This is a genomic window from Lichenifustis flavocetrariae (assembly GCF_026130545.1).
GTDB lineage: Bacteria > Pseudomonadota > Alphaproteobacteria > Rhizobiales > Beijerinckiaceae > Lichenihabitans > Lichenihabitans flavocetrariae.
On record NZ_JAMOIM010000014.1, the window covers coordinates 113,156 to 166,185 of the forward strand.

Genomic DNA, 53,030 nt, shown 5'->3' on the forward strand with positions numbered 1-53,030 from the left:
TCCAGCATTTCAACCTGTTTCCGGATCATACGGCGCTCGGCAACGTCATGCTGTCGCTGCGCAAGGTCAAAGGCGTCGCAACGGGTACGGCGAGGCGGATCGCCATCCAGCGCCTTTCGGAGGTCGGCTTGGCGAGCCGCATGGATCATCGCCCGATCGATCTGTCCGGCGGCCAGCAGCAGCGTGTCGCGATCGCCCGCGCCCTCGCGCTCGAACCCGAGTTGATGCTGTTCGACGAGGTCACGAGCGCCCTCGATCCGGAACTGGTCAAAGGTGTGCTGAAGCTCATGGCGGGGCTCGGAAAGAGCGGCATGACCATGGTGGTCGTGACCCACGAGATGAATTTCGCGCGGCGCGTGGCGGATCAGGTCGTTTTCATGGACGAGGGTCGGGTGGTGGAGGTCGGCTCACCCGACGCCATCTTCGGCAATCCGCAGAGCGCGCGCTTGCGGCGCTTCCTCTCGGAAGTGCTCTGAGCCGAGGTTAGAACGGGCCGGTCGAAGGATCGGCTCGCAATACAGGGAGAACAATCATGACCCGCAAGGTGAATTGGGGTGTGCTGAGCACGGCGCAGATCGGCACCGAGAGCGTGATACCGGCCATGCAGCGTGGCGAGCGCTCGGCGGTCGTGGCCATCGCGTCGCGGGATGGCGCCAAGGCCAAGGCCGCCGCCGAAAGGCTCGGCATCGCACGCCCCTATGCCAGCTACGAGGAGTTGCTCGCCGACCCTGCCATTGAGGCGATCTACAATCCGCTCCCCAACCACCTGCATGTGCCCTGGACCCTGAAGGCGCTGGAGGCCGGCAAGCATGTGCTGTGCGAGAAACCCCTGGCTCTCGATGCCGCGGGTGCGCAGCAACTGGCCGAGGCGTCGCAACGCACCGGCCGGCTTGTCGCCGAGGCCTTCATGGTGCGACACCATCCGCAATGGCGCAAAGCCAAGTCGTTGGTCGAGGCGGGCCGGATCGGCGAGGTCCGCGCCGTGCAGACCATCTTCTCCTATTATCTCACGGATCCCGCCAACATCCGTAACCAGGCCGACATCGGGGGTGGCGGCCTCTACGACATCGGCTGTTACGCCATCAACACGGCACGCTACATATTCGGCGGCGAGCCGGAGCGCGTCATCGGGCTCTTCGACAACGATCCCGTCCTGCGGACCGATCGCATGATGAGCGGCCTCTCGGCCTTTGGTGGAGGCCGGCATCTCGCCTTCACCTGTGCCACCCAGCTCGTCCCGTGCCAGAGCGTGGAGATCCTGGGCATCCGCGGCCGTATCAGGATCGAGATCCCGTTCAACGCCCCGGCCGAACTCGCGACCCGCATCGTCGTCGACGACGGTCGCGACCTCGCGGGCACCGGTCGCGAGATCATCGACCTGCCGCCGTCGAACCAATACACGGCGCAGGGCGACGCCTTCTCCCGAGCCGTGCTCGGCGAGCAGCCGCTGGAATGGGGTATCGCCGACGCCGTCGCGAACATGCGGGTGATCGATGCCTTCTTCCGCTCCGGTCGATCCGAGGTCTGGGAACGGCCCTGACCTTCGGCAATCGCTCCGGCTTTCCCTACTTCAACAAGGCATCTCCAACATGACCGCATCCTACTCCGCTCACCGCGTCGTCGTCGTCGGTGGCGGCGTCTTCGGGGTCTCGTCGGCCCTCCAACTGGCCCGTCTCGGCGTCGGCGTGACCCTGGTGACACAAGGCGGTTTCGCCGACGGGGCGTCGGGACGTTCGTTGTCATGGCTCAACTCGTCACGGATGCGCTCGGCCGCCTATCATCAGCTTCGGATGATCGGCATCGACCGGTACAGGACGCTGGCGGCCAGACATACGGACGCGACGTGGTTGCGCTTCGATGGCGGTCTGACCTGGGATGCCGACGATGCCGGGAACGGGATCGTCGCAGCTCATGCTCACGAACGCAGCATCGGCTACGATGCCAGGCTGCTGTCAAAGGATGACGTGGCGGCCGTGACGCCTGGCGTCGATGCCCGGGCGATCACGACGAAGGGGGCGATCTTCAATCCCGGCGAAGGATGGGTCGATCTTCCATCCCTGATCGACCTCCTCCTGGCCGAATTCGCGGCGCTCGGGGGGCGGCAGGTCGCTCATGCCGGACGTACGAAGGTCGACCTCGCTGGAGGGAGGGTGGTCGGCGTCAGTACGGTCGAGGCGGGTCGCTTCGAGGCCGACGCGCTGCTCCTCGCGACCGGCCCGGCCGTGCCGAGCATCGTGGCCGAAGTCGGGATCACGATTCCGGATGCCACCCCCATTTCGCTGCTGGTCAAGACAAAACCCGTCGACCATGCTTTGCGGGCCGTCCTGAACACGCCCCGGGTCGCCATCCGGCCGACCCCGACAGGCGCGCTCGTGCTCGACTCCGGCTGGTCGGAGGAGGAGGTCGTGACACGACCGGACGGGACCTATGCGGTGCAGGATAGCACCGTTCAAGGCCTGCTCGATGAAGCCTCGGCGGTTCTCGAAGGCAATCCTCGGCTTGTCCTCGACTCCTACGGGGTTGGCCCGAAGCCGATTCCGTTGGACGGCGAACCGGTTTTCGGCCCCCTTCAAGGGATTCCGAACTATCACGTGGCCTTCAGCCACAGCGGGGCGACGCTCGGCCTGATCGCCGGGGAACTGTTGGCTCAGGAGATCGCGTCGGGCGAGCCTCACCCGCTCCTGGCGAGTTTTCGCGCCGCACGTTTCGCGCCGAAGTAGTGCGTCAGCACCGCACGAACCGCTAGATCGCCGCTCTTATCGCCGGCTTCGATCTTCGAAACGGCGGGAAGCGCCACCACTGGGTCATCCGCACACTCTCAGGATTTCGCCCACGGTGGTCTGCCCGCGCGCGGCCTTGTCCAGCCCATCCTCAAGCATGGTCGTGGTTCCGGCCTGACGCGCCGCAGCCAGAAGGGCCTGCGCGTCCGCCTTGCTGCCGATGAGGCTTCTCACCGTGCTGTCGGCAGCCACGACTTCGAAGACGCCGATCCGGCCTCGGAAGCCCGTCTGGCCGCAGGCCGGGCAGCCCATGGCCTTGCGGTACTCCATGCCCGTGGGGAGCGGGAGATTCCGGCTTCGGCAAAGCGCCGCGGCGGCTTCGCTCTGCTCGGGATCGGGGGCGTGGCATCGTTCGCAGAGGCGTCGCACGAGGCGCTGGCCGACCACGCCCCGCAGGCTCGCGGCGATGAGGAATGGCTCGACCCCCATGTCGGCGAGGCGCACCACTGCGTCCACGGCCGAGTTGGTGTGAAGCGTCGTCAGCACCAGATGGCCGGTCAGCGCGGCCTGGATGCCGATCTGCGCCGTCTCGCCGTCGCGCATCTCGCCCACCATGATGACGTCGGGATCGTGGCGCAGGAACGACCGCAGGGCGGTCGCGAAGGTCAGCCCGATCGCCGGTTTGATCTGCGTCTGGTGGATGCCCGGCAACTGATACTCGATCGGATCTTCCACGGTGACGATCTTGCGTGTCGGCTGGTTCAGGAGCGAGATCGCGGTCGCCAGTGTCGTGGTCTTGCCGCTTCCGGTCGGGCCGGTGACGATGAGCACGCCATGCGGCTCGGCGAGCAGCCGTTCGAGAGCGCCGCGCACGGCCGCCGACATGCCGATACGGGCGAAGTCGAGCAATTTGGCATCCTTGAGCAGGATGCGGCACACCGCTGTCTCGCCATACATGGTCGGCATCACGGCGACGCGAAGGTCGGCTTCGGTGTTGCGGATCATCACGGCCGCGCGCCCGTCCTGCGGGAGCCGCCGCTCGGAAATATCGAGATTGGCCAGGATCTTCACGCGCGAGATCACGGCCGGGGCGGCGCTCTTCGGCAGCACCTGATCGAGGCGCAGCAGGCCGTCGACCCGCAGACGGATCTGCAGTTCCTCGCGGCCCGTCTCGAAATGTATATCGGTCGCGCCGCTGTCGAGCGCGCGTTCGAGGATCCCATCGATGGCACGCACGACCGGCGCCCCGCGCGCGAGATCCTGCAACGCCTCGATCGTATCCGGCTCCGCGACATCCACCCCGGCGAGCGTCGGCCGGGCCTCGATCGATCGCTCCCGTCCGAGGCGCGCGAACAGAAGGTCGAGTTCCTCGATGGAGAGGACACAGAGGGGTGGCGCCTGTCCAAGCGCGAGATTGACGGCGGCGATAGAGTCGCGGTCGCCGGGATCGGCCACCGCGAGACGGAGGCCCGTGCCGGCATCAAGCGGCAGCAGGTGGGCCTCGCGAAGGAACGGCAGCGACAACGCCTCGATCGGGAACCGCGCCTGTTCGAGAGTCTCGACATCGAGCCGGGGCAGATCGTGGAACGCGGCGACGAGCCGTGCCAGTTCATCTCCGCCCAGGCGCCCCTCGCGCCACACATCGGACAGGCGGAGCGGGCCGGGCCGGGCCGCGGCGGCGCCAAGATCGACGCCGCAGGACGCCGCGAAATCCACGAAGGTTTCGTGTCGGGTCATGAAGCCTTCACTCCCAATCCAGGATGAAGAAGGGACTGTCCGATCCGCGTCCCTCGGCGATCACGGCGTCGCGGGTCGCCTGGGCCAGAAGCGCAGGTCGGCTGGCCGTCCGGGTTCATCACCGTGAGGATCTTGGACAGAATTGCGGCCTCATCGCGGTTCACCCCGGCAAAGACGAGGAACTCAAGTTTAACGTAGGCGCGTCCGCCGTAGGGTTGCTCTTCGGCGCGGATATCCGCTCGTCGGTTCTGTCGAGACGGCGCAGCTACAGCGCGGCACACAAGGCCAAGGTTCTGCGACGTCACGATGACAGCCTTGAGTCGTGACACCAGTCTGATGTCGGCCAGCCCGCCATTGTTCTCGGTTTCGAATGTGCGAAGTTCTTTCGGGTAGAGATGCCGACCGGGTCAGTCAGGCTGGACGGCGCTAAAGCGGTCGAGATGACCTACCCGGCCGATAGCAGCCGCACCGCGGCATCGCGCTCGAAGAGGTAAAGCAGCGTCCGCAGCCGTTCTCCGCGCTCCGATTGCAGATGCGGGTCTGCGGCGAAGATCGCGGCGGCCTCCTCGCGGGCGGCGGCAAGAAGGCTGCCATGAGCGTCGAGCCGGGCGACCCGGTAAGTCGGCAGGCCGGATTGGCGGGTGCCGATGAGTTCGCCTTCCCCGCGCAGGCGCAGGTCTTCCTCGGCGATGACGAATCCGTCCTCGGTGTCGCGCATGACGCGCAGACGCGCTTCGCTGGTCTCGCCGAGCGGGCCCTTGTAGACCAGCACGCAGCTCGATTTCGCCTGGCCGCGGCCGACGCGGCCGCGCAATTGATGCAGCTGGGCGAGCCCGAACCGCTCGGCATGTTCGATCACGATGATCGAAGCCTCCGGCACGTCGACGCCCACCTCGATGACCGTGGTGGCCACGAGGATCTGGGCACGTCCGGCGGCGAAATCCGCCATCGCGGCATCTTTCTCGGCCGGCTTCATCTGGCCATGCACGAGGCGCACCGCATCCCCAAAGGCCTCGCGGAGCGCACGGTAGCGGTCCTCCGCCGCCACGAGGTCGACGAATTCGCTTTCGGTCACGAGGGGGCAGACCCAATAGACCCGGGCACCGTCGCGGATCGCCCGGGCAAGACCGGCCACGACATCTTCCAGCCGCTCGGCATTCACGAGCACGGTCGTGATCGGCTGCCGCCCGGCCGGTTTCTCACGCAGGATCGATACATCCATGTCGCCGAACACCGTCATCACCAGCGTGCGCGGGATCGGCGTCGCGGTCATCACCAGCATGTCGGCGGCGGTGCCCTTCTCGGCCAGGGCGAGCCGTTGGTTGACGCCGAACCGATGCTGCTCGTCGACCACCACGAGGCCGAGGTCCCGAAAGGCGATCGGGTCGGTGAAGAGCGCATGCGTGCCCACCACGATCTGCGTCTCGCCTGCCGCCAGCGCGGCGAGCTTGGCCTCGCGCTCCTTCGGCTTGTCGCGCCCGGTGACGAGCGTGACTCTGATGCCGACCTGCGCGCCAAGCGCGGCCAAGCGCTCAAAATGCTGGCGCGCCAGGATCTCGGTCGGCACCATGAGGGCCGCTTGGCGACCGGCCTCGACGCTCGTCACCATGGCGAGCAACGCCACCACGGTCTTGCCCGAGCCGACATCGCCCTGCAGCAGCCGTAGCATGCGCTCGGGCGCCGCGAGATCGGCCCGGATTTCGGCCAATGCCTGCGCCTGCCCGTCGGTGAGGCGAAACGGCAGGATGGCTTCGAGCTGGCCCGCGAGGACGCCCGTCCCCAGGGTCCGCCGTCCGTCGGCCTGCCGCAGACGGCCCCGGACACTGGCCAGCGCCAATTGGCTCGCGAGCAACTCGTCATAGGCGAGGCGCTGGTGAGCCGGGCTCGTCGCCTCCACATCGACCGGCGTCTGCGGCCCGTGGAGGCGCGCGATCGCCTCGTGGAAGGCCGGCCAACCGCGGAGGATGACGCGATTCTCGTCGAGCCATTCGGGCAATACGGGCACCCGCGCCAGGGCGTCGGCGACAATCCGGGAAAGCACACGGGGAAACAGCCCCTCGGTGAGCCCATAGATCGGCTCGACGGCCGGCATCGTGGCCACTTCCTCGGCGGTCATCACCCGATCGGGATGCACCATCTGCAGATGGCCGTCCCATTGGTCGAGCCGCCCCGAGATCCAGCGCGTGGCTCCTACGGGCAGGCTCTTGGCGATCCAGGCCGGACTGTTGTGGAAGAAGATCAGCGTCACGTCGCCGGTCTCGTCCTCGACCAGCACCTTGAACGGCGCCTTGCCGCTGCGGCTCTGCCCGGGCGGCTGATGATTGACCACCCGCACTTCAAGGGTCACGACCTGATCGCGCTGCGCCTCGGCGATCTTGGGCCGGCTGCGACGGTCGATGACGCCGGTGGGGAGATGGAACACCAGATCGATCGTCCGGGCGTCGCGGCCGACGAGCCGGTCGAGCAGCGGCGCGATCTTGGCGCCCACGCCGTGTAACGTCTTGGCCGCGGTGAAGAGAGGGTTGAGAAGTGTCGGACGCATCGCGGCTCGGAAAGGCTGCGCCTTGATAGCGCAAGGCGGCGGACCAGGGGAACAGGGCTCGGATGGCCGAAACCGTCCTTCATGCGATCCGGACCGAACGAGACGGTTCGAGGAATCATTTTAGATCTTCGTCAGGATCGTGATGGCATCGTTCCAGCATGAGAGCAAAAGAACGGACGTGATGGATGTCGTCGTGGCGAAACACGGATCCTGACCGCCACGTCAGCCGCCGCGATCCGCGCGTCGATCTGCTGCGGGGATTGGCTCTCATCATGATCTTCTTCGATCATATCCCTTATAATTCCCTGTCGAATTTAACGCTGCGGTGCTTCGGCTTCAGCGATGCCGCAGAGGTCTTCGTGTTTCTGGCGGGTTATTCGGGCTTTCTGGTCTATTCGCGCGTGTTCGAGCAGCGGGGTGTTGGCGCCGGATTGCGGAAGATCGCGATGCGCTGTGTGTCGATCTGGGGCGCACATGCGATGCTGCTTCTCACGACAGCCGTGGTGTTGATCCTCAGATACCTCTGCAACGGGCGACCGCCGACAGAGCTCAACCCGCTGATCCAGGACGGGCTCGCCGGTATCATACGAGGATTGAGTTTGCAGGCGCAGCCAGCCTATCTCGATATTCTGCCGCTCTACATCGTCTTCGTCTTGACTTTGCCGCTGATCATCTTCGGGCTGCAACGTAGCCTCTGGGCGACGCTTGCCGTATCGCTGGCTGTCTACGGGACAGCCATCCTGACGCATAGGAACCTGCCCAATCAAATTGACGCGCGCGCTGCTGCGGCGGCCTGGTCCTTCAATCCGTTCACATGGCAGGTGGTCTATGTGGCGGGAGCCGCAGCAGGCCTCGGCATCCGGCGCCGCACGTCCTGGATCATCACGCCGCCCCCTGCCGCCAGGCTCCTCTGCGGCGCCTATCTCGTCTACGCGTTCATTGCCGCGGACGGCTGGAACCAGTGGCCGTCGCTGGCCGAGGCCATGTTTCCGCGCAGTGCGCTCGACACCGACTGGAAGGTGTTGGCGCCGCCGTGGCGCGTGCTGCACGGCCTTGCGTTCCTCTACCTTATCCTGACCTCCTCACGTTTCGCCGCGGCGGCCTCCTGGCCGGCGCTGAACTCCCTCACGGCCTGCGGACGTCACTCCTTGACTATTTTTTCGGCCGGCTGCCTCCTCGCCCTGATAGGCCGGATCGCCTTCCAGGACCTTGGGCGACAACCCGTCGTGCAGATCGCCGTCAACCTCACCGGTCTCGCGGGGCACCTCGGCCTGGCCATCTGGCTCGATCGAAACCGGAAGGTGACTGCGAGGCCCTCTGACTTCGCGATGGCCCACGCTTCACAGGGGATCTGAACCGTGCTGCGACGGCGCATGACATCGACCTTTCGCTTTCTGCTCGGCATCTGTGTCATCCTCCTGCCGGCCTTTTTCCTTTTTCACTCTCCGATCGCCGCCCGGATGGGTGACACACGGAGCAATTCCGCCGCGCCACCGACGCGGTCACGCCCTGGTGCGTTCCAGATCGTCGCCTTCGGTTCCTCCACTACGCGCGGCTATGGGGCGAGCAGCGAGGCATCGACCTACCCGGCGCAGCTCCAGATGCTGTTCGCCAAATCCGAGCCCGCGGGTCCGCTGGTCGACGTCGTCAACCGGGGCATCAACGGCGAGGACGTGGATGCGATGCTGCGGCGCCTCAACGGGGACGTCCTTTCACGCCGGCCCAACCTTATCATCTGGCAGCTCGGCAGCAACGACGCGCTGCACGGCCACGCGTTGGAGACCTTCCCGGACAAATTGCGTCAAGGCCTGAGAGCGATGCGTGCGGCTGGAAGCGCCGTCATCCTGATCGGTCCACAATGGAACCCGGACCCGACCGCCATGACCAAGCTGACCGTCTACGCCGACACCATCAGAGCCGTGGCGCGGGACGAGAATGTCGCGTTCATCGATCGTCTAACGCTGATGCCTCGATGGGTGCGCGACAAGCTGATCCGTCCGGAAGACCTGATCGGCCAGGACGGAGTCCACATGACCGACAGCGGATACCGGCTGCTTGCAGAGGCCGCCTACGAGACGATCCTGGCCACAACGCCCCAACTTCGGACATCGACTCAAACTGATGTAGGACGAAGCAAAGCCCCCGAAGTCCATTCTGAGCGTGGAGATGCCTCGCCGCGTGGTCTGTCGGCGTTCGAGGCCAAACTTCACTGTTGATCGCACTCGCGCCGCGCCAGGCTGCGTTCGACAGGTGGCAGCGGCATGATTATTGGACGGCGTCGCGGTGGCCGGCCGCGACCGGCGCGGCCCATGATCCGAGAGGTTTTTTCGATGACGACAGAACCCGAAATGCCGCTGAACCTGGTCTGGCCGGTCGATGTGGCCGGTCTGCGCATCGACCTGCCGATCGTTCCCATCAAGCCCGATTTCGCCATTTCGCTCATGATGATCATCGACCTCGGGGTGCGGTTCGGGGCCCATGTGGGTCAGAAGCTTGCGGAGCGTTGCGCGCCGCTCCGGCCCGACGTCGTCGTCGGTGCGGCGACCCTGGGGATTCCGGTCGCGATCGAAGTGTCGCGGGCGCTCGGCCTCGACGACTACGTCATCTTGCAGAAATCGCCCAAGATTCATCTCGGCGACGCGCTGACCGAGCGGATCTCGTCGATCACCTCGAAAGGCGAGCAGACACTGTTGCTCGACCGCCGCTCAGTCCCCTTGCTGAAAGGCCGGCGTGTGCTCTTCGTCGACGATGTGATCGCCACGGGATCCAGCGTCCGAGGCGCCCTGCGGCTGCTGCGCGCGGCCGGCGCCGATGTGGTCGGGATTGGCTGTGTCCTGACCGAGGCCCATGACTGGCGGGACGTGCTCGGCGCCGACGCGGCGCTGGTGCATGGCCTGGCCCATATCCCACAGTTCATGCCGGGTCCGGACGGCTGGACGCCCATTCAAGCGACAGTCTGAGGGCGCGCTCCGGTTGACCTCGGACGGCGCCGATGCTTCCACCCTCGTCCCGAGACCCCGAGGGTGAAATGATCGGCAAATTGATAATTGTGGCCGCCGCTACGGCTCTTTCAACCGCAAGCGTGTCCGCAACGGACACGTCACGCGAGCGAAGCTGGCATGACGTGAAATGCGTCCGCTACAAGCGCGCCTGGTCGCAGGCGCTGGCGCACCAAGGACCGCAGGGCTTGGGGCGGGCATTTCTCGACAGCCATGCAGCCTTCCTGGCCTCGAACTGCACCCGGCGGGCCGATGTCTGCGCCCGCTCGCCCGAGGAACTGAAGCTTGCGAATACGATGGTGGTGCTGTCGATGAATGCCGGCACCGCCAGCACCTTCCCGCCCTTCTATTGTCGGCCGTAACGCTTCTCCCCTGCCCTATGCCGGCCCGTTGGGGTCGGGCACCCACGCGTCGAGGCGCGGGAGAAGGCTGAGGGGATCACCGGCGAGATCGAGAATTTTCACGCGTGACCGCTCGCCGGACCGGATGGTGATATCGCTTTGCCGCAGCCCGAGTTGCGCGGCCAAGAACTTCGTCAGCGCGGCATTGGCGGCCCCTTCAACCGGCGGCGCCACGAGCCGGACCTGGAGCACCGGGCGCCCGTCAGCTTCCGTCCGGACGCCGTCGAGACCGTTCCGGCTCGCACGAGGCGTGAGCCGCACGGCCAGTCCGACGCCATCAGGCTTGGGCCAATAGGGCTTGGTCGCCATCCCGACGTTCAGAGGACGTGCTATACTTTCACCTCGCCCTGCTGTTCCCCGTCCCAGTAATGGATCCGGGCGGCATGCACCTTGATGAGCACGAGGCCGGGCGTGTCGATGCCATCGGCAAACCATCGCTCGAGATCGGAGGTCCAATGCGCCTTGAACGCGGCCTTGTCGCGGATCAGTTCGGCCTGGCCCTCGACGGCGATCATCAGTCCCGGCTTGCCCAACAAGCTCTTGGGCCCTTGGAACGACAGGGCCACCTTCGGGTCGCGCCCGATATCCTTCACGGTCAGCGTGTCGTCCGACGTGAAGAAGAAACTGTCGCCCTGGTATTCGACGTCGCCGTTGTTGCTCATCGGCCGGCCCGCGATGGTGCCGCCTTCGCTATGGGTCGAGAGAAAACAGAAATCGAAGTCCTTCATCTTCTTGGCGATGTCGGACAGGGTCCAGGAGCTCATGGGTGTTCCTTCGCGGTAAGGGCGATGGCCAACGCGCGCCGGGGCGGGAGGTTCAGGGCGTGGGGTTCATGCCGCATCCCCTATCACGCCCGTCCGGCAAGAAGGGAGAGCGCCGCAGCCATGTGCCGCAGGATTTCACGGACCTTCTCGCCAGACAGGCGCACGCCATGTTCGACGTGAGACCTCTGCAGGACTTGAAAGGCTTCGACGAGGAGCGGTTCAAGCGGGACGGCATTGCCGCGCATCCGCCGATTTGCGGGCCGAACGGCGAATATTTCGGCCATGAATGGTCGCGGTGGCGCTACGACACGCTTGATGCCCATATCGACGGCTGGCTCGCCACGCGCCAGGGCTGTGCTGCCATCCTCGACGTCGGCTGTGCGAGCGGCGTGACGGCCGCGCGCTTTGCCGGCGCGGGTCATGGGGTCACGGCCTTCGACATCGTCGATCCCGCAGGCGGCGCCCTCCCGGCGGGCGTCACGTTTCTCCAGGCCGATCTCCGCACGCTGTCCGCCGCTCAATTCGCGACCCCGTTCGACCTCATCCACGCCAGCCGCGTCCTCAATTTCCTCACGCTCGACGACCTCGATCGCTTCTTCGGCTTCGTCACGGCGGCCCTGGCCCCCGAAGGCCGCCTTGCGGCGCGGTTCTTCGTGACGGACGCCCAGTCGGCCGAAATGCAAAGCCGCACCCGGCCCGGCACCCGACCTCCCGTGCCGCTCTACCCTGGACTCGTCGCCCATCACGTCGCCGAGGTTCATGCGCTGCTGCATGCGAACGGACTGGAGATCGTGACGGGCTTCAGCGACGGACGGGTGGAGGTCGGGGTGGTGGCTCGGCCAGCCCCGAGGCATCACGGCGAACGCGATGCATGAAGGAGACTTTCGCACGGTACCGGCTCTCATTCCGGGGCGCCGAAGGCGAACCCGAAGCGGTGTGCTCAAGTGATCGCCGCCGAGGCACCCCGGTTCCGGATCTCCGCTGCGCTGCGTCCGGAATGAGGATGGTTCAGTTGTTGAGCGTGTGAAACAGGTCGGCCCAGCCTGGATTCACCGCCTCTATCAGAGCGATCTTCCAATCACGACGCCACTTCTTCAGCTGCTTTTCCCGGGCGATAGCATCGACGATGCGCTCATGATCCTCCATCCAGACAAGCCGATGCACACCATAGCGCGCCGAGAATCCCGGCGTGACGCCGCTCTTGTGCTCGACGATGCGACGCCCGAGATCCCGTGTGACGCCAAGGTACAACGTCCCGTAGGGCCGGCTCGACAGCAAACAGACGTGGCACGGCATGCGAGTGTCCCAAGGCGACGCCCGAGTTTCGCCAAGGTTCCGAACGCAAGCAAGTGCCTCATTCCGGGGCGGCGCAGCCGAACCCGGAACCGGTGTGCTCCAGCGTCCAACGCCGAAGCTCCCCGGTTCCGGATCTCCGCTGCGCTGCGTCCGGAATGAGGACGGTTCAGTGGCACGGAGGAACTGCGGTCAGGTCGTACCCTGACCCTCGTCATAAAGGTAAAGCGTCACGAGACAGGCAAAGCCATTGGCCCAGGTGATCGCGTCGGCGAGGTCGATGCCCTCCCGCGCCTCGTAGACCACCGCGTCGTTGCCCATCCGCTCTGGGGCCCGGTCGGCATCGGCGCAATTGTTGTCATGCCATGTCGGCTCGATGATGCCGTTGATGCGACGCCAACGATAATTGTGCTTTCTGTTGACCTGGATCGAGGCGGTGCACTTTGGAAAGGTGCGGCAACCGTCAAATTGGGCAATTCGATTATTGCATCCCGAAAAGGACAGCACTCAAATCGCTCGTTCCAGGAACAGATCGGGTACCAAGTAAGTCGGCTCTCATCGCGTTCATGATAGCCGCCATGGCTATTTGACCCTTTGGTTCAGAGAGGATGGCTCCGACTTCTTCTAAATCCTTAAGCGCTCTTACGACATCGGGGGTTCCGAATAAGCAGATCCTCGTTTTCGCATCAGCGGTAAGAGCCAACAGATCTGCTGTTCGACCCTGACTGAGGCCTGCCGCCGCCTTGAAATAATCGGTATAAGCAAGAGCCTTCTGGTTGCTCAGCAATTTTTTGGCTTCCAGGCGCTGCCCGTAAGCATATTGCAGTGTTGCGCCAATCAACACACCGATAAGCGATAGGCTAGCAATGAGGAGACCCTGCATACTCCAATCTCAGATCATCTGATCAAGCTGCGGTCAGCTGTGCCAAATCGGGACGGCCTATGGCCAAGTGCTCTGACGCATCCAGCACCTCAATGGCCACGATACGTCCTTCCGCATCGAAGTCGAACATCACCCCCGGCCGCACCTCCTCGGTCTCCACAACCGGCGCATCGGCAAACCGCACGTACAGTGCATCCACTTCAGGATCGTATTTCGTCCTCATCGCTGATGCCTCCGGCCACGGTCCAAGAACAAGGTGATGATCCGAATATGGTCATCGTACCGACTATATACCACGCGCAACACGCGTCCGTCCCGTTCCGGAACCGCACGATAGGCCCGTGTTCGATCTGTGTGTTTTGGATCGAGTTCTATTGCCGCGGGCGCCAGCACCGTCCGCTCGACCCATGCCCGCTCGAGGCTGCGCTCAACCAGCATGTCCAGCGCATGGTTGCTGTAGACAAATGTCGCCATCCCGCTATCCACCTCCACCGCCGCTGGCACCCCACCCCCATCCCCTCTATATATCTCTCGGACACCACCACCCGAGCGCACCCGCATGACCCAGACCGCCGCAGACACCCCCCCGGGCCCCGATGCCCGGCGCCGGCGCTTGGTGTTTCGGGCGTGGCATCGCGGGACGCGGGAGATGGATCTGGTGATGGGGCGGTTCACCGAGGCCAGCATCAATGCGCTGTCGGAGCGCGAGGTCGACGATCTCGAAGCCCTCATGGAAGCCAATGATCGGGACGTCTTCGATTGGGTCTCCGGCATGGCGGAAACGCCGGCCAATTATGATACGCCGGTGTTCCGGCGGCTTTGCGCCTTCCATCTGAACCCCAACATCTGAACCACAAGACCCGAGTTTCATGGCCCCTGCCACCAAGACCCTCGCGGCGAAGCCTCCCCAGGCCGTCGCCGCCCCGGCCCGCGCGGCGCTGACGGATGTCGCCCGCGCGACCGCCGCGTTGCGCAAGGGCGACCACCTCACCCTCACCCATGTGCCGGACGGGTTCGACGCCTTCGTGGCGGCCGACCTCACCCGCGCTTTGGCCCGGCAAGGCGAGGACAAGCCGGTGGTGCTGGTGCATGTGGCGCGCGAGGCGCAGCGTGCCGCGGCCTTCCGCGAGGCCTTCGCGTTCGCGGCACCCGATGTCGAGGTGCTGGATTTCCCGGCCTGGGATTGCCAGGCCTATGACCGCGTCTCGCCTTCCGCCACTATCGCGGCGCGGCGCATGACGGTTCTGTCGCGGCTCGCCCGATCCAAAAGCTCGCGCGAGCGGCCGCGCATCCTCTCAACCACGGTCGCGGCGCTGGTGCAGCGCGTGCCGCCGAAAAGCGCCGTCGCCAAGGACAGTTTTTCCGCCGTGCCGGGCAATTCGGTCTCGACCGACGAATTGACGGCCTGGCTCGAGACCAATGGCTTTTCACGCTCCGGCACGGTGCGGGACACGGGCGATTATGCGGTGCGGGGCGGCATCGTCGACCTCTACGCACCCGGCATGGTGGCGCCGGTGCGGCTCGACTTCTTCGGCCATACGCTGGAATCGATCCGCGCCTTCGATCCGGAAACCCAGCGCACCACGGGGCAGCTGCGCGCGCTCGACCTCGTGCCGATGAGCGAGGTGCAGCTCACCACCGACACGATCCGCCGCTTCCGCCAGGCCTATGTGGCCGAGTTCGGGGCCCAGACACGCGGCGACCAGCTCTACGAGGCGATCAGCGAAGGTCGCCGCCACCCCGGCATGGAACATTGGCTGCCCTTGTTCCACGGCGAGCTCGACACGCTGTTCGATTATCTGGGCGAAGCGCCTGTGCTGCTCGACCCGATGGCGCGCGACGCCGCGACCGAGCGCTTCGCGATCATCAAGGACCATTACGAGAACCGCAAGACCGCCACGAATTTCAAGGGCGACGGCAGCCTCTACAAGCCCCTGGCGCCCGACAAACTCTATATGACGGCGGAGGATTTCGCCGACACGCTTGAGCTTATCCCGGTCGCGCAGGTCACGCCCTTCGATGTCGCGGCCAAGACCGCGATCGACTGCGGCGGCAAACCGGGGCGCGATTTCGCGGCGGAGCGGGCCGATGAGAGCGCCAATGTCTTCAACGCCGCCGTCGCGCATATCCAGACGCTGCAGAAGGACGGCCGCCGCGTGCTGGTCGCCGGCTGGACCGACGGCTCACGCGACCGTCTGAAGGGCGTGTTGAACGAGCACGGTCTGAAATGGATCGAGCTCGTCTCCTCGCTGACGCAGGCGTTCGGCACCAAGCAGCAGCATGTCGCCATGGGCGTCATGGCATTGGAGCATGGCTTCGAGGCCGGCGACCTCGTGGTGATCGGCGAGCAGGACCTGCTCGGCGACCGCCTCTTGCGCAACCGCAAGAAGGCGCGCCGGGCACAGGACTTTTTGCAGGAGGTCGGCTCGCTGTCGGCCGGCGACATCGTCGTGCATGTCGATCACGGCATCGGCCGTTTCATCGGGTTGCAGCAGATCAAGGTCGGCGAGGCGCCGCACGATTGCCTGGAAATCCACTACGCCGAGAACGCCAAACTCTACCTGCCGGTCGAAAACCTGGAACTCCTGTCGCGCTACGGCTCGGAAGACATGGAGGTCGTGCTCGACCGCTTGGGCGGCGCCGGCTGGCAGAACCGCAAGGCGCGGATGAAGAACCGCATCCGCGAGATCGCCCACGGGCTGATCGCGATTGCGGCCGAGCGCGCCACCAAGGCGGCCGAGAAATACGTACCGCCGCTCGGCTCCTACGACGAATTCTGCGCCCGCTTCCCGTATGACGAGACGGAGGATCAGGCGAATTCGATCGAGGCGGTGCTGAAGGACCTCGAATCCGGCCACCCGATGGACCGGCTCATCTGCGGCGACGTCGGTTTCGGCAAGACCGAGGTGGCGCTGCGCGCCGCCTTCGCGGCGGCCATCAACGGTGCCCAGGTGGCCGTGGTGGTGCCCACCACGCTGCTGGCCCGCCAGCATTACAGGACCTTCGCGACCCGCTTCGCCGGCCTGCCCATCAATGTGGCGCAGATCTCCCGCATGGTGACGGCCGCCGACCAGAGACAGGCCCGCGCCGGCATCGCGGATGGCACGGTCGACATCGTGGTCGGCACCCATGCGGTGCTGGGCAAGGGCGTCACCTTCAAGGACCTCGGCCTCGTCATCATCGACGAAGAGCAGCATTTCGGCGTCGCCCACAAGGAGCGCCTGAAGGAGTTGCGCGCGGCCGTGCATGTGCTGACGCTGTCCGCCACCCCCATCCCCCGCACCCTGCAACTCGCCATGACGGGCGTGCGCGACCTCTCGATCATCGCGACGCCGCCGGTCGACAGGCTCGCCGTGCGGACCTCCATCTTCCCGTTCGACGAGATGCTGGTGCGCGAGGCTTTGCTGCGCGAACGCTATCGCGGTGGCCAGAGCTTCTTCGTCTGCCCGCGCATCGAGGATCTGGAGGAGGCGGCGAGCTTCCTGCGCCAACAGGTGCCCGAGTGCAAGTTCATCATGGCGCATGGCCAGATGGCCGCGACCGAGCTGGAAGAGCGCATGTCGCACTTCTACGAGGGGCAATATGACGTGCTGCTCGCGACCGCCATCGTCGAATCCGGCCTCGACATCCCGCGTGCCAACACGCTCGTGGTGTGGCGGGCCGACATGTTCGGCCTGGGCGCGCTCTACCAGTTGCGCGGCCGCGTCGGCCGCTCGAAGACGCGCGCCTATGCGCTCTTCACCATTCCGGCCAACAAGCCGCCGACCCCGCAGGCCGAGAAACGCCTCAAGGTGCTGCAACAGCTCGACACGTTGGGCGCCGGCTTCGAGCTCGCGAGCCACGACCTCGACCAGCGTGGCGCCGGCAACCTGCTCGGCGACGAGCAGAGCGGCCACATCAAGGAGGTCGGGTTCGAACTCTACCAGCAGATGCTGCGCGATGCGATCGACGCCCTGAAGGCGGGCGGCACCGAGATCGCCCAGGAGGCCTGGTCGCCTTCCATCACGGTTGGGGTGCCGGTGACGATGCCGGAAGACTACGTCCCCGACCTGACGCTGCGCCTCAGCCTCTACCGCCGCCTCTCGACCCTCGACACCGACGAGGAGATCGAGAGTTTCGGGGCCGAACTGATCGACCGGTTCGGCGAGATGCCCGACGAGGTGCGGCTGCTTCTCAAGCTCGTGCGCGTCAAGGCGCTCTGCCGCCGCGCCAACGTCGAGAAGGTCGACGCCGGCCCCAAGGGCGTCATCATCGGCTTCCGCGACAATTCCTTCGCGAACCCGGCTGGTCTGGTGAAGATGGTGCAGGGAGAAGGGCCCAGGGCCAAGGTTCGACCCGACATGCGCATCGCGTTCCTGCGGGAGTTCGACAAGCCGGCGGAACGGCTGGAGGGGACGCGGGAGATTTTGGAGGCGCTGGTGAAGATCGCGGAGAAGAAGGCGGCGTAGAGGCGGCGGCCGTTCCGCAAAGATGAGACGGGGCAACGAGGTGCCGAGGCCTGCGCCTCGGATGTTCTCGAAAGCGGCTATCGCCTGGCGAGCCGCGTGGTCTTGGTGATGGCGACGGTCTCGACGCTGACACGAGTCAGGCCGTCCGGGGCGAGTGGCGGAAGTATTTGAAATCTCGATGCTCACGCGGCTTGGACGCGAAAGATCGGCTACGAGACTTGATGCTGATCTGAATCACCTTCTGGCTGTCTCGATTGCTGCACGTGCAGCAGCTTTTGAAGGCGCCCTTCGGCATCGCGACGAAAGGCACTACGCGCGGGGCAATCGATCGGTGACCGCTCACCTGACCTCGATGCAGCCGCCCGAGGTCATCAATTGTGAGTGCAATCCGGCCCCATTTGGCGACAATCCCGCCGATCATCGGTAACGGGCCCGACTTCGGCGGCCGGGCTTTCGCTTACGCGCCGGACGAAAGCCTGCTCGCCCTGACCTCTCCCGGGCACCGATTGCACGTCGTCGAGATCGACAGCGCGGTGTCGCGGCGTCAGAAGTGCCGTTATCCGTGCTATTTGACGGAGCCGTTTCCCGCCTGTCACGATGACGCCCGATCCGGCGGATGACGCGCCGGCCCACGAGGGACTACGGCATGGTCTGCTCTCCGGATCACGTCGCCTCGACCGCCGTGTTCAGATGAAGCGGGGGATCGGCCCATCCTGCGGGGTCGTGTCTGTCCCGAGGTCGATGAAGACTTCGTCCACGTAGCACCAGCCCCATCCTTCGGGCGGATCGTAACCCTCCATGGTGGGGTGGGCGGTCGCGCGGAAATGGCGGGTCGCATGGCGATGCGGAGACTCGTCGCAACAGCCGACATGACCGCAGGTGCGGCAAAGCCGCAAGTGAACCCAGGCGCTGCCGATGCGCAGGCATTCCTCGCAGCCGCGCGCGCTCGGACGCACGGTGTGGATCTGGTCGAGATGGGAGCACGTCTTGGTCATGGGTACCGCCTTTCTAAAGAACCGGCGACACTGGGCGGCCGTCAAGCCCATCTTCACTTGGGTTCTGCTTGCCCGCTGCATCCCCGTCCGTATTGCCATGGATGAGCGGCCGGACGGGCTCCATCTCGCGGCAGGAATGACCGCGACGATCCATCTTGTCGCCCAGGACGAACGAGGCAAGCAATTTCCCTCGCAATTGGCTCTCCTCATGGCGTTGAACATCGTCGGCCTCACGATCGTGTGCGAAGCCGAGACTTGACCTTCCCGTTTCACCATCACGATATTGAAGAAAAGGGCTCCCGCTCGATGAAGACGTTGAGCCGACCTCGCTGCCGCAGGCGAGCATGACTGTTCACAATGAGACTTGAGGTTAGCATGGCGCAGGTTCCTCAGGATTGGATGTGGTCGGAGGCCATCGCGGTGTTGGCGCGGGCCGACCGCCTGCACGACCAGTTCTTCCGGCCACGGACTACGGCGCGGCGACCCGCGTGGGAGCCGCCAGTCGACGTGATCGAGACCGACAGCCAGGTCCTCATCCTGATCGCTCTTCCTGGTGTCGCACCCGATCAAGTCGAGGCCGTTCTCGAAGAAGGGTGCCTCGTCGTCTCTGGACGCAGGGTGCTGCCCCGCGAGTTGCTGACTGCTGTGATTCACCGCCTGGAGCTGCCGCAGGGCCGCTTCGAGCGTCGCATCCCTGTGCCGCCCGGCCGCTACGACACGGTCGAGAGTGCGGCCCGGGACGGCTGCCTGGTGATCAGCCTGCACAAGGCCGCCCGATGATGCGCTCTCTCTCCCTGCTGCGCGCGCCCGACGGCGCAGGTTCGAGCTCGTCCGAGCTTCCTCTCAACAGCCTTCCCGAGGATGCGCTGATCATCGTGCCGATCCGCAACACGGTGATCTTTCCAGGTACGGTGTTTCCCGTATCGCTTGGGCGAGAGCGGTCCGTGGCGGCCGCGCAGGCCGCCGTGCGGGCCGAAAAACCCATCGGCCTCCTGATGCAGCGCAACGCCGAGGACGAGGAGCCGGCGGCGATCGACCTCCACCGTATCGGGACGCTGTGCAACGTGCTGCGCTACCTCAGTGCGCCGGATGGAACCCAGCATGTGGTGCTGCAAGGAGTGCAGCGCTTCCAAGTCGCCGACTATCTTCGCGAGCGCCCCTTCTTGGCCGCCAAGGTGCTGCGGATCGAGGAGGTCGACCAGACGGGACCGGCCATCGAGGCGACGCGACTGAACCTGCAGCGGCTGGCGATCGAGACCCTGCAGTTGCTGCCCCAGGTGCCCGCCGACCTCGTCCAGGCCGTCCAGAGCACACAATCCCCGAGTGTGCTGCCGGATCTCGTCGCCGCCTATCTGGACATCACGCCCGACCAGAAACAGGAACTGCTCGAGACTGCCAACCAGATGAGCCGCATGGAAAAGGTGACGGCCCTCCTGGCTCATCGCATCGAGGTGTTACGCATCACCAACGAGATCGGCCGTCAGACCAAGCAGACATTCGACGAACGCCAGCGCGAGGCCGTGTTGCGCGAGCAGATGGCCGCGATTCAACGACAACTCGGCGAAGGCGAAAATCAAGGCAAGGCGGCCGAGGTCGCGGAGCTTGCGGCCAAGATCGATGCGGCCGGGATGCCGGCCGATACGGAAGCGGTCGCGCGCAAGGAACTCCGCCGCTACGAGCGCAGCCCCGAGGCGTCGCCGGAGACCGGCATGTTGCGCAACCATCTCGACTGGCTGGTCGACCTTCCCTGGCGCCTGCCCGAGTCGAAGCCGATCGACATCACCGCTGCGCGACAGATTTTGGATGCCGAGCATTTCGGACTCACGAAGATCAAGCAACGCATCGTGGAATACCTTGCGGTGCGCAAGCTCGCCCCGAACGGGAAGGCGCCGATCCTGTGCTTTGTCGGGCCGCCCGGTGTGGGAAAGACCTCGCTCGGGCAGTCCATTGCCCGGGCACTCGGTCGGCCTTTCGTTCGGGTAAGCCTTGGTGGCGTGCACGACGAGGCCGAGATCCGCGGGCATCGTTCGACCTATATCGGGGCCCTGCCGGGCAACATCATCCAGGGTCTGCGCAAGGCGGGCGCGCGCAACTGCGTCATGATGCTGGACGAAATCGACAAGATGGGCCGTGGCGTGCAGGGCGATCCCTCGGCCGCGATGCTGGAGGTGCTCGACCCGGAACAGAACAGCACGTTCCGGGACAATTACCTCGGCGTGCCCTTCGACCTGTCGCGCGTCCTCTTCATCTCGACCGCCAACATGCTCGACACGATTCCGGGTCCTTTGCGCGACCGCATGGAGGTGATTTCACTCCCCGGCTACACGCTCGAGGAGAAGTTCCAGATCGCCAGGCGTTACCTCGTCCCGCGACAGATCGAGGCGAACGGGCTCGCGGCCGATCAGGTGACGATCGAGGACGCCGTCCTTCGGGGAATCATCGCCGGTTATACACGCGAAGCCGGGGTGCGCAGCCTGGAGCGCGAGATCGGCCGGATGCTGCGCAATGCCGCGGTGCGTATAGCCGAAGGGTCGGTCGGCCGGGTGGTACTCACGTCGGACGATCTGACCTCGATCTTGGGTGGCCCGGTCTTCGAGAACGAGGTCGCGGTCCGCACGAGCGTGCCAGGCGTCGCGACCGGGCTCGCGTGGACGCCGGTGGGCGGCGAAATCCTCTTCATCGAGGCGACCCGCAACCCCGGCAAGGGCGGCCTGATGGTGACCGGTCAACTCGGCGATGTGATGCGGGAGAGCGTGCACGCGGCGCTGAGCCTTCTCAAGAACCGGGCCGCCTCGCTCGGCATCGAGGCGAATTGGTTTGAGCGCAACGACATCCATGTCCATGTGCCGGCAGGCGCCACCCCCAAGGACGGCCCGAGTGCAGGCGTCGCAATGTTCACGGCTCTCGCCTCGCTCGCCACAGGCCGCTCGGTGCGTCCGGACACGGCGATGACGGGTGAGATCACCTTGCGCGGACTCGTGTTGCCCGTCGGCGGCATCAAGGAGAAGGTCGTCGGCGCGGCGGCGGCCGGGATTACGCGGGTCATGTTGCCGGCCCGCAACCGGCGTGATTTCGATGAGATTCCCGAGGATGCGCGCGACAAGCTGGAATTCGTCTGGCTGGACCGCGTTGATCAGGCCATCGAGGCTGCTCTGCAGGAGCCGGTCAAAGAGGCGGCAGCCGCGGAATAGCGTTTCGGTCGCGGAGTCGTCGTTCTCAGAAAGTGGCGGCGGCTACCGCAGGCGCTGATGAGAGGCTCGCCAACGGCGCAGACCTCCTCTCGGATGTCTCCTATGGTCCTTGGCTGACATTGGTTCAGTTGCCCGCCACCGCCGATCCAGTTCACATCAGCGGTGCTTTGTCGTCTAGACGCGCCAAGCGACCGTGGATGGACGCAGCGGTCAAGCCGTCGTTCGTTTATTTGGAGTGAATGATGCTCAGCACCGCCCCATTCCGTTGACAGAGGAGTATTTGGGCCGTCCCACCGACTAAAGCGGTAGGCAAGGTGCCGTTCACTGTCCAGATACCGCCCGAAAGGCTTGCTCGCAAAGGCATCTCGCGGCTGATCATGTCCTCTCCATAGATCGGCGTGAGGTAAGTCAGCGCCACGGCCACCGCGATTTTCTCATTTCCGATAATGCCACGCTTGAGTTGGACCAGATCGACGTTGGAGGCACAGCGTGTATCATCTGCGAGGGCGACACCGGCGATGCTCATGACTCCAATGAATATCATTGCCGGCAGCCAATGGTGCATCTCATTATCCTGTCCGGTTTCGGCTGGTGGGTAGAGGGTGAAGGAAGAGTCCGGTTCGGAAATCCCGTCACGTTGCCGGTGAGAGGTGGCCGAGAAAGGCCGATATCCCCAGCGTGACGACCCCCAGCCCAACGCTCCGTCAAAAGCGTCGCGTCCTGTGTGCCCTCGGTGGTGGTTCCCGCGATCCACGGTTCCTGCATCTTTTGGCATGAGACCGGCTCGGGTGACACTCTGTTCACCCGTCGGAGCCCTACCCATAATCCGACGCAGGCCCGTTCGTGCCAAGAACCGCCTAGGCCGGTCTATCCCCTTCAACTTCGGAGAAGCCCATGTCGATCGATAATATCGCCGATCTCATCGTCGAGACACTGCAGGAAGCTGGCGTCAAGCGCATCTTCGGGGTCGTGGGCGACAGTCTGAACGGCCTGACTGAGTCGCTGCGGAAGCGTGGCACCATCGACTGGGTGCATGTCCGTCACGAGGAGGTGGCGGCTTTCGCGGCGTCCGGCGAGGCGCAGATCACGGGCGAACTGGCGGTCTGCGCCGGCTCGTGCGGCCCGGGTAACCTGCATCTCATCAACGGTCTGTTCGATGCCCACCGCAGCCGCACGCCGGTGTTGGCGATCGCGGCCCAGATCCCCTCGGCCGAGATCGGCGGCGGCTATTTTCAGGAAACCCATCCGCAGAGCCTGTTCCGTGAGTGTAGCCACTATTGCGAACTCGTGTCCGATCCGCACCAGCTGCCCTTCGTGTTGGAGAACGCCATTCGCGCGGCGGTCGGTCTGCGCGGCGTCGCCGTGGTGGTGATCCCCGGCGATGTCGCGCTGAAGCCTGCGCCGAACAAAGCCATCGCGCCGAAGCGCAGCCTCATTCCCGCGGCGCCGATCGTTCAACCGCAGCCGGCCGAACTCGACGCTCTCGCCGACCTGCTCAACGGCGCCGAGCGCGTCACCCTGTTCTGCGGGCGTGGTTGCGCGGGGGCACATGCGCCGCTGATGCGACTCGCCGAGGCCCTGAAGAGCCCGATCGTCCATGCCCTCGGCGGCAAGGACCATGTCGAATACGACAATCCCTATGACGTCGGGCTCACCGGCTTCATCGGGTTTTCCTCCGGCTATGCCGCCATGCACAGCTGCGAGGTGCTGCTGATGCTCGGCACAGATTTCCCCTACAAGCAGTTCCTGCCGACCGACGCCCGGATTGCGCAAGTCGACATTCGCCCAGAAAATCTCGGCCGCCGCGCCAAGCTGGACCTCGGTCTCGTCGGCGACATCGGGGCCACGATCTCGGCACTGTTGCCGCGTCTGCAGGTCAAGACGGACCGGTTGCACCTCGATGACGCGCTCGCGCGATACAAGAAATCCCGCGAGGGACTGGACGATCTCGCCAAAGGTACGCCCGGCCACAAACCGGTCCATCCGCAATATCTCGCAAAGGTGGTCAGCGATGCGGCCAGCGACGATGCCGTTTTCACCTTCGACGTTGGCACGCCGACGATCTGGGCAGCGCGCTACCTCAAGATGAACGGCAAGCGCCGGCTGGTTGGCTCGCTGGTGCATGGCTCCATGGCCAATGCCATGCCGCAGGGAATCGGCATTCAGGCGGCCCAGCCCGGACGACAAGTGATCGCGCTGGCGGGCGATGGTGGTTTCACGATGCTGATGGGTGATCTCATCACCCTGACCCAGGCCAAGCTCCCCCTGAAGGTCGTGATCTTCAACAACAGCGTGCTGGGCTTCGTGGCGCTGGAGATGAAGGCGTCGGGCTACGTCGAGACGGGTGTCGACCTCCAGAATCCGGATTTCGCCGCCATGGCACGGGCCATGGGCATCCACGCGCTCCGCGTCGAGGACCCGGGCGAACTTCCCGGTGCGGTCCAGAGCATCCTCGATCACGACGGCCCGGCGCTGCTCGACGTGGTGACGGCCACAAACGAACTCTCCATGCCGCCGACGATCGGCCTTGAACAGGTGAAGGGCTTCAGCCTGTGGTTGCTCCGGGCCGTCATGAGCGGCCGCGGCGATCAAGTGATCGACCTCGCCAAAACAAACCTGCTGCCGCGCTGAGCCGCGAAGGAAGACTGCGGCAAGGAGCGTTGCCGCACCACTCACCAGGAACGAACCACGACCCGACAGCTTGAGCGATCAACTGGTTCCAGGATGATCAGGAGAGAAGAATGGCAGCCTCACCATCGGACGAAGTCAAGGTCATCCGGGTGCAGGCGGCAAGCTTCTCCGCAATGCGACCACTCAGTTCACCCCCGGCTTCCCCTACGAGTAGCCGGACACGAACGCCGATCAGCTCAACGCCGACCTCCTGACCTTCAAGAAAACTGCGGGACAGGGCGGCGGAGGGAGGAGTGCGCAGCTTGGTGCCGTCGATCGCCGAATGACCAGACAGGCGCGACCGGGGCCGGCGGCCCTTGCGATGGCCGCGTTGCTGGCCGTCTCTCCTGTGAAAGCCAGGGCCGATGAAGCCGCAGCCACGAATGCCTCGCTAACCGTTCCCCGAGCCTCTTGAAAGGCTCTGTCTCACGCAAGGCCCGATGATTGTTCGACCTGGCCGGCCACGTCGATGTCGCGGTTGGCGACAAAACACAATTCGCTTGCGACAAACGTGGCCGCTTTTCATGTACCGCGATCCACATTCCGACTGCGGCTTGCGTGATCGCCAGGGCCGCGCTCTGCGGAGGACTGCTTTTCAGCAGAAACCAGTGGTCTCTTCAGGCAATCGTATTGATGAGGCCGCCCTCGGCGCGCAGCGCGGCTCCGTTGGTCGCCGATGAGCGTGGGCTCGCAAGGTAAGCCACGAGGTTTGCGACCTCCTTGGCGTCGATCATTCGTTGGAGGATCGAGGCCGAGCGGGCCGTCGCGAAGAACTCCGCTTCGATCTCTTGGATCGGGGCGGACGGATCCTTGGCTTGGCTTCGCAGGAAAGCCTCGATCCCCTCGGAACGGGTCGGCCCGGGCATCACGGCGTTGACGGTCACGTTGGTACCGCGCGTCAACTGCGCGAGCCCGCGCGAGATCGAAAGCTGCGCCGTTTTGGAGGTGGCGTAGTGGATCATGTCCGCCGGGATCGCGATGCCGGATTCGCTGGAGATGAATATGATCCGTCCCCAGTTGCGCTCCAGCATCCCGGGCATGTAGGTGCGCGACAGCCGAACCCCGCTCATCACGTTCACCTCGAACAGGCGGGTCCAATCGGCATCGGCGATGTCAGCGAAAGCCTTGCTTTCGTAGATGCCGAGGTTGTTGACCAGGATGTCGACCCGGTCGACGGCGGCCGCGAGCGTCGCGGCACCATCGCTCGCCGCGACATCCACCATGATGCCGGTCACCCTGGTGTTGGTCGTGGAGCCAATGTCCGCGATGGCGGCGTCCAGCTTCGCTTGGCTTCGGCCCGTGATGACGACCCGCGCGCCCTCCGCAGCGAGCGTGCGCGCAATTTCGAGCCCGATGCCGGCTGTGGCGCCAGTGACGAGAGCCGTCTTGTCGGCGAGTTGCAGGTCCATGATGAGATCCCGGGCAAATGTGTCTGCAAAACATTTGTCCCTTGGTCCCCACCGTCGCTATTCCCATAAGGCGCAAAGGACTTGTGACTGGATTTCACCAATGCCGCGCATAGCCATGGACCGGTCTGGCGAAATGGAGGTGTTCGCCCGTGTCGTCCAGGAAGGCGGCTTCTCGGCTGCGGCCCGCAGTCTCGATCTCACGCCCTCGGCCGTGAGCAAGCTGATCGCCCGCCTCGAAGCGAGGCTCGGCGCGCGCCTCCTGGTCCGCACCACCAGAGCGCTGACGTTGACCGAGGAAGGCGAAGCCTTCCACCATGCCGCAACGCGCATCATTCAGGATCTCAACGATGCCGACCAGGCGGCATCCGGCGGGGCGCTCCGTGGGCGGCTCCGCATCAACGCCTCGATCCCCTTCGGTTCGATGTTCGTGGCGCCGGCCCTGCGGGGCTTCCTCGAAAACAATCCGCATCTGACCGTCGATCTGAGCCTGACCGACGACATCGTTGATTTGCTGGCACAACGTGCGGATGTCGCGATCCGCATGGGAACTTTGGCGGACAGCGGGCTCATCGCCCGCAAGCTCGGGGAAAGTCCGCGCGTCATCTGTGCGGCGCCGGCCTACCTGGAACGCCGCGGCATTCCCCAGTTACCCGAAGACCTCGCCGGCCACGATTGCCTCACGTTCAACTTTCGACGGGGATGGCCGACCTGGCCGTTCCGGCAGGATGGTCGAAATATCGAACAGCCCGTCCGAGGCAACCTCATCGTCAACAATGGCGAAACCATGAGACAGATGACGCTCGCCGGCGTCGGTATCGCACGGCTTGGCTCGTTTCACGTCGCCGCCGACATCTCCGCAGGACGGCTCACTCCGCTCCTCGAGGCTTACAATCCGGGTGATCTCGAACTGATCAGCGCCCTCTACGTCGGTGGTGGTCCGATCCCCCATCGGGTCCGTGTCTTCATCGAATACATGGCCAAAGCCTTGAAACAGTTATCGCTCGGCTGATGGACGGGGTGGAGACGCACACGATGTTCGGCCGTCGATGATACGGTGGAAGGCGACGGAGGTTCCTCCTCTGGAACGCCGCCACACCCGCATCTCGCGATTTCGAGCCTGCGATCCGGCGGAGTTGCGCAAGCCGCCCTCAACTTCGTCCACCTCCACACCCACTGTCATCACGGCTTCGCGCCGGCCGCCCCAGCCACCAGCACATAGCCCCGCGTCTTGTTGTCATTGTCGGAATCCGTGGTGTTCATGGCGTCGAAGAGGTCGGCGGTCGTGACCCAGACGGGCGGGTATTTGTAGCGGGCGACGTCGAGGATCAGGAAACGGTCGGCCTTGGCGTCATAGGCGGCGAGCGGCGAGATGTGGCCGCCGCGCTCCTGCCCGATCGCCCGTCGAAGATAGTTGACGATGACAAAATGGTCCCGGGCCGCGAGATAGTCGCCAGCCGCCTTTCGGAAGGCGTCGAGGCCGCCGGGTTCGGCGTGATGCACCTCGACGGTGAGTGGATGCAGGGCCAGCAAACGCCCGAGCTGGTCGAGCGTCATGCCCTGCTGCAGCAGCACGGCGCGCGGCAGGATGGCCTCGGTCGCGTCATTCAGCACGTTCTCCTGCGTGAACATCGCGAAGGGCTGGTATTCGGGGCTGGTCGGGGCGGGTGCCTTGATGGCGTTCAACACCATCACCATGCTGGCGACGCCGCAAAAAGCCTGGTTCTTCTGCGTTTCGAAGGCGACGCTGATCGGCAGGTAGGCTTCGAGCGGTTTCGTCTCGAGCAGCAGCGTCTCGCCCGCGGCGGAGCGCAGGTCGATCAGCTTGTCGGGAAGAACGAGGGTCTCGGCCGAGACCTGGCCGGCCAGCAGAACGACAAAGAAAAACGATCGTAGAATGGAGACGAACATGGGGGGTCTCTCCGACGGCGCCGGCCGCGGAGGTGCCGCCGCCAAATACGCCACCCTAGCAAGCCGGTGCCGCCGAGGCGAGCCGGCGTCCGATCCGCGTTGGCCTAAGAGGGGACAATCGGATCGCAATGGCTCCGATCAGCCAACGGCTCCTTGCGAGGCCGAGGACCAAACCGCAGCCTCGGTCCGTCGCATTCGAGCATCCCGGCTCAGACGCGATTGACCCTGTCCCCATGCGGTCCCACCGACTCAGGATTCGCTTAGCACATCGACGCTACACGTGATCGCGACCCAACGACCCGGATGTGCTCATGTCTGTAGGACCCTATCGGCTCGTCACGCGCAGCGATTTCGACGGACTTGTTTGTGGCATGCTGCTCCGCGAGTCAGGGCTGATCGCCGAGATCAAATTCGTCCACCCCAAGGACATGCAGGATGGCTTGGTCGCGATCACGGATCGCGACATCATCACCAACCTGCCTTACGTGCCCGGCTGCCATTTGGCCTTCGACCACCATTCGAGCGAAATGGATCGCAATGGGGAGGTTCAGCCGAACCATATCATCGATCCGACAGCGCCTTCGGCCGCCCATGTGGTCTACCGCCACTTCGGCGGGGCGGCCGCCTTTCCGAAGATCGGCGATGACCTTATGAATGCGGTGGACAAGGCCGATTCCGCCCAGTTCTCGCGGGACGAGATCCTAAACCCGACCGGTTGGACGCTGCTCAACTTCCTGATGGATTCACGCACCGGGCTCGGCCGGTTCAGGGATTTCACCGTGTCGAACTACGAGTTGATGATGCAGCTCATCGACAAATGCCGGCACCTCTCAGTCGATGAGGTCCTGGCTCTGCCTGACGTACGGGAGCGCGTCGCCCTCTATGAAGCCCACCGCGAGCAATTCGCGGCCCAGCTTCGACGCTGCGCTACCGTGCATGGCAAGCTCTGCCTGCTGGACCTGCGTGAAGAAGACCCGATCTTCGCGGGCAACCGCTTCATGATCTATGCCATGCACCCCGGGTGCAACATCTCGGCGCATGTGATGTGGGGCCTGCGCAAGCAGAACACGGTCTTCGCGATCGGCAAGTCGATCCTCGATCGCGGTTCGCCCGTCGATGTCGGGGCGGTCTGCGCCTCATATGGCGGAGGCGGCCACACGGCCGCCGGGACCTGCCAGGTGGACAATGAGCGGGCCGAGGAGGTGAAAACGGCGCTCATCGAGCGGCTCAACCCGCCGTCGCTCGCCAGCGCGGCTTGAACTTACGCCGACGGCAGAAGCGACACCACATTTGACGAGGCCTCTGTCTCGTCACTTGCTTTTCACGTCGACCCCGTTCTTGCCGACATTGATCTGCAGTCCATCGGGCTGCTGATGGTCCTGATAGCTCTGGTATCCGAGGACCGCGACCACCACCACGAGCGCGCCGACGATGAAGTAGAGGATGTTGCGGTTCATGCGACCTGCAAAGACTGGAGAAGAGGCGTTCGCCTGGCTTGGCGGCCCGCAGCGGTGCTGCAGGCCGCAGCCGGGCGGGATCAGATCGCCTTGTTGATCGTGTCAGCCACCTTGTTGGCACCGTCCTTCACCGCGGCCTTGGCGTCGCCAGCGGTCTTCTGGGCCTCACCCTTGGCTTCCTGAGCCAACCCCTCGGCCTGCAGCTTCTCGGAGCCGACCAGCTTGCCGATGCCCTGCTTGATGTTCCCAACCGCCTCGTTGGCGAGACCCGAAGCCTTATCGGTCGTGCTGCTCATGTTCAGATCCTTTCTGACGTTGTCCGAAACGGACAAGCTGCCGATTAACCGATGTTAGGGTGGTTGGTTCCCGACTTGCCGGTCGGAATCCGCCTGTCGGGCTAATTGCTTAACGGACGCGACGTGTCGAGGAACGCCCGTGCGACGGAGGCCCCGACCCTATCAGGCGATCACCAGATCCGACGGTGCCGCATCCCGGAGATGGCGGACCCGGATCGGCACGGGCGGATGCGAGTAGTGGGCCAAGGCGTAGACCGGGTCAGGCGTCAACGTCGAGGCATTGTCGCGCGCGAGTCCCGTCAGAGCGCTGATCATCGGCGCGGCACCCACCGCACGCCGCGCATAATCATCGGCCTGGAATTCATTGCGGCGGGAGACCCAGTTGGTCAGCGGGGTCAGCAGCGGTCCGACCACGGAGGCGAGCAGCATGCAGACGAAGAGATCGAGCGCATGATCCTGCGCCTCGAGGCCGAAGGCGGGCAAGAGCCAAGGCTGCTGGCACAGCCAACCGAAGGCCGCGAGCCCGATCAGCAGGGTGACGGCACCCTGACACAGCCCGAACAACACATGACGGTGGCGGAAATGGCCGAGCTCATGTGCCACCACGGCCGCCACTTCGTCGACCGTGCTGCGCGCCAGGAGCGTGTCGAACAGCACAATCCGCTTCGCGCGCCCGAAGCCGATGAAGAAGGCGTTGCCATGCGCGGTCCGGCGCGATGCGTCCATGGTAAAAAGGCCCGAAGCCCGGAAGCCAGCTTGCGTGAGCAGATTTTCGATACGGGCCCGCAGGGGGCCGTCTTCCAGTGGCATGAAGCGGTTGAAGCGTGGCGCGATCAGCCGCACGTAAATCGCGGGCGCGGCGACCATCAGGATCACCAAGGCGACCCAGGTCCACAGCCACCATAGACCGCTGAACGTCTTCATCACCCAGAGGGCCGCCGCGAGCAGCGGGACCGCGACGACAAGCGCGATCAGTGCGGACTTCAAGCGGTCGGCCACGAAGGTGCGGAGGTTCGTGCGGTTGAAGCCGAAGCGCTGTTCGAGCACGAAGGAACGGTAGAGATCGAGCGGCAGGGCCAGGACAGCGCGTACGACGGCGGTCACGACCAGAAACGCGACGCCAAGGCCGATGGAGGGCGGGAATATCTTGGCGAGCAGTCCGTACAGGGCCCCGATGCCACCCGCGATCCAGCCGAGCGTGATCAGCGTGTCCAGCACCGTCTCCAGCCGTGCGAGCGTCTCGCGGGCGATGGTGTAATCGGCGGCTTTTCGATGTTCCGCGGGCGTGACGGTGGCGGCGAAGTCCGGCGGCACGCTGTCACGATGGGCGCGCACATAGGCGATCTGGCGGTGGGACAAATAGAACGCGACAGCCGCCCAGAACAAGGTCGCGGCGACGAACGCCATCATCAGCACGATCGGGATCTCCGGTTGAGGGTTCGGGCTTCACGTGTCGGACGCCGCCTTCAAGAGGCGCCGTCGCGGACAAGTTCCTCGGGCAACAAAGTGGCCGCATCCTGACGCGCAACGATTGCCGCGACCGCCACGGGACGAAAATCCCAGGCGTCGACGCCGACGTCGCACGAGCGGCGCGTGTCGGCCAGAGTGCCATGGGTATGGCCGTAAAGGTGACGGGTGCCCCGCCACAGACCGGGCCAGGCCCGATGGGCGTAATGCGCGAGAAAGAACCGCCATTCCGCTCCCGCGTCCCACACCGTCGTGCGCGCGCTCTCGACCACGGTGGCCCAGGGCAGGTCCAGCACGCGATTGGTGTCATGATTGCCGCGGACGAGCCGCTTGACGCCCTGGAGACGGCCGAAAATCTCACTGCAGCGCGCCCGGCTCGCCCCTGCGGCAAAATCGCCAAGGTGCCAGACCTCGTCGTCCGGCGCGACGGTCTCGTTCCAACGAAGGATCAGCCCCTCGTCATGATCCTCCACCGATTTGAACACGTGACCACGCATGCGAAGCACGTGAGTGTCGCCAAAATGGGTATCGGCCGTGAAGAACGTCGTCATTCCGACCGAGATATAGCGTGAAATGCCGCGCCGGGCGGCCCTGCGGCGAGGAGTCCTTGCCGGACCGATCGGCAATGCGGTCCTACAGCGCCCTGCTGTGATGCATAATGCCCGCGTGCAACGACCATTCGCGGCGATCAGAAGGCCAGTTGCCGCTTGACCAGGTCCTCGACCTTCGTGCGCTCCGCTGGTGTCAACGAAGTCAGGATGCCGTCGAGCCAGGCATCCTTGATGCCCGCCGCCCGCGCCAGGACGTGCCAGCGTGCGGCCTCGACGACGTTCTTGGCAAGGCCACGGCCGGCCGCGTAGAGCCGCGCGACCCGGTTCTCGGCGATGGGATTGCCGGCCGCGGCGGCCCGCAGAAAATACCTGGCAGCCGCCGCCTCATCCTTCGGCACGCCCTCACCATTGAACAGGATGATGGCATATTGCACGGCAGCCCCTGAATCTTGCCCGTCGGCGGCCTGTTTCAGGAGGTCGATCGCCTTGGGCAGGTTCTGGGGCACGCCGCGCCCCTGGCGATACAGCGCCGACAGGGCTTCGAGCGCATCCACGTCCCCCGCATCGGCCGCTCTCTGGAAATAGGCGGCCGCCTTGGGGAAGTCGCGCGTCTTGAGATCGCCCTGGATCGCCATGATGCCAAGGTTATAGAGCGCACCCGGATGGTCGGCTTCCGCGGCCTTTTCGAGATAGGTCTGCGCCGCGACACGATCCTTGGGCACGCCTTTGCCTTCGAGCAGCGCCATGCCATACGCGAATATGGCCTCGCGGTTGCCCTGGAGACTGGCGAGCTTGTTCCAGCGCGCCGCCTCCGCGAGGTCCTTGTTGACCGCCATCCCCTGGGCGTAAATTTCGCCCACGAGCGCCATGGCGGCGCCGTCATGCGGATTTTTCGCGATGCGATCCATGGCCTCCTTCAAGGCCGTGGCAAAATAGCCGCGCTGAAAGGCCCCGAAGGCAAGGTCTGGAACCGGCGCGACGACACCGGCCGGCGTCTGCAAGGCGCCGAAACCGGTTGCCGTGTCTTCGGCCTGCGCCAAAGCCGGCCATGCCATCAAAAGCCCGGCCCAGCAGGCGGACCGCCTTCCGGCTGCCATCACACCTGCTCCGAACCAGCAAGGCTCGCGCGTTGCGCGACGGCTTCGAGAACCGCTGCGGCGGCTGCGACAGCCGCTCCAGGTCCACGTGGATCCGTCCACACCGCATCCGCCAAGGCGATGAAGTCGGCGCCCGCGGTGGCCAACGGTTCCACCTCGTCCAGGCTGTGCGCCCAGGCCACGCAGGGCACCTGAAAGATTTCCGCCCACCAGGCCACATGGGCCACCCGCGCGTCGAGCGGCGGAACCTCGGCGTCGTCGCCGAACAGCAGATAATCGACCCCGCTCTCGCCCGCCATCATGGCGTCGTCGCGCGTCAACAGCTGGCCGGCCCCAACGATGCGGTCGGGTTTCATGCTGCGAAGGGCTTGATCGAGATCGTCACCGGGCCCGCGCAGATGCACGCCATCCGCGCCGACCGCCGCTGCGGCCCGCGTATCGTCTTCGAGCAGCAAGGCCGCGCCCTGCTCCTGCACGAGCGGCGTCAGCGCGGCCGCGACCTTGCGGCGGCGCCCATCGTCATGCGCCGGCGTCCGCAGCAGCACGCAGGCCACGTCGGCCGCCCGCAGGGCGGCCGTCAAAGCTGACACGAAGAGGCCCGCCTCGGCAACGACAGGCGTGATCAGGTAAAGACGCGCGGGTTCGGACATGGGCCCCTCGAAAAGCGCGATGGTGATCGACGAGGATTCCGGCGAAACCGCGGCCTATTCGGCCGCCTGCCGGTGTCCATCGAACTGTAGGCGGGCCAGACGGGCATAAAGTCCGTTCTGGGCCAGCAGTTCCGCATGGGTGCCCTCTTCGACGAGCCGGCCGCCATCGATCACCAGGATGCGGTCCGCCTTGACCACGGTCGCGAGCCGGTGCGCGATGACCAGGGTGGTACGGCCCTTCTCGAGTGTCTCGAGAGCGGATTGCACGAGCCGCTCGCTTTCCGCATCGAGCGCCGAGGTGGCTTCGTCGAGCAGCAGGACGGGCGCGTCCTTCAGCATGGCCCGCGCCACCGCGAGCCGCTGCCGTTGCCCCCCCGACAATGTCATCCCCCGTTCGCCGACGCGGGTGTCGTAGCCCTCGGGCAGGGCTTCGATAAAGGATTCGGCGGCAGCCCGTTGCGCCACCGCGTGAACCTCCGCGTCCGAGGCGTCGTCACGGCCGAACCGGAGATTGTCGGCGACGCTCGCCGAAAAGATCACGGGATCCTGCGGCACGAGCGCGAGCGCGGCGCGCAGGGCCAGCGGATCGAGCGTCTCGATCGGAACGCCGTCGAGGAGGACGCGGCCGGCCGTGGGGTCGTAGAACCGCATCAGCAATTGAAAGACCGTGGTCTTGCCAGCGCCGGACGGGCCGACGAGCGCCACCGTTTCACCCGGACGCACCGTGAAGGACAGGCCATGCAGCACGCTGGCATCCGGCCGGCCCGGATAGGCGAAACGAACGCCGTCGAACCGGATCTCGCCCCGAACAGGCGTCGGAAGAATGGCCGGATGCGCGGGCGCCGCGATGCGCGGCACGACAGCGAGCAATTCGCCGATCCGGCCCGCGGCGCCACCTGCCGCCGACAATTCACTCCACACTTCGCTCAATTGGCCGAGCGACGACGCACCCAACACGGCATAAAGAACGAATTGCGACAGGAGGCCACCCGACATGCGCCCCGCGATCACGTCATGGGCGCCGAGCCACAACACCGCCACCACGCTCGCAAAGGCGAGGAAGATCGCGGCCGCGGTGAGTGTGGCGCGCGCGCCGATGGCCTCTGCCATGGCCCGATAGGCAGCCTCGATCGCGGCGGCATAGCGGGTCCTGGTCGCCCTTTCCGCCCCGAAGGCCTGCAACACCCGAACCGCACCGAGGTGCTCGGCCGCGAAGGCGGTCGCGTCGGCCAGGCGATCCTGCGCACGACGCGACCGCCGGCCGACCGAGCGGCCGGAGATGACGAGCGGCAGTACGATCACCGGGATGGCGACCAACACCAGCACGGAGAGTTTCGCGCTCGAAAAGACCATCATGGCGATGGCGCCCGCGAACAGGAACAGATTGCGCAGGGCCACCGAAGCGGAAGAGCCGAAAGTCGCTTTGAGCTGCGTCGTGTCTGCGGTCAGGCGGGAGATGAGTTCACCCGTTTGGGCCGTGTCGAAGAAGCTCGCGTCGAGCCCGCTCAAATGGGCGAAAAGGTCGCGCCGTAGGTCGGCCACGACCCGCTCACCCAGCGTCATCACGAGGTAGTAGCGGGCGCCCGAGGCGATCGCCAGCACGGCGACGATGCCCAGCATGGCTCCGAAATAGGCGTTGATGAGGCCGGCCTTCTCGGGTTGGAAGCCGAAGTCGATCATGCGCCGGACCGCCTGGGGCACGCTGAGGGTCGCGGCCGATGCCAGCCCCAGCGAGACGAGCGCCGCCACGATCCTCCCCTTGTAGCGGAACCCGTAGGGCAACAGCGGTTTCAGACTGGCCAGTACGGCGGTGGGTCTGGCGGAAGCAGAGCGTTTTTTCAACGGACCGATCAGCGTTGCGGCGGCGGCCTGCCGTCAAAGGAACGTGTAGTCTCAGATTAGAGCGTTTCAAAGTCACGTGGAAAAGATTGTGCGCTGCGCCCGCCTGCGCTATAGCGGCGCAACTTTTTCTGAATCGCGGATTGCTGTTCCGGGGTCGCGAGCCCCATTTGGCGCGCGACAACCCGAAGGTGGACCATGAAGGCTGCGACACACCCCAACTATCACATGATCAAGGTCGTTATGACCAATGGCACCGAGTTCATGACGCGGTCGACCCTCGGCAAGGAAGGCGACACGCTGAACCTCGACATCGACCCCAACACCCACCCGGCCTGGACCGGCGGCTCACAGCAGCTGATGGATCGCGGCGGCCGTCTGTCGCGCTTCAACTCGCGCTTCTCGGGCCTGAGCTTCGGCAAGAAGTAACCCTTGCTGGTTCAATGTTTCCGGGCGGTGCCGCGAGATGGCGCCGCCCTTTTGGTTTATATGTGCCGTTTCCTGGTGACGAGGGATCCCAAAGGATCGAGGTCATCGGTACGATTGGGTCGACGCCGCGGAGCGGGTACACGCGGGCTGGCTCTTTTGCCGTCGTCTCAGGCGGAGACCAAGTCGGGACGCAGGCATCCTTCGCTTCCCATATGTGACTTCGTGACCGAGGCGGGGTAGCTGCCTTGCGGCCATCTCCGTGCGGCCTCGCTGTTCGATGTCAGCGCGATGTCCGACGTGCCGCGAGCCCCAAATGAGCCGCCACGGCGCAGAAGACGATGAGGCCACCCAGGATCGTGCCACTGCTTGGGACCTCGGCAAAGGCGAGCCAAACCCACAAGGGCGCGAGCGGCGCGTCGAGCGCGCCGATAAGTGCGGTCTCGACAGGCGGCAGCAGACGGGCTCCCAGGGTGAAGAGCGCGAGCCCCGTGGCCGAGTTGACGAGCCCAAACAGCGCCAGGAGAAACAGATCGGCACCGTTGAGAGCGAGAGGTTGGGCGAACGGCCAACACACAAGCCCACTCAACAGGGCGGAGAGGGCCGCCGCCGCGAGAGCCGGCATATCTCCGAAGCGGCGCGCCAGCACCATCATTCCGGCCATGCCGGCCGTCATACCGAGCGCCAGCATGTCGCCGGACAAACCGCCATCGTGCCCGAGACCGACCATGACGATCACGCCGATGAGCGCCGCGATGCTCGCAACGACCGCGGATCGCGATGGAATGTCCCTCAACACAATCCAGCCCAGCGCCGCGGCGAAGAACGGAACGGTGGCGTAGATCACGGCGACATGGGCGACCGTGGTGTGCCGGAGGGACGCGATGAACAGCACCATGCCGCCCGCCGAAAGGACCGCATAGAGGCACCCGGCCCGGCCCAGTCGAAGAAAGTCACGACAAGCGTCGCGTCCCTCGATCGTGAGCGCAACGGCTGCGATGCCAAGAGCGCCGAAGAGGCCGCGCCACACCAGCATGGTCCAGGTGTCCAAATGGATGAGGCGGGTAAAGAACCCGGCCATACTCCAGGCAACCGCTGATCCCATGACCTGAACCAGGCCGAGCCGATACTGCGCCCGATGGCGATCGACGGTGGGGTCAGACCGAGGAGCGCCCTTTCCAGTCACCGGTCGTGTTCCACCAGCGATTTGGGTTTTTCCTGTCATCGTGCCCCTTCGATCGGCTTGCGAGAATGGATTGGAGGCGGATGACCGGCTCCTGGTAGCTGTGAACCTGAAAGACGGCCTCGACCACTTTTTCGGTGAGATCCCGGTCATCCGGCAATTCGAAGCTGACCTCGACGACACCGGGGCGGGAGCGGATGTCCGCTTCCGCCCCGGCAGCGGCACCTTCGAGGGGCCGATATCGTTCCGTTCCCGGGCCGCTCACGAAGGCGTTGCTGTCGTAAGCACCCATGACGAGCGGCGTGATCGCGGTAACCGCTGCCATGATGCGTTCGACGTCTTCGACCGGCGTCTGCACCGTCATGAGCAGCAACGGACGCATGGTGACGGAATAAGTTTCGAAGCCGCTCGCCATGGTGTCCGCTCCGCTTGTCGTGAGTGAAACGATCATAGGCGAGCCCCACTGACAGCGCTCTGTCAGCAGTGTTCGTGCTAAAGTGCTGGCGGAGACTCGCCATGCGCCGATCCAGCCGGCTTTTTGAGATCATCCAGGTTCTGCGGCGTGCGCCGGCGCCAATGCCGGCACACGTCATCGCGGCCACGCTGGAAGTGAACAAGCGGACGGTTTACCGCGATATCGCCACGCTCCAGGCCATGCGGGTGCCGATTCAAGGCGAAGCGGGCATCGGCTATGTGATGCGGCGCGGCTTCGATTTGCCGCCCCTGATGTTTACGGTCGAGGAACTTGAGGCGGTCGTTGTCGGGCTCGCTCTCCTTGACCGAACCCGCGACGACGGGCTGCGGCTGGCCGCGGCACGCGTGCGCCAGAAGCTTGCCGACGTTGTTCCTCCGCAAGCCGGCTCTCTCAATGAGGTTGCGCTCCGCACCTCCTCCTGGAGCAACATTCCGTCGTCAGAGACGGATTGCGGGTTGGTGCGCCGTGCCATCCGCGAAGAGCGCAAGCTGCGTTTCGACTACCGAAACGTCTCGGCGCAGAGCACGACCCGCACCGTCATGCCGCTGACCCTCACCTATTGGATCGACGGCATCGTGCTCGGTGGCTGGTGCGAGTTGCGCGCCGACTATCGACATTTCAGAGTCGATCGTATGAGCTCTTGCACCTTCACCGGCGACTCTTTCGTCGGCGAGGGAAAGCGGCTCCGGCAGGCATGGGAGAATTCAGGCCAAGCTTAGGATACTACTCCGCATCGCGTCGAACAGGGTGGCGTCTACGCAGGCTGAGCAGGAACCAGGTAGACTTCGATCCAGGGATTGCGATGCCCCGCATCGAACAGGTTGTTGGCAAGACGTTCGTACAAAGGCCGGTTCAGCTCGAACATGGCCAAAAGGTCTTCATCGCTCGTGGCCGCATGATCTGCCATCGCGGTGATTGCCGAACGAAAAGCATGGCATCGGACACGCTCCCCGTAATGATCCATCGTGAAGCGTATGCCGAAGGCATCGACTTCGGCGGGTTCATCGATATGGGTCAAAGGCATTGCTGGCTCCGGATTGCTGCGCAGCATAGCACTGGCGGCTCCCTTTGCTTCATGCTGCGTCCCGCTAGATCCTTGGCGGTCCAAATCCAGACCCCTGCGTGTCCAAACGGGGCTATGCCTGATGCGCGGAACTGCCGAACGGATGCTCAACGAACTCGCGGCGGCATCCCAGTCGCGTCAGCTTGTCCTCGCACTTGGGGTCACAACACGAAAGTGAGGTTTACCTACACCAAGCGCGAACGGATGCTGAACGACCGGCTTTGGTGGAAAGTTGCCATTGACGGACTGGCCGAAAGTCGACATTCCGCTTTGCGTCCAAGGCGATCGATTGCGTACATAGAGCCAGAGACCTAGACAGAAGGAGCCGCGTCGACAAAGGGCGTGGTCGCTCGCAACATATAGGTGCAGCCGATGCTGCCGATATACTTCTCGTAGGCGGTCTGTGATCTGCATCACAGACAAGGAGATGAGTTACGTTGAAAATGGCGAGCGTCAATCCTTCTGATTGATGAGGTCAGTGATGTCAGCAGGCGGTGATCATCACCCCTGATGCCACGGCGACGTTCGATGTGCAGATAGGAGGAAGCGATGGGGGCCGAGTTCACCGAGCTCGAGGTCTTGAGCTACAGGCAACAGCTTCCTCTGTTCCCGGAAATTTTTAATTTTCAAGCGGTTCTGCCGAGCAGCGTGGCGCCATTTTTGGTCAGCCCTTTCTCCCCGGATGCGAAACTCGCCGGAGGTGTCGCCACAGGGGCGATGATAAAACTCCGATTGGAAATCCAGAAGGACGGCGCGACATTCTGGGTCGGCGCGGCAGTGCCCGAGGGGACCACTGACTTTTCTCGATGCTATATCTACTTCTACCCCGACACGCTTCCGAGCGACGGCGGTTACAAGACCTTTTCCGGAGGGACCTGGACGGGACTCGAAAAAAATTACCTCCAGAGCCTCGGCGCGCAAATGGCGGCCGCGAAGAAGATGACCCTCATCGTACCCTACACGACCAATGCGTCGCACAACGCGAAACACAATCTTTTTGCAAGTCTAGGCGTCGAAACACTCAACGACATCATGACCGCGATCCAAATGGAAATCAGTCGGGACCCCATTGCGATGGCTGTTGGAGAGGCAGTGAAAGTGCAGAAGAGATCGCTGAAGGCAATTGGCGTTGCCAGCTTCTCTTCCGGCGTGAATCATCTCAACCGGTTCGTCAATAACATCGGCAGCAGCGGGCTCATTCGCGAGATAATAGATTTCGATGGCCAGCACATAAGACCAGGAGGCCGTCCTCTGAAGCCGGGATCCCGTAGTGTTCACCTGACCACGCCAGTGCTTAGCGGCGCGGTGAACTGGTGGATAACGCAGAATCCGCACCCTTTGGAGGCTATAAAGGGCAGCGTGCCGTTGGATGGCTCGACGCGGAATCCATTGGCGAAGCCGCGAGGATGGATTTACATCCCTTCAGAGGCATTCAGTCGGGTAAGCGCTGATAGGACCGTGGGCGATGAAACGCATGACAAGATCGGGCGTATGATGCTTTGGACCATGATGCTGCTCAGCAAACTTTCCTGAGCGCTTTTGGGACGGTAGCGACAGTGCTCGTTCAGGACTGGCGTCGTGGCTCACCCTCCTCCGCCTGCATCCATGACTGGAATACCGTCCTTAGCGTCCAAAGCAAGGCGTGTGAGGACGGCGAGCCGCTGCTGGCCAATTGCGGGCCGAGGCGATCGCAACCTCGCCGTCTTTCAAGCGAGCCTCCGGGAAGCGGCTCAAGACCGGGCGCTCTAAACGTTCGACGAGTGTCGGGAGCGGGCCGTTGGCATTGAAACGCTGGTCTGACGATCAGCGCCGAAGTGTCCGACAGCCTAAGGATACGACGGGTAGCCGAACACATCCGGCTTGGGACGGAGTTGCGGACACGTTCTGTTCGCCCTTAGCGTACGCGAAACGCATTTTCGTGTGGTGCCCCTCACTTGCGATTGGACCCGTCGGACGGGCGGTCGCAGCCCGGCCATTTCCTCGGATTTCCAAGCGAATCGCCGGCGAAACGCATGTCGGCTCGACCGTACTGGGGCGCCCAGGCGGATATCGGAGGCAACGGTCTCATTCACCAGGTGCAGGCAATAGCGTCGGCACATGTCCGCGTCGGGCGCGCCATCGCGCGCTCATGCGGGCCATGCCGAGGTAGATGATCGGTGTCGTATAAAGCGTGAGGGCTTGGCTGAGGATGAGGCCGCCCATGATGGTGACGCCGAGCGGGCGGCGCAATTCCGCCCCGACACCCGTGCCGAAGGCGATCGGCATGGCGCCGAACAGGGCCGCCAGCGTCGTCATCAGGATCGGGCGGAAGCGTTCGAGGCAGGCGGCATAGATCGCGTCGCGCGGGGTCATGCCCTGATCGCGCTCGGCGTGGATCGCGAAATCGACCAGCATGATGCCGTTCTTCTTTACGATGCCGATGAGCAGGATGATCCCCACGAAGGCGATCACCGTCAATTCCATGTTCACCAGACGTAAGGCCAGCAGGGCGCCGAGGCCCGCGGAGGGTAGCGTCGACAGGATCGTCAGGGGGTGGACGAGACTTTCGTACAGCACGCCCAGGATGATGTAGATGGCCCCAAGCGCCGCGAGGAGGAGGATGATCTGGTTCGACGCGCCTTGCTGGAACACGAGGGCGTCGCCCGAGAAGTCCGCATGCAGCCCGTCGGGCAGATGCATCTCGGCCACGGCCTGGGTCACAGCCTGGCTGGTGAGATCGAGGCTCGCGTCGGGCTGCAGATTGTAGCTGATGGTCACCGACGGGAACGCGCCCTGATGGTTCACCACCAGGGCGGACGTGCCCCGCTCGATGCGGGTGAAAGCCCCGAGCGGCACCTGGACGCCAGCCGTGCCCGGCACGTAGATGCGGGAGAGATCGGCCGGGTCGCGCTGGTCGCGCGTCGCGACCTCCAGCACCACGTGATACTGGTTGCGCTGTGTGTAGATGGTCGAGACCTGCCGTTCGCCGAAGGCATCGTTGAGCGCGTCGTCGATCGCCTGGATCGGGACGCCGAGGCGGGATGCGGCGGCCCGGTCGATCACGATCCGGGCTTCCAGCCCCCCCTGCTCGCGGTCGGTCGAGACATCGACGAGCCCCGGTACTTTGCGCAGCCGCTCCAGCACCTTGGTCTGCCATTCCTGCAGTTCGTCGAGGTCCGGGTCCCATAACGTATATTGATAGGACCCCTTGCCGGAACGGGCGCCGGCCTTCAGATCCTGGATCGCCACCATGAAGAGCGTGATGCCAGGCGTATGGGACAGCTTGCGGCGCAGCCGCGCGATGACCTCCTCGATCGGCGGGCGAGCGTCCTCGTCCTTCAGGCTGATGAAGAGCCGCCCCTGATTGACCGATGAATTGCCGCCACCGCCGATGAAGGAGCCGACGCCGTCGACCGCGGGGTCGGTCAGCACGCCGGCAGCGAGATTTTGCTGCAGCCGGGACATTTCGGGAAACGACACCGAAGGCGCGGCTTCGGTCATGCCCATGATGAGGCCGGTGTCGTCGTTCGGGACGAACCCTTTCGGTGCGGTCTTGAACAATTCCACCGTGAGGGCGATCGTCAGCACCATCACGAGCAGCATCATCCATGGATGGCGCAGGGCCACGCGCAGCGTCCACGCATAGGTCCCGACGATGGCGCCGAGCACACCCTCGACGATCCGGTCGAAGCGGGTCGGCGCGCGACCGTGCTCGTCCTTCATGAAGTGACCGCACAGCATGGGGGTCAGGGTCAGGGAGACGAGCGTCGAGATCAGCACCGCGAAGGTGAGGGTGAGCGAGAACTCGCGGAAGAGGCTCCCCACGATGCCGCCCATGAAGACCAGAGGCACGAAGGCGGCCACGAGCGACAGGCTGATGGAAATGACCGTGAAACCGATCTGCCGCGCGCCCACGAAGGCGGCCTGCATCGCGGTCATGCCCTTTTCCATGTTGCGGGCGACATTCTCGATCATGACGATCGCGTCGTCGACCACGAAACCGACCGAGATGGTGATCGCCATCAGGGACAGGTTGTCGAGCGAGAAGCCGGCGACCCACATGCAGGCCACGGTCCCGGCAAGCGAGAGCGGCACGGCCACACCAGCCGCAAGCGTCGGTGTCGCGCGACGGAGGAAGATGAGCACGACACCCATCACAAGCGCGACGGTCAGCAGCAGCGTCAACTGGATATCCCGCACCGCCGCCCGGATCGACACCGTCCGGTCGGTGAAGATCGAAATCTCCACGCCGGCCGGAATCCAGCGGCGCAGTTGCGGCAGCAGGTCCTTCACCCGATCGACCGTGTCGATGACGTTGGCGGCCGGCTGCTTGGTGATGATGAGGAGGACGGAGGGGTCCTTGTTGTACCAGCCCGCCGCGCGCCGGCTCTTCACGCCGCGGGCCACATCGGCGATGTCGCGCAGCCGCACGATCGTATTGTTCTCCGCCCGTACCACGATGGCGCCGAATTCCTCGGGCGTCGACATCCGGTCGCTGGTGGCGAGCGTTTCCGACTGATCCGCCCCGTCGAAGGAACCGACCGGCTGGCCCGGGTTGGCGTTGGTCAGCGCTGTCCGGACGGCGTCGACCGACAGTCCCATCGCGGCCAGCCGCTGGGGATCGATCCGAACCCGGATCGCCGGCTGTTCGGCACCGTTGACCGTGACCTCGGCCACCCCCTCGACCTGACTGATCTTCTGGGCGATCACGGTGTCGGCCGCGTCATAGAGCGCCGTGTTCGGCAGTGACTTCGAGGTCAGAGCCAGAATCAGCACCGGAAAGGCCGCCGAATTGGCCTTTCGGTAGGTCGGCAGGCTCGGCAAGTCGCTCGGCAGGTCGGTCGCGGCCGCATTGAGCGCGGCCTGTACGTCGCGAGCGGCGTCGTCGACGTTCCGGGTCATGTCGAACTGGATCGAGATCGAACTCGCGCCGAGCGACGACGAGGAGGTGAGTTCGTTGACCCCGGCGATCTCGCCGAGACGGCGCTCGAGCGGGGCCGCGACGGTCGCGGCCATCGTGGCGGGATCCGCGCCGGGCCGGCTGGCATTCACCCGGATGGCCGGAAAGTCGATGCCTGGCAGGCTTGCCACTGGCAATTGAAAATAGGCGACCGCGCCAATGAGGAACAGCCCGACGGAGAGAAGCGTCGTGCCGATCGGTCGGCGGATGAAGAGATCCGAAATGCTCATGGCGCGAGGAAGACGCTTTCCCCCGCTCCTCGGCTCACCCCATGCGCGAGAATCCGCCAGCGAGATGACGTCTGGAGCCCCAGACGCAAAGAGAGGTCAGCGTGAACGGGCCTTCGTGTCATCGATTCGCAACGGCATCCGACACAGCCGGCTCACGCGCGGCGCTGCCTCACATCCCCTGTCTTAGGGATCATATTGCCGGAGTCCACGACGCAATTAAGGCGAACGCCTGCGACCTTCGCGTCAGGACGCACGCGCCATATAGGAACGGGCACGGGCACAATAGGCGCGATTGGCGGCCGACACGCGTGTCACGAGGTGGCCGGACTGATAGCGGGCCAGCGTCATGCAGATATCGCCACGCGACGCCTTGTAGGCATCAGCCAGGACCTTCATGCCGAAATGCAGATTGGTCTCCGGTGTCATCAGGGCGGTGATGCCGCCGACGTAACCCATGCTCCGTGCCGTATCGTATTTGATCTGCATCAGGCCGAGCGCGCTGCCGCCCCGCGCCTTCGGGTTGAAGCGGCTCTCGATATTGACGACGGCGGCAGCCAGATTTTCCGGCACACCATTCGCACGAGCGTGTTTGGACACCAGATCGCGGAGCGTCGGTGCCGCCGGCTCGACCGGTCCAGAAGCCGCCTCAATGGGCGTCGCGGCAGCAGGTTGAGGGGCGGGAGCCAAGGGCACGTCACGGCTCGCGACCTTGCGCTGCGCCTTGTGTCGCCCGAGCGCGACAACACGATCATGCGGGTTTGGCTTCGTTGCCGCCGCCGCAGGCGATGCGGGCGCAGGCACGACCGGTTCCGGCACCGGGGCGGGCTTGTCGTAAACGGCCGCGCCTTGGAAGCGAGACGCCATGGGCTCGGCCTGCGCGATCGTGCAGGTGGCGAGAACAATGACGAAGCTCAGGGCGGCGCATTTTTCGATCAGCAATTCACTGGCTTCCTACCGTTGCGGTGCCTCAAGCAGTCCGCGAAATGTGGCGATACGGTGTTATCAGCGCCCGCGCAGTGTTCTCTAAGCCGCCAGCGTGATTTAAATACAACACCGTCAGACAATGTTCATTGGAGAACCAAGAGGGAAAGTGGTTTGTCAACATGTTTGGCTTCCCGGCAAGATCATGCCGGATTTCTACGTTTTGTACTGAAACTCGCGAAGCCGCCGATCTGGTTTGTTCAGCGAATCTTCAGAATAAAGCGTTGCTTTGTTGGCTGCTGATCTTGTAGGGGCAGCCGCGCAAATGCGGCCGGGGAGAGATAGAACATGCGTATTAAGATATTGGCAGCCGGCGCCATGGCGTCGGCCTTGCTGCTTTCGGGGTGCTACACACCGCAACAGCAGAACGCCGCCAACGGCGCTGTTCTCGGCGGTGCCACAGGTGCGCTGATCGGCGGGTTGGCGTCGGGACGGCCCGGTGGGGCTCTGGTGGGTGGAGCGCTCGGGGCTGCGACCGGAGCGATCGTCGGCTCCGCCGCCACGCCTCGGCCTGCGCCGGTCGTGTACGGCGCACCGCCGCCGCCCGTCGTCTATGCGCCACCACCACCACCGGCCTGCGCACGCTTCGGCTACGACGCCTACGGCAACCAGATCTGCCTGCGATATTACGGCTACTGATCGCCTGAGCCGCCACAGTGTCCGAACGATTCACGTCGACGCTCGCGAGCATTGAACGCTCCTATGCCTCACCCAATCATGGGGAGCGGCTGGGCAATCTTGCCTGGCCCGACACGATCGTGCTGCACTATACGGGCATGAAGGATGGACCGTCGGCGGTGGATTGGCTCTGCAATCCGGCCTCCCAAGTCTCGTCCCATTATGTGGTGACCGAGGGCGGGGCCATTCTCCAGCTTGTGCCGGAGGAGCGGCGGGCCTGGCATGCGGGGCGGTCCGTCTGGGCCGGCGTGAGCGACCTGAACTCCGCCTCCATCGGTATCGAAATCGTGAACGGTGGCCATGACCATGACCTGCCCGCCTTTCCGGATCGACAGATCGAGGCCGTCATCGCGCTCTGCCGCGATACCGCGGCCCGGCATGCGGTCCCGCCCGAGCGTGTCCTGGCCCATTCGGACATCGCACCCGGCCGCAAGCGCGATCCTGGCGAGCGCTTTCCCTGGGCGCGGCTAGCGGTCGCCGGCGTGGGCCACTGGCCGGAAAACCCGTCGCGTGCTGAGGCCGCGGCGGAACTCGGCCCCGGCGCGGTAGGTGATGCCGTGGTCGAGCTGCAGGCCGCGCTGGCCCAATATGGCTATGGTGTCCAGCCGACCGGGGTCTACGACACGCAAACCGAGACTGTGGTGCGGGCTTTCCAGCTGCATTTCAGAGCGGACCAGGTCGACGGGATCGCCGACGGCGGGACGCGCGGCTGCCTCACGGCCCTGCTCTCTGCCCTGCCGAACGCGAGTGTTTCGCTTCAACCTGCCAGAAAGGCCTGAAGCGCAGCGCCGGTCGCCTCCGGATTTTCTTCCGCCAGGAAATGACCGGAGTCGATCGTCACGCCTGTCGCTTCCGGCGCAAAGCTGCGCCGCCAGACCGCCAGAGGTTCTTCCCTGCCATGCTTTGACAAATAATCGCTGCTCGCCAGGAGATGGGTCGAGCAGTCGATCGTTCGAGCCGCCGCGAGGTCCGCTTCGTCGGCCTGCCTGTCCTGTCCTGCGCCCGCACGGTAGTCCTCGCAGCTTGCATGAATGCGGGAGGGATCCCCCCACCCCGCCCGATAATGCGCAAGGGCGCGCGGGTCGAACACATCCAGGGATTTGGCCTTGCTCCAATTCCGCAGCAGATCCTCGTAATAGGCTTGCGGGTGTTCGGCGATTTTTCGCTCCGGGCCGGGTTCGGGCTCCGCCAGGAAACGCCAATGCGGCGCGGCGTCTTCACCGGCTTCCATCGCGGCCCAGACCGCAAAGGTGGGGATGATGTCGAGCAGCGCGAGCTGGGTGAGGCGGCCGGGATGATCGAGCGCCAGCCGATAACCGATGCGGGCTCCGCGGTCGTGTCCCGCGAAGGCGAACCGGGCATGGCCGAGCTCCTCCATCAGGGCCACGAGGTCGGATCCCATCACGCGCTTGGTGTAGCCGGCGCCGCCCTGGCTTTCGGGCGCGGCCGACCAGCCGTAGCCGCGAAGGTCCGGGATGACGACCGTGAAGCGCTCCGCCAAGGCGGGCGCGATCCGGTGCCAGATCGCACCGGTCTGCGGGAATCCATGCGCGAGAAGCAGCGGCGCCCTGCGGCCGCCGATGCGGGCGAAGAGGCGCCCCGCCTTTGTGGCGACATAGCGGGAGGCGAAACCTGGATATAGGTCGGCAAGATCCTCCACGTTTACATCTCCCTTCGCTGTGGTCAGCAGACGCCAGATCCTGGTGTTTGTTCGCGCTCGACCGCGCGCCAGCCAATGTCGCGACGGCAAAATCCCCCCGGCCATTTGATCGCATCGACGGCCGCATAGGCACGGGCTTGCGCCTGCCGGGCAGTCGCGCCCCGAGCCGTCACCACCAGCACCCGGCCACCGGCCGCCACAAGGGTCCCGCCCTCCTGCCGTGTGCCGGCGTGGAAGACCGTGACATCAGGCGCGGCGGCCGCCGCATCGGAGAGGCCGCCGATCGGCGTGCCCGTCACCGGAGCATCCGGATAGCCGCGTGCCGCCAGCACCACGCCGAGCGCGAACTCGTCGCGAAACCGCAGTGGCGTCTCAGGCAAGGTGCCATGGGCGCAAGCGGCAAGGAGCGGGAGAAGGTCCTGGTCGAGGCGGGGGATCATGACCTCGGCTTCCGGGTCGCCGAAGCGGACATTGTATTCGATGAGCTTCGGGGCGCCATCCGGGCCCACCATCAGCCCCGCGAACAGAACGCCCTGGAACGGCATCCCCCGCGCCGCCATGCCGGCGAGGGTCGGCGCAATGATCCGATCCATGATGGCTGTCTCGAGCCCGAGCGTCATCAACGGGGCCGGCGAGATCGCGCCCATTCCGCCCGTATTCGGGCCGGTGTCGCCGTCGCCTACCCTTTTGTGGTCCTGGGCGGAGGCGAAAGCCACGGCCCGGGTGCCGTCGCAGAGGGCGAAAAACGACAGCTCCTCACCCTCCAGGAACGCCTCGATCACGACACGGGCACCAGCTCCGCCGAACCGGCCCCCGAAAATCTCGTCGATGGTGGCCTCGGCTTCCGTGACATCGGCCGCGATGATGACGCCCTTGCCGGCCGCGAGCCCATCCGCCTTGATCACCACCGGAAAGGCGCCGGCCCGGGCATAGGCCTTCGCGGGTGCGGCGGCCGTGAACGTCTCGTAGGCAGCGGTTGGGATGTCGAGGTCGCGGCACAGATCCTTTGTGAAACTCTTCGAGCCTTCGAGCTGGGCCGCCGCGGCGCTCGGCCCGAAGACCGCGATCCCGACGGCGCGGCAGCGGTCGGCGAATCCTGCCACGAGCGGCGCTTCGGGGCCGATGACGACAAGGTCGACCGCCTCGCGGCGCGCGAGGTCGAGGAGACCGTCGTGATCGTCGAGCGCGACCGCCACATTGTCGCCGAGCGGCGCCGTGCCCGGATTGCCGGGCGCGATGATCAGCCGGCGGATCCCCGGACTGGCCAACAACGCCTGGGCGAGAGCATGCTCTCGCCCGCCCGAGCCGAGAAGAAGCACATTCATTGACACAACCGGCTGGACGGGCACTAGCTCACCCGGGAAAAAGGAATTGTCGGCTTCTACCATGCCTCGCAGATCCATCAATCGTGCCGACGCTGCCCCCGAGCCCGACCTCATCGCGGGCCAGGACGCCGGCAGCAACGTGCCCGAACTCTCGGTCAGCGAATTGTCGGGCGCGCTGAAGCGTACCGTCGAGGAGCGGTTCGGCTTCGTGCGGCTGCGCGGCGAGGTCTCGAACTATCGCGGGCCGCATTCCTCCGGCCACGCCTATTTCAGCCTGAAGGACGAGGGCGCGCGCATTGATGCGGTCGTGTGGCGGACGGCGTTCGCGCGCATGCGCATCAAGCCCGAAGACGGCATGGAGGTGGTGGCCACCGGCAAGATCACCACCTTTCCGGGCAAATCCTCCTATCAGATCGTCATCGAGAGCCTGGAGCCGGCCGGCATCGGCGCCCTCATGGCGATCCTGGAGGAACGCCGTCTGCGGCTTGCCGCCGAGGGCCTGTTCGATGCGGCCCGCAAGCAGGCGCTGCCGTTCCTGCCCGGCGTCATCGGTGTCGTCACCTCGCCGACCGGCGCGGTGATCCGGGATATTCTCCATCGCGTCGCGGCCCGCTTCCCCCGCCATGTCTTGGTCTGGCCCGTGCGCGTGCAGGGCGAGTCGAGTGGCGCTGAAGTCGCGGCCGCCATTCGCGGTTTCAACGCGCTCGGCGCGGGCGACCGCCTCGCGCGCCCGCATCTCATCATCGTGGCGCGCGGCGGTGGCTCGCTCGAAGACCTCTGGGGCTTCAACGACGAGGCCGTGGTGCGCGCGGTCGCCGAAAGCGTCATTCCGCTGATCTCGGCGGTCGGACACGAAACCGACTGGACCTTGATCGACCACGTGGCCGATCTCCGCGCCCCGACCCCCACGGGCGCGGCCGAACTCGCGCTGCCGGTTCTGCAGGACCTCACCGTCGCGCTCGAACGCTTACGGCTCCGGCAACGCACCGCGGCGCTCGCGCAGCTCGACCGGCGCCGGACGGAGCTCCGGGCCCTCCTGCGCCACCTGCCCGCCGGGTCGGAGATTTTGTCCCTGCCACGCCAGAGGCTCGATCGGGCGTCCGGCCAACTCCCCGCCGTCACACAGGCCCGGCAGGACCGGTTGCGGCTCGATCTCGCCCGCTGGGCCGCGCGCCTCGGAACGCAGTCTCCCCGCGCCAAGATGGCACGGACCGCCGAACGGCTGATCGGCCTCGGGGACCGTCTCGGCAGAGCGCGGGAGAGAGGGGCCGAACGCCGAAAGCTCCGGCTCGACGGCGCCAAGATGCGCCTTCAGGCTGGCTTTGCGGCGCAGCTCCGTCATCTCCGAAGCCAGCACACCGCCAAGGAAGTTCTTGTGAAGGCGCTCGGGGCTCGCCTGGAACGGGCGCGCGGCGCTGTCGCGTCGGAACAACGCCAGAGGTTGGCCCGCACCGCGCAATTGATGCAGAGCCTCAGCTATCGAAGCGTGCTGGCACGCGGCTACGCCGTTGTGCGCGACGAACACGGCGCAACCGTCGGCACGGCCGTAGCCTTTCGCCGAATGGCGCTGGTGTCGGTCGAATTCGCCGATGACCGTGTGGCGGCGCGCCCGGAGCCCGATGGCCCGACGCTTCGCTCCACAACGCTCGCACCCCGTCCCGCGCGACCGCGACGGCAAACCTCCGGGACCGACGCACCGTCTCAGCGCTCCTTGTTCGAGACCTGATGCCCCCTTGCGGCCCGGCGCATGAGACGCCAGCTCCGTTGTTTCGGCGGAATGTCCGCAACCAACGCGAGCCGGATTTGCCGGCGGCGCGCGTTCGTGGCATTCGCTCTATCCCGCTCGTCCCACGGCCGAAAGGATGCCGTCTCATGAACCGCCACGAACGCCAGCCGGTAGGCGGCATCGAAGCCAAACTGGAATTCGGCGACGGCGACTATCGCGTGGTGCGCCCCGGTTCCTTCGTACGCTGTGGCGTCACCGGCCAGCCCATTCCGCTCGACCAGTTGCGTTACTGGAATATCGCACGCCAGGAAGCCTATGCGACCGTCGAGGCCAAGATGCAGCGCCTGCAGGAGACCGGACGCGATTGAGGGCGGCAGCAGTCCGGTCATAGGAAAAAGCATCTTAACGTCGCTGCAACCGGTAGCGTCAGTTGACAATGCGCCTCCCCTCCCTCTAGAAGCAGCCGGCCTGCCCTGGTGGCGGAATTGGTAGACGCGCTGGTTTCAGGTACCAGTGGGTAACACCGTGGAGGTTCGAGTCCTCTCCAGGGCACCATCACTTTCTTGATGGTTTGGCAATAAGTTACTGATACGCCGAGGGATGTTCCAAGCCCGCTCTTACACAGCGGTCTTACACATGGCACTCTCAATGGCTCGTCCCATCGCCCTCGGGAACGGCAACTATCACCTCAACATTCGCGTGCCCGCCGACCTTGCCGCGAAAGTGAAGGGCACGTTCGTGTCCTTGCCAATCGCCGATCGGTTCACGACGGTACGCATCTCCGACAAGGTCATTGTTTCGCTCCGCACCAAAGATCCGGTTGATGCGAAGCTCCGGTTCGGAGAAGCCTTCCAGGCTTTGATGCGACACTGGGCGGCCGTACGATCCGGCCCGGTCCCGCTCACTCACAAGCAGATCGTCGCCCTTGCGGGCGATATCTATCGTCGGTGGGTGGAATACTACGAGAACGATCCGGCTCTCACACCTGAGTGGCTGCAGGACGGAATGGCGCAGCTCGATGTGGATGCTGAAGCCCTGCGAAGTGATCTCAGCGACGAACTTGGAGATCTGACGCCGGAGACTGCCGCCTGGCTCGCCAGACTTTCAAGGCCGAATGGTCCTGAACTTCTCGCCTTCGAGCTCAATCAAGATATCGATCGATTCGGTACGTCGGTTCGGTTGGACGACGCGCTCGAACACCTGTTCGGCCCGGACGTGGATGCTGTCTGCTCCCAACGGGCCCTCATCCTCGACGCGGGCACGCGGGGCCTCCTCGTTCGCGAAGTGGCAAGAGCCGTGCGCTTTGCGGCGCAAAAGCTCCTCCGCAACATCGACGGCGATTACAGCCCCGATCCCGCTGCCGCACGTTTCCCTGCCTTCAGCCCGCCTGTTTCAGTCGTGGGTGTGAAGCCCATTCAATCGGCACGCATCGAGACTGTGGGTGCCCTCTTCGAGCGCTGGAAGCTCTACGCGGCCGACAAGGTCGCGGCGAGTACAATCCGCCGTTATGGCCCCTCTCTCGCCAGCCTTGATCGGTGGTCCAAGGGGCGCGACTGGCGTGCCCTGACTGATGACGACATTTTCGCGTGGGCGGTAAACAGACGAGACGCCGACGGGATCGCACCGGCGACCATCAACCGAAATGATTTGGTTGCCGCATCGTCCATCTTCGCGTGGCCCATGTCGATGAGCGGCGGCAAGCTGTCGACCAGCAACCCTACGGCTGGGATCAAACTGCCCTTGCCGAAAAGGGTATCGACCCGGGAGAAGATGTTTCGTCGGGCCGAGATCACCGCCATTTTGCGCTTGGCCAGAGCCGTCAAGCCGGATCCACGCCATCCGCGCGCGTCGGCGTCGCGACGTTGGTGCCCATGGCTCTGCGCCTATTCTGGAGCCCGTATCCAGGAAACGCTTTGGCTGAAAAAGCAGCACATCCGTCGCGAAGGCGACGTGTGGATCATGGACTTGCAACAAACGAAGGACGGGCACGCGCGGCTGGTGCCGCTCCACGAGGCGCTGATTGAGGAAGGGTTCCTGCAGTTTGTCGAGGCAGCTCCATCCGGATTCCTCTTCGTCGGCGACCGGGAGCAGAAGGAGAGCGCCACACGCAGTGCCCAGGAACTACGCGCCGCTGAGCTTGCATCGTGGGTCCGGTCCAAGGTCGAACTTGACAAGGAGTTGAGCCCGAATCACGCATGGCGCCACTCTTGGATTACTTACGCGGAAGCTGCCGGTGTGCCCAAGCGGTTCAGTAACCGCATCACGGGTCATAATTTTTCCAAAGATGCATCTGACGGCTATGTGGCTGGGCTTGTGTCGATGCTTGCGGTCGAAATGCGCAAGTTCCCACGCTACAATATTGACTGACATCTGAAAGGAAATTCTACACTCCGGATTTGCACTCCGTATTTAAGAACATGAACGTTGTAAGCCCGCTCGGGAAAGACGATCTAACCCACGGCCCGAGTCGAAGCGAATTGGGCGGGTTTCGAGCCCCGTTGGGGCAGCCGACGTGGATGCCGCCGATCGGCTAGGGAACTTCGCGGGCGTCAATAGACCAAAGTCTTCAATGCCCCGCGTGCCCATTGGCGGAACTCGTCGTCATCGGGGCGGCCGGGACCTCGAAAGTGGCCGCCTTGATCAAGATCGCGCGCCAAGAGACCGATACGCATACCCGGCGAGCGGCCCGTGGTGGGACAGGCCGCGTTCGACGATGCGATCACAGCGCTTCAGACCATATGGCTACTCCGTTGAGGAACTCATCAAGGCCAGCCGTCTGACGCCCCGGTTCGGAGGTTGACTTGTGACCGCACCCTCGGTGATGGCAAGTCGTTTGGAAACAACCTTGCTAGCCCGGATTATGCAGCGTGGGTAGGCGGATGTGGCGCAAGCGGCTGAGATAGCGTATGAATTGGGTGTCTAGGCCAGTCAGCGCCGTTTCCGCGAGGCCACACCCGCCATGTGCGATCTTACGCCGATGCTGCCCGGCCTGTCATCCGTCGCGGGCAAGACTGTTGTGGCCAAGTT

Annotated in this window: 51 protein-coding genes and 1 tRNA gene (1 of these 52 cut by a window edge); 25 read left to right on the top strand and 27 right to left on the bottom strand. The window is 64.8% G+C overall.

Annotated elements, in window-relative coordinates; all coding sequences use genetic code 11:
• The 3 genes in view from M8523_RS19960 to M8523_RS19970 are tightly spaced (at most 56 nt apart) and all read left to right on the top strand, a layout consistent with a single transcriptional unit that may run on beyond the window.
• A protein-coding gene (locus M8523_RS19960; protein WP_282586656.1) for an amino acid ABC transporter permease/ATP-binding protein crosses the window boundary here: on the top strand, nt 1-476 show its 3' end. Its footprint begins 1,060 nt before the window's first position; 476 of the gene's 1,536 nt are visible here — the last part of the coding sequence; its start codon lies beyond the left edge, outside the window; the stop codon is at nt 474-476.
• A gap of 56 nt (nt 477-532) precedes the next feature.
• Nucleotides 533-1,540: a Gfo/Idh/MocA family protein gene (locus M8523_RS19965; protein WP_282586657.1), complete on the top strand. Its 1,008-nt coding sequence runs from the start codon at nt 533-535 to the stop codon at nt 1,538-1,540.
• 49 nt (nt 1,541-1,589) lie between these two features.
• A complete protein-coding gene (locus tag M8523_RS19970; RefSeq protein WP_282586658.1) occupies nt 1,590-2,720 on the top strand; it encodes an NAD(P)/FAD-dependent oxidoreductase in 1,131 nt (376 codons plus the stop codon).
• A gap of 84 nt (nt 2,721-2,804) precedes the next feature.
• Here M8523_RS19970 and M8523_RS19975 read toward each other — a convergent pair whose 3' ends face one another.
• Nucleotides 2,805-4,457, bottom strand: coding sequence for a GspE/PulE family protein (locus M8523_RS19975; RefSeq protein ID WP_282586659.1), 1,653 nt, complete (start codon nt 4,455-4,457; stop codon nt 2,805-2,807).
• A gap of 445 nt (nt 4,458-4,902) precedes the next feature.
• Entirely contained in the window at nt 4,903-6,999 is a 2,097-nt protein-coding gene (gene recG, locus M8523_RS19980; RefSeq protein WP_282586660.1) for an ATP-dependent DNA helicase RecG, read from the bottom strand.
• Nucleotides 7,000-7,184: 185 nt separating this feature from the next.
• On the opposite strand from recG, the gene M8523_RS19985 reads away from it, so the two are divergent.
• The 4 genes from M8523_RS19985 to M8523_RS20000 all read left to right on the top strand — a co-directional run bounded on the left by M8523_RS19985 (nt 7,185) and on the right by M8523_RS20000 (nt 10,360).
• The gene (locus M8523_RS19985; protein WP_282586661.1) at nt 7,185-8,354 is read left to right on the top strand and encodes an OpgC family protein; all 1,170 of its coding nucleotides are present in this window, start codon (nt 7,185-7,187) and stop codon (nt 8,352-8,354) included.
• An 18-nt stretch (nt 8,355-8,372) separates the two neighbouring features.
• Nucleotides 8,373-9,215 carry an SGNH/GDSL hydrolase family protein gene (locus M8523_RS19990; protein WP_282586662.1) on the top strand — a complete coding sequence of 281 codons (843 nt, stop codon included), beginning with the start codon at nt 8,373-8,375 and terminating at the stop codon, nt 9,213-9,215.
• A gap of 114 nt (nt 9,216-9,329) precedes the next feature.
• Nucleotides 9,330-9,959, top strand: a complete 630-nt coding sequence (locus tag M8523_RS19995) for a phosphoribosyltransferase family protein (RefSeq protein WP_282586663.1) — start codon at nt 9,330-9,332, stop codon at nt 9,957-9,959.
• A 68-nt stretch (nt 9,960-10,027) separates the two neighbouring features.
• On the top strand, nt 10,028-10,360 hold the full coding sequence (locus M8523_RS20000; protein WP_282586664.1) for a hypothetical protein: 333 nt from the start codon (nt 10,028-10,030) through the stop codon (nt 10,358-10,360).
• A gap of 15 nt (nt 10,361-10,375) precedes the next feature.
• On the opposite strand, the gene M8523_RS20005 is transcribed toward M8523_RS20000, so the two are convergent.
• Together M8523_RS20005 and M8523_RS20010 are read right to left on the bottom strand one after the other, a co-directional pair.
• Nucleotides 10,376-10,708 carry a DUF167 domain-containing protein gene (locus tag M8523_RS20005; protein ID WP_282586665.1) on the bottom strand — a complete coding sequence of 111 codons (333 nt, stop codon included), beginning with the start codon at nt 10,706-10,708 and terminating at the stop codon, nt 10,376-10,378.
• 20 nt (nt 10,709-10,728) lie between these two features.
• Nucleotides 10,729-11,163, bottom strand: a complete 435-nt coding sequence (locus M8523_RS20010) for a pyridoxamine 5'-phosphate oxidase family protein (protein WP_282586666.1) — start codon at nt 11,161-11,163, stop codon at nt 10,729-10,731.
• A 2-nt stretch (nt 11,164-11,165) separates the two neighbouring features.
• On the opposite strand from M8523_RS20010, the gene M8523_RS20015 reads away from it, so the two are divergent.
• The gene (locus M8523_RS20015; protein WP_282586667.1) at nt 11,166-12,038 is read left to right on the top strand and encodes a class I SAM-dependent methyltransferase; all 873 of its coding nucleotides are present in this window, start codon (nt 11,166-11,168) and stop codon (nt 12,036-12,038) included.
• Nucleotides 12,039-12,171: 133 nt separating this feature from the next.
• On the opposite strand, the gene M8523_RS20020 is transcribed toward M8523_RS20015, so the two are convergent.
• From M8523_RS20020 to M8523_RS20040, 5 genes are all read right to left on the bottom strand, one after another.
• Nucleotides 12,172-12,459, bottom strand: coding sequence for a GIY-YIG nuclease family protein (locus M8523_RS20020; RefSeq protein ID WP_282586668.1), 288 nt, complete (start codon nt 12,457-12,459; stop codon nt 12,172-12,174).
• A 189-nt stretch (nt 12,460-12,648) separates the two neighbouring features.
• Entirely contained in the window at nt 12,649-12,963 is a 315-nt protein-coding gene (locus M8523_RS20025) for a hypothetical protein (RefSeq protein ID WP_282586669.1), read from the bottom strand.
• The gene (locus tag M8523_RS20030) at nt 12,938-13,339 is read right to left on the bottom strand and encodes a hypothetical protein (RefSeq protein WP_282586670.1); all 402 of its coding nucleotides are present in this window, start codon (nt 13,337-13,339) and stop codon (nt 12,938-12,940) included. Before M8523_RS20030 ends, M8523_RS20025 begins: the two co-directional genes overlap by 26 nt.
• A gap of 22 nt (nt 13,340-13,361) precedes the next feature.
• Nucleotides 13,362-13,562 carry a DUF2283 domain-containing protein gene (locus tag M8523_RS20035; protein WP_282586671.1) on the bottom strand — a complete coding sequence of 67 codons (201 nt, stop codon included), beginning with the start codon at nt 13,560-13,562 and terminating at the stop codon, nt 13,362-13,364.
• Nucleotides 13,559-13,900, bottom strand: a complete 342-nt coding sequence (locus M8523_RS20040; RefSeq protein WP_345894271.1) for a DUF4258 domain-containing protein — start codon at nt 13,898-13,900, stop codon at nt 13,559-13,561. Before M8523_RS20040 ends, M8523_RS20035 begins: the two co-directional genes overlap by 4 nt.
• Between M8523_RS20040 and M8523_RS20045 the strand changes: the two genes are divergently transcribed.
• Both M8523_RS20045 and mfd read left to right on the top strand, forming a co-directional pair.
• Complete coding sequence (locus tag M8523_RS20045) at nt 13,899-14,189, top strand: FAD assembly factor SdhE (RefSeq protein ID WP_282586673.1); 291 nt, start codon at nt 13,899-13,901, stop codon at nt 14,187-14,189. The genes M8523_RS20040 and M8523_RS20045 overlap by 2 nt on opposite strands.
• Nucleotides 14,190-14,208: 19 nt before the next feature.
• The gene (mfd, locus tag M8523_RS20050; RefSeq protein WP_282586674.1) at nt 14,209-17,787 is read left to right on the top strand and encodes a transcription-repair coupling factor; all 3,579 of its coding nucleotides are present in this window, start codon (nt 14,209-14,211) and stop codon (nt 17,785-17,787) included.
• A gap of 686 nt (nt 17,788-18,473) precedes the next feature.
• Here mfd and M8523_RS20055 read toward each other — a convergent pair.
• Entirely contained in the window at nt 18,474-18,782 is a 309-nt protein-coding gene (locus M8523_RS20055) for a UBP-type zinc finger domain-containing protein (RefSeq protein WP_282586675.1), read from the bottom strand.
• Here M8523_RS20055 and M8523_RS20060 point away from each other — a divergent pair.
• The 3 genes from M8523_RS20060 (at nt 18,781) to lon (ending at nt 21,973) form a co-directional block, all read left to right on the top strand.
• Nucleotides 18,781-19,041: a hypothetical protein gene (locus M8523_RS20060; protein ID WP_510182673.1), complete on the top strand. Its 261-nt coding sequence runs from the start codon at nt 18,781-18,783 to the stop codon at nt 19,039-19,041. The two genes, M8523_RS20055 and M8523_RS20060, sit on opposite strands and share 2 nt — an antisense overlap.
• A 116-nt stretch (nt 19,042-19,157) precedes the next feature.
• Entirely contained in the window at nt 19,158-19,562 is a 405-nt protein-coding gene (locus M8523_RS20065; protein ID WP_282586677.1) for an Hsp20/alpha crystallin family protein, read from the top strand.
• Nucleotides 19,562-21,973 carry an endopeptidase La gene (lon, locus tag M8523_RS20070; RefSeq protein WP_428350945.1) on the top strand — a complete coding sequence of 804 codons (2,412 nt, stop codon included), beginning with the start codon at nt 19,562-19,564 and terminating at the stop codon, nt 21,971-21,973. The genes M8523_RS20065 and lon overlap by 1 nt, the downstream gene beginning before the upstream one ends.
• Before the next feature lie 226 nt (nt 21,974-22,199).
• Here the strand turns inward: lon and M8523_RS20075 are convergent, their stop codons facing one another.
• Nucleotides 22,200-22,538 (bottom strand): NTF2 fold immunity protein, encoded by a 339-nt coding sequence (locus M8523_RS20075; RefSeq protein WP_282586679.1) that lies wholly within the window; start codon nt 22,536-22,538, stop codon nt 22,200-22,202.
• A gap of 329 nt (nt 22,539-22,867) precedes the next feature.
• Here M8523_RS20075 and poxB point away from each other — a divergent pair, with 329 nt between their 5' ends.
• Complete coding sequence (gene poxB / locus M8523_RS20080) at nt 22,868-24,604, top strand: ubiquinone-dependent pyruvate dehydrogenase (protein WP_282586680.1); 1,737 nt, start codon at nt 22,868-22,870, stop codon at nt 24,602-24,604.
• Between the two features lie 656 nt (nt 24,605-25,260).
• Here the strand turns inward: poxB and M8523_RS20085 are convergent.
• The gene (locus tag M8523_RS20085; RefSeq protein ID WP_282586681.1) at nt 25,261-26,052 is read right to left on the bottom strand and encodes an SDR family NAD(P)-dependent oxidoreductase; all 792 of its coding nucleotides are present in this window, start codon (nt 26,050-26,052) and stop codon (nt 25,261-25,263) included.
• Between the two features lie 100 nt (nt 26,053-26,152).
• Between M8523_RS20085 and M8523_RS20090 the strand changes: the two genes are divergently transcribed.
• On the top strand, nt 26,153-27,061 hold the full coding sequence (locus tag M8523_RS20090; protein ID WP_282586682.1) for a LysR family transcriptional regulator: 909 nt from the start codon (nt 26,153-26,155) through the stop codon (nt 27,059-27,061).
• A gap of 170 nt (nt 27,062-27,231) precedes the next feature.
• Here the strand turns inward: M8523_RS20090 and M8523_RS20095 are convergent, their stop codons facing one another.
• A complete protein-coding gene (locus M8523_RS20095) occupies nt 27,232-27,960 on the bottom strand; it encodes a phytochelatin synthase family protein (protein WP_282586683.1) in 729 nt (242 codons plus the stop codon).
• A gap of 311 nt (nt 27,961-28,271) precedes the next feature.
• On the opposite strand from M8523_RS20095, the gene M8523_RS20100 reads away from it, so the two are divergent.
• A complete protein-coding gene (locus M8523_RS20100) occupies nt 28,272-29,219 on the top strand; it encodes an exopolyphosphatase (RefSeq protein WP_282586684.1) in 948 nt (315 codons plus the stop codon).
• Nucleotides 29,220-29,270: 51 nt separating this feature from the next.
• Here M8523_RS20100 and M8523_RS20105 read toward each other — a convergent pair whose 3' ends face one another.
• The 7 genes from M8523_RS20105 to M8523_RS20135 all read right to left on the bottom strand — a co-directional run bounded on the left by M8523_RS20105 (nt 29,271) and on the right by M8523_RS20135 (nt 35,320).
• Entirely contained in the window at nt 29,271-29,417 is a 147-nt protein-coding gene (locus M8523_RS20105; protein WP_282586685.1) for a hypothetical protein, read from the bottom strand.
• An 80-nt stretch (nt 29,418-29,497) separates the two neighbouring features.
• Nucleotides 29,498-29,713: a CsbD family protein gene (locus M8523_RS20110; protein WP_282586686.1), complete on the bottom strand. Its 216-nt coding sequence runs from the start codon at nt 29,711-29,713 to the stop codon at nt 29,498-29,500.
• A 162-nt stretch (nt 29,714-29,875) separates the two neighbouring features.
• Nucleotides 29,876-31,123 (bottom strand): M48 family metallopeptidase, encoded by a 1,248-nt coding sequence (locus M8523_RS20115; protein WP_282586712.1) that lies wholly within the window; start codon nt 31,121-31,123, stop codon nt 29,876-29,878.
• Nucleotides 31,124-31,179: 56 nt separating this feature from the next.
• Nucleotides 31,180-31,731: a metallophosphoesterase gene (locus M8523_RS20120; protein ID WP_282586713.1), complete on the bottom strand. Its 552-nt coding sequence runs from the start codon at nt 31,729-31,731 to the stop codon at nt 31,180-31,182.
• 137 nt (nt 31,732-31,868) lie between these two features.
• Nucleotides 31,869-32,828 carry a tetratricopeptide repeat protein gene (locus tag M8523_RS20125; RefSeq protein WP_282586687.1) on the bottom strand — a complete coding sequence of 320 codons (960 nt, stop codon included), beginning with the start codon at nt 32,826-32,828 and terminating at the stop codon, nt 31,869-31,871.
• A complete protein-coding gene (locus M8523_RS20130) occupies nt 32,828-33,478 on the bottom strand; it encodes a thiamine phosphate synthase (RefSeq protein WP_282586688.1) in 651 nt (216 codons plus the stop codon). The genes M8523_RS20125 and M8523_RS20130 overlap by 1 nt, the downstream gene beginning before the upstream one ends.
• Nucleotides 33,479-33,532: 54 nt before the next feature.
• Nucleotides 33,533-35,320 (bottom strand): ABC transporter transmembrane domain-containing protein, encoded by a 1,788-nt coding sequence (locus tag M8523_RS20135; protein ID WP_282586689.1) that lies wholly within the window; start codon nt 35,318-35,320, stop codon nt 33,533-33,535.
• Between the two features lie 195 nt (nt 35,321-35,515).
• Between M8523_RS20135 and rpmE the strand changes: the two genes are divergently transcribed.
• Nucleotides 35,516-35,746, top strand: coding sequence for a 50S ribosomal protein L31 (gene rpmE, locus M8523_RS20140; protein ID WP_282586690.1), 231 nt, complete (start codon nt 35,516-35,518; stop codon nt 35,744-35,746).
• A gap of 280 nt (nt 35,747-36,026) precedes the next feature.
• On the opposite strand, the gene M8523_RS20145 is transcribed toward rpmE, so the two are convergent.
• Nucleotides 36,027-36,968, bottom strand: a complete 942-nt coding sequence (locus M8523_RS20145; RefSeq protein ID WP_282586691.1) for a DMT family transporter — start codon at nt 36,966-36,968, stop codon at nt 36,027-36,029.
• Nucleotides 36,901-37,341, bottom strand: coding sequence for a YqfO family protein (locus M8523_RS20150; protein WP_282586692.1), 441 nt, complete (start codon nt 37,339-37,341; stop codon nt 36,901-36,903). The genes M8523_RS20145 and M8523_RS20150 overlap by 68 nt, the downstream gene beginning before the upstream one ends.
• Nucleotides 37,342-37,442: 101 nt before the next feature.
• On the opposite strand from M8523_RS20150, the gene M8523_RS20155 reads away from it, so the two are divergent.
• Complete coding sequence (locus M8523_RS20155; RefSeq protein WP_282586693.1) at nt 37,443-38,120, top strand: helix-turn-helix transcriptional regulator; 678 nt, start codon at nt 37,443-37,445, stop codon at nt 38,118-38,120.
• Between the two features lie 35 nt (nt 38,121-38,155).
• Here the strand turns inward: M8523_RS20155 and M8523_RS20160 are convergent, their stop codons facing one another.
• Nucleotides 38,156-38,452 (bottom strand): DUF1488 family protein, encoded by a 297-nt coding sequence (locus M8523_RS20160; RefSeq protein ID WP_282586694.1) that lies wholly within the window; start codon nt 38,450-38,452, stop codon nt 38,156-38,158.
• A gap of 561 nt (nt 38,453-39,013) precedes the next feature.
• On the opposite strand from M8523_RS20160, the gene M8523_RS20165 reads away from it, so the two are divergent.
• The gene (locus M8523_RS20165) at nt 39,014-39,997 is read left to right on the top strand and encodes a hypothetical protein (RefSeq protein WP_282586695.1); all 984 of its coding nucleotides are present in this window, start codon (nt 39,014-39,016) and stop codon (nt 39,995-39,997) included.
• Between the two features lie 531 nt (nt 39,998-40,528).
• On the opposite strand, the gene M8523_RS20170 is transcribed toward M8523_RS20165, so the two are convergent.
• Both M8523_RS20170 and M8523_RS20175 read right to left on the bottom strand, forming a co-directional pair.
• Entirely contained in the window at nt 40,529-43,633 is a 3,105-nt protein-coding gene (locus M8523_RS20170) for an efflux RND transporter permease subunit (RefSeq protein ID WP_282586696.1), read from the bottom strand.
• 243 nt (nt 43,634-43,876) lie between these two features.
• The gene (locus M8523_RS20175; protein ID WP_282586697.1) at nt 43,877-44,572 is read right to left on the bottom strand and encodes a lytic transglycosylase domain-containing protein; all 696 of its coding nucleotides are present in this window, start codon (nt 44,570-44,572) and stop codon (nt 43,877-43,879) included.
• Nucleotides 44,573-44,902: 330 nt separating this feature from the next.
• On the opposite strand from M8523_RS20175, the gene M8523_RS20180 reads away from it, so the two are divergent.
• On the top strand, nt 44,903-45,253 hold the full coding sequence (locus M8523_RS20180) for a YMGG-like glycine zipper-containing protein (protein ID WP_282586698.1): 351 nt from the start codon (nt 44,903-44,905) through the stop codon (nt 45,251-45,253).
• A 17-nt stretch (nt 45,254-45,270) separates the two neighbouring features.
• On the top strand, nt 45,271-46,071 hold the full coding sequence (locus M8523_RS20185; RefSeq protein ID WP_282586699.1) for an N-acetylmuramoyl-L-alanine amidase: 801 nt from the start codon (nt 45,271-45,273) through the stop codon (nt 46,069-46,071).
• On the opposite strand, the gene M8523_RS20190 is transcribed toward M8523_RS20185, so the two are convergent.
• On the bottom strand, nt 46,050-46,952 hold the full coding sequence (locus M8523_RS20190) for an alpha/beta fold hydrolase (RefSeq protein WP_282586700.1): 903 nt from the start codon (nt 46,950-46,952) through the stop codon (nt 46,050-46,052). The genes M8523_RS20185 and M8523_RS20190 overlap by 22 nt on opposite strands.
• Nucleotides 46,953-46,975: 23 nt before the next feature.
• Entirely contained in the window at nt 46,976-48,277 is a 1,302-nt protein-coding gene (gene purD / locus M8523_RS20195; RefSeq protein WP_282586701.1) for a phosphoribosylamine--glycine ligase, read from the bottom strand.
• Between the two features lie 61 nt (nt 48,278-48,338).
• Here purD and xseA point away from each other — a divergent pair, with 61 nt between their 5' ends.
• The 4 genes from xseA (at nt 48,339) to M8523_RS20215 (ending at nt 52,370) form a co-directional block, all read left to right on the top strand.
• Nucleotides 48,339-50,003: an exodeoxyribonuclease VII large subunit gene (gene xseA / locus M8523_RS20200; RefSeq protein WP_282586702.1), complete on the top strand. Its 1,665-nt coding sequence runs from the start codon at nt 48,339-48,341 to the stop codon at nt 50,001-50,003.
• A gap of 146 nt (nt 50,004-50,149) precedes the next feature.
• Nucleotides 50,150-50,371 (top strand): DUF2093 domain-containing protein, encoded by a 222-nt coding sequence (locus M8523_RS20205; protein ID WP_282586703.1) that lies wholly within the window; start codon nt 50,150-50,152, stop codon nt 50,369-50,371.
• 102 nt (nt 50,372-50,473) lie between these two features.
• Nucleotides 50,474-50,558, top strand: a tRNA-Leu gene (locus tag M8523_RS20210).
• Nucleotides 50,559-50,651: 93 nt separating this feature from the next.
• On the top strand, nt 50,652-52,370 hold the full coding sequence (locus M8523_RS20215) for a DUF6538 domain-containing protein (RefSeq protein ID WP_282586704.1): 1,719 nt from the start codon (nt 50,652-50,654) through the stop codon (nt 52,368-52,370).
• Nucleotides 52,371-53,030: the final 660 nt, after the last annotated feature.

Bases quoted from the DNA above. Each gene is read 5' to 3' on its own strand.
- M8523_RS20060 (WP_510182673.1), top strand. From the start codon at position 18,781: ATGGGTACCGCCTTTCTAAAGAACCGGCGACACTGGGCGGCCGTCAAG.
- M8523_RS20100 (WP_282586684.1), top strand. From the start codon at position 28,272: ATGTCTGTAGGACCCTATCGGCTCGTCACGCGCAGCGATTTCGACGGA.
- M8523_RS20170 (WP_282586696.1), bottom strand. From the start codon at position 43,633: ATGAGCATTTCGGATCTCTTCATCCGCCGACCGATCGGCACGACGCTT.
- M8523_RS20040 (WP_345894271.1), bottom strand. From the start codon at position 13,900: ATGCGGGTGCGCTCGGGTGGTGGTGTCCGAGAGATATATAGAGGGGAT.
- M8523_RS20180 (WP_282586698.1), top strand. From the start codon at position 44,903: ATGCGTATTAAGATATTGGCAGCCGGCGCCATGGCGTCGGCCTTGCTG.
- M8523_RS20020 (WP_282586668.1), bottom strand. From the start codon at position 12,459: ATGCCGTGCCACGTCTGTTTGCTGTCGAGCCGGCCCTACGGGACGTTG.
- xseA (WP_282586702.1), top strand. From the start codon at position 48,339: ATGCCTCGCAGATCCATCAATCGTGCCGACGCTGCCCCCGAGCCCGAC.
- M8523_RS20095 (WP_282586683.1), bottom strand. From the start codon at position 27,960: ATGTTCGTCTCCATTCTACGATCGTTTTTCTTTGTCGTTCTGCTGGCC.
- M8523_RS20115 (WP_282586712.1), bottom strand. From the start codon at position 31,123: ATGATGGCGTTCGTCGCCGCGACCTTGTTCTGGGCGGCTGTCGCGTTC.
- M8523_RS20130 (WP_282586688.1), bottom strand. From the start codon at position 33,478: ATGTCCGAACCCGCGCGTCTTTACCTGATCACGCCTGTCGTTGCCGAG.
- M8523_RS20165 (WP_282586695.1), top strand. From the start codon at position 39,014: ATGGGGGCCGAGTTCACCGAGCTCGAGGTCTTGAGCTACAGGCAACAG.
- M8523_RS20010 (WP_282586666.1), bottom strand. From the start codon at position 11,163: ATGAGCTCCTGGACCCTGTCCGACATCGCCAAGAAGATGAAGGACTTC.
- M8523_RS20160 (WP_282586694.1), bottom strand. From the start codon at position 38,452: ATGCTGCGCAGCAATCCGGAGCCAGCAATGCCTTTGACCCATATCGAT.
- M8523_RS20110 (WP_282586686.1), bottom strand. From the start codon at position 29,713: ATGAGCAGCACGACCGATAAGGCTTCGGGTCTCGCCAACGAGGCGGTT.
- purD (WP_282586701.1), bottom strand. From the start codon at position 48,277: ATGAATGTGCTTCTTCTCGGCTCGGGCGGGCGAGAGCATGCTCTCGCC.
- M8523_RS19985 (WP_282586661.1), top strand. From the start codon at position 7,185: ATGTCGTCGTGGCGAAACACGGATCCTGACCGCCACGTCAGCCGCCGC.
- M8523_RS19970 (WP_282586658.1), top strand. From the start codon at position 1,590: ATGACCGCATCCTACTCCGCTCACCGCGTCGTCGTCGTCGGTGGCGGC.
- M8523_RS20065 (WP_282586677.1), top strand. From the start codon at position 19,158: ATGGCGCAGGTTCCTCAGGATTGGATGTGGTCGGAGGCCATCGCGGTG.
- M8523_RS20075 (WP_282586679.1), bottom strand. From the start codon at position 22,538: ATGCACCATTGGCTGCCGGCAATGATATTCATTGGAGTCATGAGCATC.
- M8523_RS20155 (WP_282586693.1), top strand. From the start codon at position 37,443: ATGCGCCGATCCAGCCGGCTTTTTGAGATCATCCAGGTTCTGCGGCGT.
- M8523_RS20085 (WP_282586681.1), bottom strand. From the start codon at position 26,052: ATGGACCTGCAACTCGCCGACAAGACGGCTCTCGTCACTGGCGCCACA.
- M8523_RS20215 (WP_282586704.1), top strand. From the start codon at position 50,652: ATGGCTCGTCCCATCGCCCTCGGGAACGGCAACTATCACCTCAACATT.
- M8523_RS20045 (WP_282586673.1), top strand. From the start codon at position 13,899: ATGACCCAGACCGCCGCAGACACCCCCCCGGGCCCCGATGCCCGGCGC.
- M8523_RS20005 (WP_282586665.1), bottom strand. From the start codon at position 10,708: ATGGCGACCAAGCCCTATTGGCCCAAGCCTGATGGCGTCGGACTGGCC.
- recG (WP_282586660.1), bottom strand. From the start codon at position 6,999: ATGCGTCCGACACTTCTCAACCCTCTCTTCACCGCGGCCAAGACGTTA.
- M8523_RS20000 (WP_282586664.1), top strand. From the start codon at position 10,028: ATGATCGGCAAATTGATAATTGTGGCCGCCGCTACGGCTCTTTCAACC.
- M8523_RS20090 (WP_282586682.1), top strand. From the start codon at position 26,153: ATGCCGCGCATAGCCATGGACCGGTCTGGCGAAATGGAGGTGTTCGCC.
- M8523_RS19990 (WP_282586662.1), top strand. From the start codon at position 8,373: ATGACATCGACCTTTCGCTTTCTGCTCGGCATCTGTGTCATCCTCCTG.
- M8523_RS20145 (WP_282586691.1), bottom strand. From the start codon at position 36,968: ATGACAGGAAAAACCCAAATCGCTGGTGGAACACGACCGGTGACTGGA.
- M8523_RS20055 (WP_282586675.1), bottom strand. From the start codon at position 18,782: ATGACCAAGACGTGCTCCCATCTCGACCAGATCCACACCGTGCGTCCG.
- poxB (WP_282586680.1), top strand. From the start codon at position 22,868: ATGTCGATCGATAATATCGCCGATCTCATCGTCGAGACACTGCAGGAA.
- M8523_RS19995 (WP_282586663.1), top strand. From the start codon at position 9,330: ATGACGACAGAACCCGAAATGCCGCTGAACCTGGTCTGGCCGGTCGAT.
- M8523_RS19975 (WP_282586659.1), bottom strand. From the start codon at position 4,457: ATGACCCGACACGAAACCTTCGTGGATTTCGCGGCGTCCTGCGGCGTC.
- M8523_RS20105 (WP_282586685.1), bottom strand. From the start codon at position 29,417: ATGAACCGCAACATCCTCTACTTCATCGTCGGCGCGCTCGTGGTGGTG.
- M8523_RS20120 (WP_282586713.1), bottom strand. From the start codon at position 31,731: ATGACGACGTTCTTCACGGCCGATACCCATTTTGGCGACACTCACGTG.
- M8523_RS19965 (WP_282586657.1), top strand. From the start codon at position 533: ATGACCCGCAAGGTGAATTGGGGTGTGCTGAGCACGGCGCAGATCGGC.
- M8523_RS20150 (WP_282586692.1), bottom strand. From the start codon at position 37,341: ATGGCGAGCGGCTTCGAAACTTATTCCGTCACCATGCGTCCGTTGCTG.
- M8523_RS20030 (WP_282586670.1), bottom strand. From the start codon at position 13,339: ATGCAGGGTCTCCTCATTGCTAGCCTATCGCTTATCGGTGTGTTGATT.
- M8523_RS20125 (WP_282586687.1), bottom strand. From the start codon at position 32,828: ATGGCAGCCGGAAGGCGGTCCGCCTGCTGGGCCGGGCTTTTGATGGCA.
- rpmE (WP_282586690.1), top strand. From the start codon at position 35,516: ATGAAGGCTGCGACACACCCCAACTATCACATGATCAAGGTCGTTATG.
- M8523_RS20205 (WP_282586703.1), top strand. From the start codon at position 50,150: ATGAACCGCCACGAACGCCAGCCGGTAGGCGGCATCGAAGCCAAACTG.
- mfd (WP_282586674.1), top strand. From the start codon at position 14,209: ATGGCCCCTGCCACCAAGACCCTCGCGGCGAAGCCTCCCCAGGCCGTC.
- lon (WP_428350945.1), top strand. From the start codon at position 19,562: ATGCGCTCTCTCTCCCTGCTGCGCGCGCCCGACGGCGCAGGTTCGAGC.
- M8523_RS20035 (WP_282586671.1), bottom strand. From the start codon at position 13,562: ATGAGGACGAAATACGATCCTGAAGTGGATGCACTGTACGTGCGGTTT.